Consider the following 55,000-nt stretch of genomic DNA (forward strand, 5'->3'; position numbering starts at 1 on the left):
ACACCGATTCCAGTGAGCGCCCAGGGTGTGGTGAGGTTCCCGCCGATGACGTTCGCGAAGTTCCACACCGCGTGCCACACGATTCCCGGCCACAGGCTCCCCGTGAGCACGACCAGCTGCGCGGCGACGAGGCCGAAGACCGCTGCGAACGCCACCTGCAGCACGGTGGCGGGGATGCTCTCGCCGCCCGCCAGGTTCGCCAGGTGCAGCACGGCGAACAGAAGGGTGCTCCCCCCGATCGCGACGCCCGCGCCCAGCGGCCGCAGTACGGACAGCACGTTCCCGCGGAACCACACCTCTTCATTGGCGGCGACGGCGGCCAGCAGCACCGCTGATGCGAGCCAGAGCGACGGTGACGCGGTCGGCGGCTGCGTGGCGATGACGATCAGCACGACCGCGAGCGCCGGGAGCAGCCACAGAGCCTCGCGCAGTCGCCGCGGTGCGCGGAGACCGCCCGCGCGCAGCCCGCCGCGCAGGCTCAGGCCGAGCACGCCGATCGCGGCCGACAGCGCGGTGGTCGCGGCGAGGACCAGGGAGGCGGACACGTCTGAGAGCTCCATGATCTGAGCGATCGCGGCTCCGGCGGCCGTGAACACGACGGGCACGAGAGCGAACCCGACCGCCACCGCCCAGCGGCGCGGGGTCGAGACGGGCGTGGCGGTGGTGGGGCGGGTCATGATGTCCTCCGGGATACGAGTGTATTCCTTTGAGAATACGACTGTATTCACTGCGCCGCAAGCTCCCCGTCTCCCCGCGCTGCCGCGGCTGCGCTCGGATGCGAAGCCGAGCGCCAGGCGAGCGGAAAGCGCGGGCGCGGATTCCCCACCCGCTCGCCTGTCACAGATCGCGCGTTCCGCGTCGATCTGTGACAGGCGAACGCGGGGGCGATCCGGGTCAGTCGCCCTTCACGTTGACGAGCTGGCGCAGCGAGTGCCGGATCGACACGAGGTCCTCCGCATCCGTCATCACTCTGTCGATCGGCTTGTAGGCCTGCGGGATCTCGTCGATGAAGGCGTCCGTGTCGCGGAACTCGATGCCGGCCATAGCCTCGCGGAGCTGCTCGTGCGAGAACGTGCGCCGCGCGGCGGAACGGGAGTACTCGCGACCGGCGCCATGGGGCGACGAGTTGAGCGAGACCGGGTTGCCGAGCCCCTCGACGACGTACGACGCCGTGCCCATCGACCCCGGGATGAGGCCGGGACGGCCCGCATCCGCCTGGATCGCGCCCTTGCGCGACACCCACACCTCCTTGCCGAAGTGGCGCTCGGGCTGCGTGAAGTTGTGGTGGCAGTTGATCCGCTCGTGCTCGACGACGTCCTCGCCGAGGAACTCGCCGAGCTGGCGCGCGACGCGGTCCATCATCTCCTCGCGGTTCAGCAGCGCGAAGTGCTGCGCCCACTGCAGCTCTCGGATGTACCGCGCGAACTCGGGCGTGCCTTCCACGAGGTAGGCGAGGTCGGGGTCCGGCAGGTCGATCCACCACTGCTTCGCCAGCCGCTGGGCGACCGCGATGTGGTGGGCGGCGATCTTGTTGCCGATGCCGCGCGAGCCGGAGTGCAGGAACATCCAGACGCGGTCGAGTTCGTCGACCGACACCTCGATGAAGTGGTTGCCGGATCCGAGCGAGCCCAGCTGGAGCCGCCAGTGACTGACGTACGACGCCGGGTCGAAGCCGGATGCGGTGGCCTTCGCCTCGAGCTCCGCGATGCGCGGCGCCGCGGTGGCGACGACCTTGCGGTTGTCGTGGCCGGCCGAGAGGGGGATCGCCCGCTCGATTGCCTCGCGAAGCGGTGCGAGGTCTCGACTCGCCAGCTGCGAGAGCTCGAACTGGGTGCGGACGGCGATCATTCCGCATCCGATGTCGACGCCGACGGCCGCGGGCATGATTGCGCCGAGCGTCGGGATGACCGAGCCGACCGTCGCGCCCTTGCCCAGGTGCGCGTCGGGCATCAGCGCGATGTGCGGATGGATGAACGGCATCCGTGCCGAGGCGCGCGCCTGATCGAGGGTCTTGTCGTCGATCAGGCTCGCCCACGACACGAGCCGTGCGGAGAGCTTCTCCATGATTCCTTTCCTTGCGTGGGGTGGACCAGCCGGTCCGGGTGTTCTCCCCGCGGAAAGAAAACGCCCCGGACCTTTCGGTGCGGGGCGTGGGACGAAACTCGTCACATGCTGCGCGCCGGAGGGTACGACTCATAGCGGCCGCTGCGCTTCGAGAGAAGCTGCAGGGCCGCGTTCTGACGCAGGCCGTCGCGTGCGTGCATGGGTCGGTCTCCTCGGCTGATGCTGCGCCGGACGGGGCGCAGCCCTCCGAGGCTAGGGGTGTGGCGGATGCGGCGTCAACCGTGCCGGGTGCTCCGGATGCCGCCTCGCTCGGCACACCCGGGTCTATCGTCGGAGCGTGAATCGGACCGATCGGCTCTACTCCCTCGTGGAAGAGCTGCGCGCCGTGGCACCGCGCCCACGCAGCGCCAGCTGGCTGGCCGCGCGCTTCGAGGTCAGCGTGCGAACGATCGAGCGTGACATCAGCGCACTGCAGCAGAGCGGCGTGCCGATCTGGGCGGAACCCGGACGCACCGGCGGCTATTGCGTCTCGCGCGAGCACACCCTGCCGCCGGTGAACTTCACTCCGCAGGAGGCCATGGCGATGGCCGTCGCACTGCGGTCGATGGGTGCGGCGCCGTTCCGGTTGGCCGCCGAAACGGCTATGCGCAAGCTTGTCTTCGCGATGCGTGGCGATGACGCGCAGTCGGCGAAGCGCCTCGCGACCCGGGTCCACTTCCTGCGGGGCGATGCCGACGCAGGCCCCGTTCCGCGCGTGCTCGCCGATACGCTCGCCGATCCGCGCGTGCTGCGCATCGGGTACGAGGACCGCGCCGGCGTGCGGACGGAGCGTGAGATCGAACCCCTCGGCTACGTCGCGTCGAGCGGCGCGTGGTTCCTGATCGCGTGGTGCCGGCTGCGTGACGGCATCCGTGCGTTCCGCACCGACCGCATCCGCGAGGTCGTGGTCACCGCCGAGGTTCCCGAGGAGCGCGTGCTGACGGCGGACGACATCGAGATCGTCTACGGGACGCTCGACCCGCTGACTCTCTGAGATCCGTACGGAAACACCGACAGGACGCTGTCGCGAGCGCGGACGAGGCTCGTCACGTCGAGAAGGCCTCGACCGTCGATCTCAGGAGATTCCATGAACTTCGTTTCCGTCCGCATCATCACCGACGACGTCGCCCGACTGTCCGACTTCTACGAGAAGATCACCGGCGCCGCCGCGTCCCGCACGGGTGACGTCTTCGCGGAGCTCGCAACCTCGTCCGCGACACTCGCGATCGGAAGCAGCGGGACCGTTCCCGCCTTCGCGCCCGGCGCGGCGGAGGCGGCGCGCAACCGGTCGGCGATCATCGAGTTCCTCACACCCGACGTCGACGCCGACTACGCGCGACTGCGGGGCGTCGTGGATACGTGGGTCACCGAGCCCGCGCTCATGCCGTGGGGTAACCGCTCCGTGCTGCTGCGCGACCCTGACGGCAACCTCGTGAATCTCTTCACCCCCGCGACCGCGGAGGCGATCGCGAAGTTCGCGCCGTTCATGGGCTGAGCCACCGGTGGCGAAGAGTCTCCGTCTCGGCGTCAGTTCTGCATCCGGATCTGCTGCCCCTCCACGAGGGGGAACGAGATCAACTCGGATGCGTCGAGGTCTTCTCGGTGCATGTCGACCCCGGTGATCTGGCTGTTCTCGTACGTCGTGTAGAAGTAGACGCCCGTGCGGGTGTTGCAGCAGGACGAGTAGATCGTGATCTCGTACTTCTCGTCCTCGGCGACACGCACGCATCCGCGTTGCTGAGCGACGGACCCGAGGATGTGGAAGAACTGGCTCAGCGACTCGGACTCCGACGAGCCGGAGACCGAGTTCATGCGGGTGAAGACCGCCTTCACGAAGCGCGACGACGACGAGAGGTCGCCGGGCAGACCGATGCCGCCCATACCGCGGCTGTAGCGATCGAGTGCCAGCCCGGGGGCGAACGTGTTCCCCGGCTCGCGGTTGGTCAGTGCCATGAAGTCGTTCAGTCGGAAGCTCTGGATGTCGAAGGTGGGGTTGTTGGTGAGGACGCCGAAGGGGTTGTCGTAGACGCGGAGCCCCTCGGCCACGCTCTCGACCGTGATGGCCGAGTTCGCGTCGGCGATGATCCAGTGCAGCGGCGAGAGCGGGAACTCGTCGCTGAAGGACTCGTTCAGAACGTTCAGACCCTCCAGCGCCTGCTTCACCTGGTCGACCGTGTCGAACTGCCCGAGCAGCCACGGGATGAGTTCGAAGGGCGTGATGTTCGTCTTCTCGTCGTCGCGAGGGTGGTAGACGGCGTTGCCCGGGAAGTTCAGGCCGGCGACGCTGAGGCCCTTCTCGTTCGTCGCGTCGTAGTACAGCGGATAGCCGTCGGAGACGGTGGCGATGCCGATGATCGCGTAATGGGTCTCGAGCGATTCGGCCGCGCGGAATGCGAACCGGAATCGTCGAGGTGTGACCGTGACGGTCTCGTGATAGGAGAACTCGAGATCGAGATTCCGGCCGAAGTAGTGGTCTCCGGTCGTGAAGCTCAGCCCTGTGCACATGGTGATTTCCCCCTTTGACCTGCGGATGTGGCCCGCGGTTGCCCGGAACGATAGGAGCGCGCCGGCGCTGCAGGCCAGAGCATTGACAGCGCAGCCAGTGCGCGTTTCAGCCAGCGGCCGCGGACGGACACGCATCCGAGCCGGAGAATGGATGCGTGGACATCGCCGAACTGCTGGAGCACGCACGACTGCGCGCGGACTGCGTGGTGCTGCCGCCGGTCTCGCTCCCGGTCGTCCGTCGAGACGACGAGCGCCTTCCGGGCGAGGTGAGGGAGTTCTACGAAGGCTGCGGGGGAGCCGTGCTGTTCGCCGGCCAGGCTCGCGAGCTGACCGTCCTGCCGCCGGACGAGGTCGTCCCCGCGAATCCGCTCATCGTCGGCGACCCGGTCGAAGCGGATGCGGTGAGCCGGGCCGCGTATCTGATCGCTCGCACTCCCGGTGGAGACCACCTCACCATCGACATGTCCGTGCCGCGGGGTGGCCGGGTCTACGACAGCTTTCACGAGCTCCACGGCGTCGTGGGCGGGTGGCCGATGGTCGCACCGTCGTTCGCGGACTTCCTGAACGAGGTGTGGGAGGCGCCGGGCGCGCTGCCCTACTGGTTGCCGGAGGCCAGACCTGAGGGTCACCTCTTCCCCGACGCGTACGACGACACGGAGGGGCGAGCAGCCTCCTCGTGAGCGCCCTTCCTCGTCGAGGGTGAACCGAGCTCCCGAGAGCATCTCGGTGTCGAGCTCTCCCTCGGCCGAGTGTCTGCGTCGTTGCAAGAGCGGGCACCCTTCTCTCGGTGCGCCCGAGGCGAGGTTGCCGGACAGACTCGCGGTGCGGGCCCCGACCGCACCGCGAGCCTCCCCGCTCCCCATGGGGCGACAGGTTCAGTTCTGTCTCACATACATAGTTGTATGTATAAGAGTTTCCTGTCAATGTGATGTGACCGGCGGGGTGCCGGCTCAACATCACTCACAAGGAAGTGTTCGGATGAAGATGAACGTCAAGAAGGGCATCGGTGCGGTCGTTCTCGCCGCAGCGCTCGCCGTCGGCGGAACGTTGGCGGCGGCTCCCGCGTACGCGGGACAGAGCGGGGAGGCGTTCGCCGGACCGTTCAACGCCAGCGCGGAGCACGACGTCTGGGGAGGGACGCAGGGGCTTTCATTCGCGAAGCACGGCTGCAAGACGGCGAGCTCCGGGTGGACGACCAGCGGTGGCTACGCGTGGGCGGCGTGTGGTGTCGATACCGGAAGCTACGCCTACAACTCGTTCAGGTGATCGTTCGAGCGGAGTGAGCTGAATGGAGGCCGGGGGGTGCATCCCCCGCCTCCTGTGTCACCGGAGGAAGGCGCAGGATGCCGATGAACCCGCCTTCGCGACGAGACTCGACCTCGAACGAGCCGCCGTGCTGGCGCGCGATGCTCGCGACGATCGAGAGCCCGAGGCCGTGGCCGGCAGTGCCTGCCACGCGGGTGTGCGCACCCCTGCTGAAGGGCTCCGTGAACTGCGACACCTCGTCGTCGGTGAAGATCGGCCCGTCGTTGGTGAACCGGGCGACCACGCCGTGGGGCGACATCGTGACCGTGAAGGACGCGCGTCCGCCCGAGGGCGTGTATCGCGCCGCGTTCTGCACGAGGTTGTGCACGGCCTGCGTGATCAGGGTCTGATCGCCGTCGATGATCGCCTCATCGTCCGCAATGGTGGTCGTGAGGACTTCGCGTGAGCGGAAGGCCGGGGCCAGTTCTTCGACGACGATGCGGACGACCTCGGAAAGGTCTACGGGGCTGCGCACCTCTTCGCTGAGCTGGCGCGTCTGGCTGAGCAGCAGGAGCGAGCCGATCATCTCGTCCATGCGAGTGACGTTTCGCAGGGACCTCTCGACGGCCTCGTTGCCCGGGTCGTCGGCCCCGATCGATTCGAGGGAGGTACGGACGACCGCGAGCGGGGTGCGCAGCTCGTGGGAGGCGTTGGCGGCGAAGCGTTCCTGCTGCGCGAACGCGTCGCTGAGCTGGCCGAGGGTGATGTCGATCGTGTCGGCGAGGTCCTTGATCTCGTCGTCCGGCCCCCGGAGCGCCAGACGCTCGTCCATGGTGCTCGCGGTGATGCGGCGGGTGTGCTCGGTGATCTCTGCGACGCGGCGCAGGGAGCTGCGAGCAGCGCGGTAGGTGATAAACGTGCCGAGAACGGTGATGAGCGCAAGGGCGGCGCCGGTGACCGTCATGATCGTGGCCGTGGCTCCGCTGGTGAGACGGAAGACCGCTTCCACGACCTGCGGCGAGGAGGATGCCGCATCCGGCGGCTCGACGGTGATGCTCGATGAGGCGACGGAACTCAACGACGTCCAGACCGCGCACATCACGAGAACTGAGATCACCGTGAAGATCGCGCCGGAGGTCAGAGCGATGCGCGTGGCGAGAGACTTCTTGGGGAGCATCAGCTTGCTTCCAACCGGTAGCCGAAACCCGGGTCGTGCACGATCAGGTTCGGGGCGAGCTTGCGTCGGAGAGAGTGCATCGTGACTTTGACGACGCTGCGGGAGATGTCATCCGGCGCGTCCCACGCAACGTCCAGAAGGCGCTCGACCGTCAGGTGGCGGCCTTCGGCTCGCACAAGGGCTTCGATGACGGCGAACTCCTTGGGTGACAGCCTGACTCGACGGCCCTCGTAGGTCACGCTGTTGCGTGCACGATCGACCGTGAGCTCGCCGATCGTCATCTCGTCCGCGACGGGTGACGCGCCTCTGCGCGTGAGCGCTCGCACACGCGCAGCGAGTTCCTCGTAGGCGAACGGTTTGGTGAGGTAGTCGTCTGCGCCGAGGTCGAGGCCGGCGACACGGTCGCGCACGGTGGTGAGCGCGGTCAGCATGATCACGGGAACGCCCTGGCCGGAAGAGCGGATCTCGCGGCACACGCTGTCGCCGCTCATCCTAGGCAGGTCCCGGTCGAGGATGACGACGTCGAAGTCGTGCTCGACGAGTCGGTCGAGCGCCTGGACGCCGTCGTGCGCCGCGGTGACCACGTAGCCGTCGCGGGCGAGAGACGTCGCGATCGCCGCGGAGAGGTCGGAGTTGTCTTCGACCAGCAGTATCCGCATCGTGCTCTCCTCCCCGCCGGGTACATGCGCAGTCTCCCAGGAACCGGTTAGGACCGGGTAAGGGGCGCACTAACCGTGTCGAGACTCGCGGCCGTTAAACAGTTCCCACCAACGGCCTCCCCACGGAATCGGAGAGATCTCATGCGCACCACGACAGCACTGACGCGAATCGTCACCGGCATGGCCGCCATCGTCCTCGCAGGCGCGACTCTGGCCGCCTGCACATACACCGTCGACGGGGACGGCCAGGCGCCCCCGGAGGGGGAGCGTCTGGCAGGAAGCTTCGACGAGTTGTTGGAGCAGTATCTGGCGCACGAAGAGAACCCGTTCGTGATCGAGGTGCTGACCAGCGCGATCCAGACGGGCGGCATCACCCAGGCGCAGTATGACGAGGCGCACCGCATGTACACGGACTGCATGGTGAATGCGGGGTATGAAGAGGAGTACAAGCGGCTGGCGTCCGGCATCATCCAGATCACGCCCCCCGACATGTCGGCGGAGCAGGCTCAGAAGTACATGGAGACATCGGCGGACTGCGCTGACGAACTGGCACCGATAGAAGCGCTGTACCGCGCGCAGCAGGGCAACCCTGACCTGCTCACCAACGGCGACGAAATCGTGGTGGCGTGCTTCAAGCGCAACGAGATCGTCGACGCCACCTACTCCACGACAGACCTGGCCGGAGACCTGGAGAACAGGTTCGCGGACGCCGAGTACGACCCGAACGACGCGAGCGTTCAAGAGTGCTTCTCCGCCGGCGGATACTCCGTGGCGTTCGATGAGGGGAAGTAGTGGGCGCGCGGCGGGCGATGCCGCTCATCGCCGTCACCGCCCTGGTGGTCATCGCGGCCGCCGGCGCCACGGGGTACGCGCTTCGACCCGCGCCCGCGCCCGAGTTGCTCCAGTCGAGCGGCGAAGAGACCGCGGCTCCGGTCATCGCCCAGAGCTTCGAGGACAGCCGTCGAGTCCAGGTCGCGCTCGTCACGGGCGCCGACCAGACGCTGTCGGTCCAGACCTCTGGGACGCTCACGGCTTCCCGGTGCCAGGACGGCACGGAGATCTCTTCGGGAACTGTTGTCGCCCATGTCGACGAGCGCCCGCTCATCGGCTTGCACACCGCGGTGCCGCTCTATCGTGACCTCTCGGCGGGGGATGACGGTGCAGACGTCGCCGCGTTGCAGTCCGAGCTGGTTCGCCTCGGTCATCTCGACGCATCCGGTGCGGACGGAGAGTTCGGACCCCGCACGGGGCAAGCCCTGCAGCGGCTGCGCCAGAGTGCAGGACTTGACTCGGGCGAGCGCGCTGCGCAACGGTCGGAGTTCATCTGGCTTCCGTCGTCGACGGTCACAGGAGTCGCTTGCGCCCTGAAGGTCGGGGACCCGGTCTCGCAGGGTGCGACGATCGCGACGTCCCGTGGTGGGCTCGAACGCGTCGAGGTGCAGGTTCTCCCCGACAACCTCGCACCCGGGGACCGCACGATCAGGATCGGCTCGGTGCAGGGACCCGTTGATGCCAGAGGCGTCGCCACAGACGCCGCGTTCCTCGCGGAGCTCTCCGCCGACGAGAAGCTCATCTCCGCTCTCGCGCAGGATCCGGGTTCGACGGTGACCGCGAACCTCGCGCTCTCGTCTCCCCTTCCCGCCTACTCGATTCCCGTCGGCGCGCTGATCGGCGGACAGGAGCGCCGTTGCGTGAAGACCGAGGCAGGCACGGTCCGGGCCGAACTTCTCGGGTCTTCGCTCGGCACGGCCGTCGTCGCGTTCGTCGATGCCGATCCCCCACCGCCGAGCGTCGTGATCGGCGCCGCACTGGAAGGGGCGCGCTGTGGATGATGTGCCGTCCATCCGAGCGGTCGGTATCGGGCACAGGTTCGCCGGTGCCCCGCTTCTGTTCGAGGGCCTCGACTTCGATGCCCGTCCCGGCGACGTGGTGGGACTCTGCGGTCCATCGGGCAGCGGCAAGTCCACCCTGCTGTCGATCTTCGCAGGCTGGGAAGCGCCGACTCTCGGGCACGTCGTGCGTGAGCACATCGCGCGCACGAGCTGGGTCTTCCAGAACCCGCACGGCGTCGCGAATCGCACGGCGATCGACCATGTCGCATTCCCGTTCCTCGCCGCGGGAAGCACCCGCGGCGAGGCCGTCGAGCTCGCCGGTCCGATCCTGGCGTCGTTCCACCTGACGGCCGTCGCTGAGAGGGCGTTCCGCGAGCTGTCGGGTGGGGAGGCGCAGCGGCTCATGCTCGCCCGCGCCGTCGCCACCAAGCCGTCCCTGCTCCTCGTGGACGAGCCGACCGCGCAACTCGATGTTCGCACCTCTCAGACGGTGAACGACACCCTCGGCGCCGTCGCGCAGCAGGGCGCCATCGTCCTCATCGCCACCCATGATCCCGGCACGCGCGACGCGTGCAATCGCGTCATCCAGCTCGAAGACTACGCACCGGCTCCGACGGATGTGCTCGGATGAGGCTCCGGGCGATCGCCTCCGAGGTGTGGCGGAACATCCTGACCGGCACCGCTCGAGTCCCACTGCTGGCCCTGCTGCTCGCGCTCACTGCTGGTCTTACGGCCGGAGCGGATGTGGCGAGTATCCACATCCTGCAGAGCCAGGCGCGGAGCTACATCGACGCGGGCGGTGCCACGCGCATGCTCGTGGCGGAGGGGAGCGTCGATCGGGAACGTTGCGAAGCCCTCGACGGATACGGCCGAGTCCAGGCTGCGGGGGCGTTGCGTCAAGCGGAGGACCTTCCCCTGGACGCTCTCGCGGGCGCCGGATTCCCCGTGTACGAGGTCACCCCCGGGTTCGCGCGTCTGCTCGAGGTGACGACGGGCGCAGACGGTGTGTGGGTTGCGCAGTCTCTCGCTGACTCGCTCGGCGTGACAGCCGGGTCGACGCTCGTGACCGACGGTCGTGAGGTCAGGGTCGCCGGTCTCTTCCCCTATCCGGACGACGGACGTGACGCTCGCCTCGGGTATGCGATCGTGATGCCGACCGACGGCGAGGGAGCCTTCGACGAGTGCTGGATGCGCTCGTGGCCGCAGAGCGGCCAAGACGATGGACTGTTGCGATCGGCCCTCACATACGACGCGGGGGTCGGAACCGAGATGTCTCTGACCCAGCTCAACCGCCGTGGGGGTTCGACGTTCGCCGGCACGGCGATGTTCGAGGATCGGCTGACGCGCTGGGCGCCGGTGGTCTCTCTTGTCGCTGGGCTGCTCATGGGGTTCGCCGCCGTCCGTGCGCGGCGACTCGAGTATGCCTCGGCGCTGCACGCCGGGCAGTCCCGTGGTGCGATGGCCTCGACGGCTGTCCTGGAGGCCGTCGTGTGGTCGTTGTTCGGCGCTGTCCTGGCCGGAGCGACGATCTACCTCACCGCAGGCATTCTCGCCCCGGAGGACATCGCCTGGGCCGTCGCCGCGATGATGCCGGCGCTGGCCGCCGCCATCGGCGGAACTCTGGTGGGCGTGTTGGCGGGCACGGTGACGGTCCGCGAAGCGAACCTCTTCCGGCTGTTCAAAGAACGATGAGCGTCGCGACGCTAGGCCCCAGGGATGGACGCGGCGAAAGCCGCGTAGCCGTCCTCGGTGGCGATACCTCTGATGGCCAGGGAGCTGACCTCCCTGATCCTCTCGTCCAGGTCCGCCCACCCCGTCGCGACCGCAGAGATCTCCTGCACGCCGACGAACGTCGCGACGACGAATCGAGCCGCCGCGTGGACGTCCAGATCTCGGCGCACGTCGCCTTCGCCCTGCCCGCGCAGAAGGAACTTCTCGATGGTCGCGTTCCAGATGGCGAAGGACGCCCCCAGGAACTCGGGGAACTCCTGCGGCGTGTGCGACGTGAGGCGAAGACCCGCCTGAACCACGATGTCGGAGCGAACGAGTTCCGCCAGTCTCGAGGAGACCTCGTGCAGGCCGGCCAGGCCGCTGTCGGCGGCGTCGAGGACCGCTTCGCTCAGTTCGACCATCTTCGCGTGCTCTCGTCGGATGATCTCGAGCGCGAGATCGTGCTTGTTCTCGAAGTGGAAGTAGAAGGCGCCCTGCGTGAGGCCGAGCGGGCCGATCACATCCGCGATCCTCGCCTTGTCGAAGGGCGTGGTTGCGAACAGGCGGCTTCCGGACTGGATCAGGGCCTCGCGCGTCTCTTCGCTCCGCTGCTGTTTCCCCATGCAGAGATGGCACCTCCGGCCGATGACTGACGTCTCCCTGTTGGCGCTGGCCGCATGCCAGGACCGGAGTGACCGGTGAGAACTGCCCACACGATACACGGATGGATCTATGACAACTGATCTCGACATACGTGGTGAGGATGCGATCCCTCGTGGCTTGCGCGCGGGGCGTTCCTTCGACGATCTGCTCGGCGCTGCCCACACGCGATACTTCGCGACCGGATACAAGCGAGTCCGATACGAGATGCACTCGGGGGTGACGTCGGTCGCTGAGGACGCGAGCGTGACGGTCGATGTGTCGGGGGCTGCCGACTACCCTGTCGACTGGTCCGTGGGATCGGACGGACGACCGCGCCAAGCTCATCTGAGCAGCGTCGACGCGCTCGTACTCGGCGTGGCCGCGATCGAGCGCGCTGTCGCCGAGATGCCGGTCGCCTGCGATGCGGCCCGCTTCGTCATCGATCACATCGCGCTCCGTTCCGGAGCTCGGCCGCACGTCGAGCTCTCCGACGTGCCGGTGCGCGGAACTGTGGCGCCGAGAGAGTCGGGGATCCATGCCGATCTGCGTGTCGGCGGGTTCCGCATCCACGCGCGGCTCCGCGAAACCGATTCGATGTCCGGGCCGCCGGGACCACTGCGCCCCTATGCGGACGGATACGTGCTGCATGCCGTCGCGTCGGAACTGATCGAGTACTCGGTGCGAGAGCGGGCCGTCCTCACGAGGCATACCGTGCGCGGGCCGGTCCCCGGCGGGGCCGGCGGCATCGAGGCGACGCTCTGGCCGGGGCTCACCCACATCGATCACGTCGTGCTGTTCGGTCAGGTCGCGCAGGTGCTCGCCCAGGTCACGGCGGGCGTCCCGCGCGGGAGTATCGACAACCTGTGGATGCGGCGCATGGCGTTCACGCGTACGGGGAGTGCATCGCTGACGCAGTTCCACGCTCGCGCGCACATCCTCGAACACTCCGTCGTCGAGCGAGGGGGAAGGGTGCTGCACAGCCTCTGGATGGAAGCCGCATCCGATCACGGAGTCAGGGCCGAGGCGGTCTTCGGATTCGTGACGGCGTCACGCTGACATCGTCGGCGGCTTCGGGGGGACGGGTGCAGTGGGTCGCTGGGCGGTGTACCACGCGCGTGCGGCGAGACTCACGGCGGGCACTCCCGGTCCATCCGAGATGAGCCGGCGCAACAGACGGGAGGAGATGAAGTAGTCGCGGGCGAACTGTCGGACCTTCCGCGCGGGCACACCGACGGCCGCCAGGCGCTCGATCGCGTCGTCCGCGGTCAGTGAGCGGTGGGGAAGTGCCCCCCACTCCGTGAGTGTCGGCGTCAGCAGCTCCCGCACCGTCACGGGTCGATCGGGGACGGCATGGACGAGTTCCGGCGCGAAGCCCTGAAGCCTGCCCTCGACGGCGCCCACGGCTGCTGCTGCGACCAGCTCCGCGGGAGCCACGGACAGTCTCGCCGCACCGCCGGCGATCCATGCACCCAGCCGCACATGCAGGTGGAGCAGAGGTCGCAGGAAGTGCGTGTCGCCGACGCCAGAGACGAAAAGGGGGCGGATGAGGGTGGCGCGCCCGCGCAGAGCGAGCTCATCCCCTCGCGCCCGCGCAAGGCTCAGCGACGATTCGGGGTTCGGTGCATAGTCGCCCTCCTCCCCGCCCGCGAAGGGGAGGTCGCCGTATACTCCGGCGGTGCTGAGGTGTACGAGCGGGATGTTCATCGCCTCGGCTGCGGCCGCCACGTGGCGCACTCCGTCGACATTGACGCGCTCCTGCAGCTCTGTGTCGTCGCCGACGTAGCTCGACGCGTTGATGACGGCGGCGCACCCGTCGAGGGTGCGTCGCACGGAAGCGGGATCTGTCGTGATGTCGCAACGTCGGTGCTCGACGCTCGACGACGGGTCGGGGGCCTCCCGCCGGGAAACGGTGACGGCACGGATCCCGCGCCGTGCGAGTTCGGCGGTGACGTGGCGGCCGAGAAAGCCCGAGCCGCCTATGACGACCACGGTCCTGTGTGAATGCCGCTGCGCCGCTGACCCCGCCATGGCCCCATGCTGGCACGGTCGCATCGACCCGCCTACTCCTGCGCCGCCGAGGACGCGGACGGCGCCCTCGTCCGCTCTGACGCGGCGGCGGCGCTGCAGCTCCACGCGCGGCGACGCGTCTGCTGAGCCGCCGCGAGCCGAACTCCTGCAGAATCCGCCGGCCTGCGGCTCAGTCCGTCCGTCACGCCGGCTTTGCAGGAGTTCGGGCGCGGTCCGAGGCCGCCTGCGCTGCCGACACCCGCCTCTTGTGCTGCCCGCATCCGCACGCTAACGTGCAACCAAATGGTTGTACAAACGGAACTCAGCGACGCCGAGGTGGACCGGATCTTCCGGGCCCTCGCCGATCGCACGCGCCGCGACATCCTGCGGCGCACGATCGAGGCCGAGCAATCGGTCTCCGCCCTCGCGGCCGTGTACGACGTGTCGTTCGCCGCCGTCCAGAAGCACGTCGCCGTGCTCGAGACCGCGCGCCTGGTCACCAAGCGCGCCGAAGGAAGGGAGCGGCTCGTGAGCGCCGATCCCGCAACGATCGCGCGTGCCCGCCTGCTGCTCGCCGAGTACGAGCAGCTCTGGCGATCGCGCATCTCCCGCCTCGACGATCTGCTCGCCGAAGAGCCCTGACCCGGATGCGGCGCCGGCCGCATCCGCCGACACCACCTGGAGATCCCCATGCCCGTCACCGCCGTCACGCACGATCCCGAAGCGCTCACCATGACGCTCATCGCCGACGTCGACGCCCCCGTCGAACGCCTCTGGCGTGCTCTCACCGACCCGCGTCAGCTGGAGCGCTTCTGGGGCCCGCCCGGGTACCCCGCATCCTTCACCGTGTTCGAGTTCGCCGTCGGCGGTACCGCGCGCTACGCGATGACCAGCCCGCAGGGCGAGCGCTACAGCGGGGCGTGGGAGTTCGTGGCGATCGACGAACCCACGATGTTCGAGGTGCGCGACATGTTCACGGATGCGGATGGCGTTCCCGTCGAGGGGATGCCGGTGCAGCACATGACGTTCACCTTCGCGCCGACCGAGACGGGCTCGCGTCTGACGAACGTCTCGCACTTCGAATCGATCGAGGCGCTCGAGCAGGTCATCGCGATGGGTGCCGTCGAGGGCTCGACCCTCGCGTTCAACCAGCTCGACGCGGTGCTGCAGGAGCTGCGCGCCTACGCCGAGGGCAAGGGCACGCGCACGGAGATACTCGGCGATCAGCACGTGCGCATCACCCGGCTCATCAACGGTCCGCGCGACATCGTCTGGCGGGCGCACACCGAGCCCGACCTCGTCCGTCGGTGGCTGCTCGGACCCGACGGCTGGACCATGACGACGTGCGAGATCGACCTCGTCGCAGGCGGCGACTACCTCTACGCGTGGGCGCCCGGCGCGGGCGTCGTCGGCGAGCCGTTCGGCTTCGACGGGCAGACGCAGCTCGTCGTGCCTGAGCGGCGCTGGGTCACGACAGAGCACATGACGGGCACCGACTTCCCCTCGACCACCAACGACCTCTCGCTCTACGAGGAGGATGGCGCGACGCTGCTCACGCTGCTCATCGAGTATCCGGATGCGGCGACGCGCGACATGGTGCTCGCGACCGGGATGACCGAGGGCATGGAGGCCAGCTACGCCCGTCTCGAGCGCGAGGTGCTCGGCGGCTGAGGCGGCGGACGACGGACCGGGCTGCGCGGCATCGGCCGCCGGCCCGGTCCTGTCTTTCGGGTCGGACAAGGGTGGGTACGCGGCCGGTCTGTCCGAGCGTCATCGGCTCGTGCCGGAGTCGTCCGAGAGCGGTCACCGGGCGGTCGGCGACCCGGGCTCGCCGCATCCGGAATGCACCCGCATCCGCCGGTGTTAGGGTTGAGTGTCGCCTTCGGGCGGCTGCGTCGTCGATACGCGTGCTCCGCCTCCGGGCGCTGGGCCCTCTTCTCGAGCGGCGAACCGATGCGCGAATCCGCGCCGTCGCCCCGTCTTGCGATCACGATCGATCGCCTCATCCGAAAGCACTTTCTTCATGCCTTCCTTCCTTGATCTCGGCGTGCCCGCGCCGCTGGCCTCCGTCCTCGCCGCCTCCGGCAAGACCGAGCCCTTCCCCATCCAGCAGGACACCCTGCCCGACGCGCTCGCCGGTCGCGACGTGCTCGGCCGCGGCCGTACCGGCAGCGGCAAGACCATCGCCTTCTCGCTGCCGATGGTGGCGCGTCTCACCGGTGTCTCGCGCACCGCCGGTCGCCCGACCGGCCTCGTGCTCGCCCCCACCCGTGAGCTCGCCACGCAGATCGCCGCGACGCTCGCGCCCCTCGCCGCCGCCGTCGGCCTGAACGTCACCACGATCTTCGGCGGCGTCAGCCAGAAGCCGCAGGAGCAGGCGCTGCGCGCCGGCGTCGACATCGTCGTGGCCTGCCCCGGTCGCCTCGAAGACCTCATGAAGCAGGGCGTCATCCGCCTCGACCGCGTGCAGGTGGCCGTCCTCGACGAGGCCGACCACATGGCGGACCTCGGCTTCCTGCCGGGCGTCACCCGCATCCTGGCCGCGACGCCGACCGGCGGCCAGCGGCTGCTCTTCAGCGCCACGCTCGACCGCGGCGTCGACACTCTGGTGCGCAAGTTCCTCCAGAACGAGGTGCGCCACGAGGTCGACGAGTCCAGCGTCCCCGCCGCCGCGATGACCCACCGGGTCTTCCACGTCTCCGACGACGACAAGAACGATCTCGTCGAGCGCCTGGCTTCCGGGCGCGGTCGCCGCATCCTCTTCACGCGCACCAAGCACCAAGCGAAGAAGCTCGCGAAGAAGCTGACGTCCGCCGGCATCCCCTCGGTCGATCTGCACGGCAACCTTTCGCAGAACGCGCGTGAGCGCAACCTCGCGGCCTTCGGCGCGGATCCGGATGCGGGTGGCGTGCGCGTGCTCGTCGCCACCGACGTCGCCGCCCGCGGTGTGCACGTCGACAACGTCGAGCTCGTCGTGCACGTCGACCCGCCGGCCGAGCACAAGGCGTACCTGCACCGCTCCGGCCGCACCGCGCGCGCCGGCGCCGAGGGCACGGTCGTGACCGTCGTGCTCGACTCGCAGCGTCGTGACCTCGCCGATCTGCTGCGCAAAGCCTCGATCTCCGCTCCCCTCGAGCGTGTGGATGCGGCGCACGCAGCCGTCTCCGAGCTCGTCGGCGCGCCGGCGCCGCTCGTGAAGCCGTCGCCCGTCGCCGCGCCCGCTCAGGGCGGCCGCTCCGGCGGTTCGCGTTCGGGTGGCTCGGCTGCCCGTGCGGGCGGTTCTGCTGCTCGTTCGGGTGGTGCGGGCCGTTCCGGTGCCGCATCCGGTCGTTCGGGCTCCGCGGCCGGTCGCGCTGCGGGCGCGCCTGCCGGTTCGGGACGCTCCGGTGCCGCTGGGCGTTCGGGTGGTGCCGGTCGCTCCGGCGGCCGCACGGATGCGCCCGTCCGCGGCGCCGCTCCCGCCGAGGCGCGTCACAGCGCCGCGGCCGAGCGCACGCCGAACCGTCGCGCCGGACGCCCCCAGGGCCACACCGCCGAGAACGTGGCGCCGCGCGGCGGCCGCACGATCGGCGACTCCGTGAGCGAGCAGCAGCGCGCGTGGGTGGAGTCGCTCGCGCGGGGCGGCGATGCCGCATCCGGTCGTTCCGGCTCGGAGCGCTCCGCCGCGGGCGCGGGCGTGGGTGCGGGTGCGGGTGCGGGTTCGGGCTCGGGTGACGCGCCGCGTCGGCGCCGTCGCGGAGGCCGTGGCCGCTCCGGAGGCTCCGCCGCCTGACCCGCGGTCCGCTCCCGAGGGCTTCGTGGGCCTCTCCCCGAACATTGCGCGCTTCAGGGCGCTCGCCGGGGTCAGTCTCTTCGCAACCGCGCCACCTTCCCGCATCCGCCACAGTCATCGACTGTCGCCGTTGCGGGAAAGTGGCGCGGTTGCGCATATGCGTCGCGGTTCGACACCCAGGACGCCGCCGGGGGCCGGGCTCAGGGCGCGGGCGGGGGCTCTGGCCTTGGGGCGCGGGGTCGGGCTCTGGGCCCTGGGCTCGCGCCGGGCTCGGCGCTGGACCCCGTGGGCCACACTTTTCCGCATCCGCCACAGTCATTGACTGTCGCTGCTGCGCAAAGGTGTGGCAGTTGCGCACATGCGTCGCAACTCGGGCAGCGAGGGCGTCGGGCAGCGAGGGCGTCGGGCAGTGAGGGCGTCGGGCGGCGAGGGCGTCGGGCGCGGGATCAGGCGCGGGCCAGGGTGTCCTCGAGCGCGACCCAGGCGAGCATGGCGCACTTCACGCGGGCGGTGAACTTCGACACCCCGGACAGCGCCGCGGCGTCGCCGAAGGTCTCCTCGTCGAGCGCGACGGTGCCGCGTGAACGCAGCGCCGTACGGAAACGCTCGATGCGTTCGCGGGCCGCGTCCGCCGTCAGCGAGCCCTCCTCCTCGATGATGTCGTCGACGAGGGACGCCAGCATGGATGCGGAGGCCTGCGAGATCGAGCACCCCGCACCGCTGAAGGTCACGTCGCGCACAGTGCCGTCGTCGTGCAGGCGAACCCGCAGTTCGATCTCGTCGCCGCAGATCGGGTTGCGCTGGTGCGATGTCGCCGTGCGCCCCTCGGCCTCCGCCAAGGGTGTGCCGTGCGGATGCTTGGAGTGGTCGAGGATGAGCTCCTGGTACAGACCGTCGAGTCCGCTCATGCGTCCGCTCCGAAGTAGGCGCGCACGTCGCCGACCGCACCCAACAGGGCGTCGACGTCGGCCTCGGTCGTGAACACCGAGGCGGACGCCCGCACGGATGCGGTGAGCCCGAACCGGGCGTGCAGCGGCTTGGCGCAGTGGTGCCCGACGCGTACCGCGACACCGCGCGCGTCGAGGAACTGACCGACGTCGTGCGCGTGAACGCCGTCGACGTCGAAGGCCGCGATGCCGATCCGCTCGGCGTCGGAGGTGTCGCCGAGCAGCCGGATGCCGGGGATGTCTCTGAGACCCGCCATCATGCGCCGCCCGATGACGCGCTCATGCTCGTGCACCGCGTCCATCCCGAGGGCGTCGAGGTAGTCGACAGCGGCCGCGAGGGCGACGGTCTGCGACACCGGTTGCGTGCCGGCTTCGAACTTCTGCGGCGGCGGCAGGAACTCGGCCGCATCCATGGTCACGGTCGTGACCATGGAGCCGCCCGTGAGGAACGGCGGCAGCGCCTCGAGCACCTCGCGGCGCCCGTAGAGCGCACCGATGCCGTACGGGCCGAGCATCTTGTGGCCCGAGAACGCGGCGAGATCGACCCCCAGCGCCGGCAGGTCGAGCGCCAGGTGCGGTGCGGACTGGCAGGCGTCCATGACGGTCAGCGCGCCGACCTCGCGCGCCAGCGCGACGAGTTCGGCGACCGGGTTCACGATGCCCAGCACGTTCGACACGTGCGTGAAGGCGACGATGCGTGTGCGATCGCCGATCAGCGTGGCCGCCGCATCCAGATCGAGGATGCCGTCGTCGTGGACGGGGATGTGGCGCAGCACGGCGCCGGTGCGCGCGGCGAGCTCCTGCCAGGGGATGAGGTTCGCGTGGTGCTCGATCTCGGTCACGACGATCTCGTCGCCCGGGCGCAGCGCCAGGGCGGCGGATGCGGCGGATCCGCGCCCCGCGGTCGCATTGCCGATCGAGTAGGCGACGAGGTTCAGGGCGAGGGTCGCCCCGCCGGTCCACACGAGCGTCTCCTCGTCGGCGCCGACGAAGTCTGCGACCCGGGCGCGCGCATCCTCGTACAGCTCCGTCGCTTCGGCGGCGAGTGTGTGCGCGCCGCGGTGCACGGCGGAGTTGGCGCGCAGCAGGAAGTCGACCTCCGCGTCGATCACGGCGCGCGGCTTCTGGCTGGTCGCACCGGAGTCGAGATAGACCAGCGGCGCGTCGCCGATCTTCTGCTCGAGGATCGGGAAGTCGGCGCGCAGGGCGTCGGCGTCGAGGGGGGAGGAGCTCACCCCTCCAGGCTAGTTGTGCGGCGGGCGCCCGGCTCCATGCCGGACGGCCGGTGGCCCCGGCCTCCGCTTCCCGCGCGTCGGAGAAACGTGCGGATGTCGGAGGATTCGGCGTGGAACCTCCGACATTCGGGCGATCCTCCGACATTCGGGCGATCCTCCGACCGGAGCGCAGCCGGAGCGACCGGCGCGCACCCGGAGCGATGCGGATGCGCGCGAGGGCGGTACGCGAGCCCCGCGCTCCGGGTCAGTTCCGGCTCTGGCCCTCGCCGTGGCGCGCGACGCTGACGGTGCGGGTGGTGGGGCGCCCCGCACGCTCCTGTCCGGGGAGCGGCCGAGAGCGGCGGCCGTAGATGACCTCGGAAGAGTCCAGCAGCCACGGCACGAGGGTGATCGTGACGCCGTGCACGAGCATGAGCTGCTGGGCGATGCGGCGGGCGCGGCGGTTGTGCAGGAAGCTCTCCCACCAGTGGCCGACGATGTACTGCGGCAGGTAGACCGTGACGACCGCCGGTCCGTGCTTCTCGCGGTACTTCTCGATGAAGGCGATCACCGGCTGGGCGTAGGTGCGGTACGGCGACTCGACGATCACGAGCGGCACGGGGGGACGATGATCCTCCCACTCCTTCTGCACTGCGTCCGCCGACTCCTTGGTCACCGCGACGTGCAGCGCGATCGTCTTGTCGTGCCGGGCGGCGAGGGCGTAGTCGATGGCCTTCGCGACGGGCTTCTGCAGGCGGCCCACCAGCACGATGGCGACATCGCCGGCGGCGCCGAAGTGCGTGGAGTCGTCGAACGTGATCTCGTGCTCGACGTCGCGGTAATAGCGGTGCACGCCGATCATCAGCACCGACAGCACGGGAATGGCGAGGAAGACGAGCCACGCGCCATGCGTGAACTTGGTGATCGTGACGATGATGAACACGGCCGCGGTCAGCCCCGCACCGAGCGAGTTGATGATCAGGCCCGAGATGATCTCGCGCCGCTCGAAGCGACCGGAGTGCTGTTGCCGGGCCTCGGCGGGCAACTGGCTGAGCGCGCGGAGCTCGCGCCGCCAGTGGCGCACCATCCCGATCTGTCCGAGAGAGAACGACACGAACACGCCGATGATGTAGAGCTGGATGAGGGTCGTCAGGTTCGCCTCGGATGCGATGAGCACGACGATGGCGGCGAGACCCAGCAGGATCATGCCGTTGGAGAACACGAGGCGGTCGCCGCGCGTGTTCATGGCCTTCGGGGCGTATCCGTCGCGTGCGAGAACCGCACCCAGCAGGGGGAATCCGTTGAACGCCGTGTTGGCGGCGAGCAGCAGCACGCAGGCGGTGGCCGCCTGGATGATGAAGAAGGGGATCGAGTTCATCCCGAAGGTGGCTGCCGCCACCTGTGCCATGAGGCTCGGTTGGGGCTGCGTGCAGTCGAACCCGATGAGGTGGCACGGGTTCTCCGCATAGTGCACGCCGGAGACGAGCGCGAGGATCGTCAGACCGGAGAAGAGCAGGATCGCGACGGCGCCCATGGCCACGAGGGTGCGCTGCGCGTTCTGGACCTTCGGGCGGCGGAAGGCGGGCACGCCGTTCGAGACCGCCTCCACGCCCGTGAGGGCGGAACAGCCGCTCGAGAACGCGCGCAGGATCAGCAGGATGACGGCGGCCTGCGTGAGGCTCTCGGCCTGCACGGAGAACGCGCTGCTCGAGGCGACCGGCGGGTCGCCGAGGATCCAGCGGACGATGCCGGTCACGATCATGAGCGCGACGGATCCGATGAAGATGTACGTCGGCAGTGCGAAGGCGCGCGAGGCCTCCCGCACGCCGCGCAGGTTGACGATGACGATGAGGATGACGAAGCCGACCGCCAACTCGATGCGCCAGGGGTTGAGGCCGGGCAGCGCGGAGATGATGTTGTCGACACCGGATGCGACCGACACGGCGACGGTGAGGATGTAGTCGACGAGCAGGGCCGAGGCGACGATGACGCCGGGGATCTCGCCCAGGTTGGTGCGCGCGACTTCGTAGTCACCGCCCCCGGACGGGTACGCCTTGATGAGCTGGCGGTACGAGAGCACCACCACGATGAGCAGCACAACGACGGCCGCCGCGATCCACGGGCTGAACGCCAGGAACGACAGCCCGCCGATCATCAGGATCATGAGCAGTTCCTGCGGCGCATAGGCCACGGAGCTCAGCGCGTCGGACGCGAAGATCGGCAGCGCCATGCGCTTGCGCAGAAGATGATCGTCCGCATCCGTGGACGCGAGAGGGTCCCCGATCAGCAGGCGTTTCGCGATAGGGGATTCCGGCGCCGGTTCGGCACTGTCGTTGGCCACGACGCGCGACACTACGCCGATCGCTCAGGTGGCGCAACGCGAGCGGGGGGTGTTTGCCATGCCGTCATCGTTCCGTGATCATCCACGGCTCGTGCGCCGACCTACGATGTAGCGCATGCATGTGCCCGATCGCCGTATCGCCCTCGCCTATCGCCTCGTCGCGGCGGTGCTCATGGCGTGGGGGATCGGGAGGGTCACCGGCATCCTGGACGGGCGCCCCAGTCCCGTCGAGTTCCTGTACTACACGGTGCTCAGCAACCTGCTCTGCCTCGTCTGGATGGTGGTGCTCGCCGTTCGCACGATCGCCGACCTTCGCTCGGAAGGACCGCGCGGTGCGTCGACGCCGTCGGCGCGGTTCTCGCTCGCCGTGGCCTTCGCGATCACGGTGACGATGCTGATCTACCTGATCGTGCTCGTGCCCGAGACGTATACGCAAGGCAACGGGTATCAGCCGTTCACGCTGACCGACAACCTGATCCACATCATCACGCCCTCGCTGGCGATCGCGGACTGGCTGCTCTTCGTGCCCAAGGGGCGCAGCCGCTGGTTCGATCCGCCCCTGTGGACACTCATCCCTTACGTGTACCTCGCGTTCGCGTTCGTCTACGGCGCCGCCGGAGGCCGGTTCGCCGGCGGGGGTCAGTACCCCTACCCGTTCATGAACGTCGACCGTAACGGGCTGGGCGGGGTCGTGCTCTGGATAGTCGGCCTTACCCTCGCCCTCGAGGTGGTCGCCTACGTCTACATCCTCATCGACAAGGGGCTCGGCGCACTGGACCGGCGGATGCGGCGCCCCGCCGCCATCCGAACGGCGGCGGATGCGGGCGTGCGGCGCGGCTGATCAGCGCCAGGGGCCCAGCAGGACCGCGGCAACGGCGACCACGCCCAAGACGAACACGACCCCGACGGCGGCGTAATAGCGCCACGCGGTGCGGCGGGCGTTCCGATCGGGCCGATCCTGGAACACGAGAGGATCGCTCCGGCCCTGACTCACGAGAGGAGGGCGCCCGTCGTCGGAGGGTGTGGACGCCGCCGTCCCGTCGAGCACGCCGCCGTCGTCGGCGGCGACCGGCGCCTCCGCGTGAACGGATGCGGCAGCGATCGCGGCGCGGACGGCCTCGAGCACCGCGAACGTCCGCTGCCAGACGGCGGGGTCTGTGACGGAGAGCTCAGCCGGACAGTAGAGGAAGAGCCAGCCCTGCGAGATCTGGACGTCGAAGGGAAGTGCGGGGTCATCGAGCAGCCGGACCAGCGGCGGATCGAAGACCTTCTGCGCCCACGCAGCGGACTCGGCGGCGACGTGTGCGGTGCCCTCGTCGCCGAGTGCGACCTGAGCCGCCCCGACGGGACGTGCGGGCAGATCCTTGGCCCGGCGGGCGTTCGAGGTCTCCACCACGAGGTCGGGCGCGGTCGTGGTCAGCACGCACGCGACGTATCCCCAGGTCACGCTGAAGACGTTGAGGTTGACGGTGTACGCGTACGCGCAGTTGCCGATCTCGATCAGCGGCGGCCCCGGGATCCGCACCAGGTTCCCCGCGCGTTGCAGCTGGCGCGCGTTGCCCCGTTCATCGCGAAAGAGGACGCCCGGCAGCGGCTGGGGGCCGGTGCCCAGGTAGTACTCCCAACCGTTCGTCACCGCGAACGCGTGGATGGCTTGCGCGTCGGGTTTGAGGTTCTTGTCTCGAAATGGCGGATCCACGAGCGGGGAATAGTCCACGGCAAGCTTCACCCGCACATTCTCGCCGACGCGGTCTGGTCGGCGTGAGAGGGTTGCTCCCGGTCAGTCGAGCCACTCGCGCGCGGCGATGACGAGGTTCTCGACGCCGCGCTCGATGGTGGGATGCAGCACGGGAGCGAAGAAGGGCGAGTGGTTCGTCGGCACGTCGCGGTCGATCGTCCCTTCGGCGCTCGCGCGGGCGAACAGCTCCGGGTCGATGCCTCCCCAGAACCAGAACACGAGAGGCACGCCGGCCTCGCGCGCGAACCAGGAGACGTCCTCGCTGCCGGTGAACATGCCGGGGTCCACGACCGCCGCGTCGCCGTAGGCGCGGCGGAAGGCCGCCGCCAGGCGAGCGGTCGCGTCGGCGTCGTTGATCGTCGGGGGCAGCGTGTGGTCGTTGACGATCGTGGGCGCGACCTCCGCGCCGGAGGCGTCTGCCTCGGCCCGGATGATCCGCTCCACCCGGTCGAGCACGCGTGCCCGCATCCCGTCGTCCGCGTAGCGGAGGCTGAGCTGCAGCGTCGCCTCGGCGGGGATGATGTTGTGCTTGAGGCCGGCGTGGATCGATCCGACTGTGACCACGGCGACCTCGCGAGGGTCGACCTCGCGCGAGGCGACCGTCTGCAGGCGCATGATGGCGGCGGCTGCCATGACGATCGGGTCGATCGTGGCGTGGGGGCGCGAGCCGTGCCCTCCGCGTCCGTGCAGGGTGACGGTGAGGCCGTCCGAGGCCGCCATCTGGGTTCCGGGTCGCACGCCGATCGTCCCCGCAGGCAGCGGCGTCACGTGCTGACCGAGCACGATGTCCGGGCGCGGGAAGCGATCCAGCACACCGTCGGCGATCATCGCCTTCGAGCCAGCGCCGAACTCCTCGGCGGGCTGGAAGACGGCGACGACCGTTCCCGACCACTCGGATGCGGTCGCCACGAGCCGTTCCAGCGCACCGAGCAGCGCGGTCACGTGCATGTCGTGGCCGCACGCGTGCATGACCGGCACGTCCACCCCCTGCGGGTCGACGCCGCGCGCCGTGCTCGCGTAGGGGAGTCCGGTGCGCTCCGCGACCGGCAGGCCGTCCATATCCGCACGTAGCCAGACGACCGGTCCGTCTCCGTTGGCGAGCGTCGCCACGACGCCGGTGCGCCCGACGCCCTCGGTGAAGGGGATCCCGAGTGTCTCCAGCGTGCGGGCGATCACGCCCGCGGTGCGCGTCTCCTGGAACGAAAGCTCGGGGTGGCGGTGCAGATCCGTGTACAGCGCTTCGAGGTCCAGGGGCATGTCCCGACCCTACTCGGGGGCGCTGAGTGGTGAGGTCCCCGCAGGCGTGAGCGCACAGCGATACCCGCTACGCCAGCTCGCGGAGGTCCCCGCAGACGCGAGGGTGGTGAGATCCCCCGCGCACGCGCGAGCACGCCGGCGGCCCGGGTGGGCGCGCCGGCGTGCTTCGGGCGTGACGATCAGGCGTCGGCGAGCCAGACGGCCGTATCGGCGGGGAGCAGACGTCGCTCGAGCGGTTCGCTCGAGACGAGGACCTCGCCGGCGGGCAGGTCGATCGCGTCGGTGCCGAGGTTGGCGATCACCGTGACGTCGCCGCTGCGGAAGGCGAGCACCGTTTCCGGGTAGCCGTCGAGCCAGGTGAAGGGGGCGGCGCCGAGGCTGTGCGCCTTCCGCACCTGGAGCAGGTGCGTGTAGAGCGCCAGCGTCGAGTCGGGATCGCGCTGCTCCACGTCGCGGGCGTGCTGCGCCCACTCCGCGGGCTGCGGCAGCCACGATGCGCCCGTGCCGTTGAAGCCGTAGGCGGGGGATGCGGCCTCCCACGGGATCGGGACGCGGCAGCCGTCGCGGCCGTACTTCTCGTGGTTCGTGCGGAACCACGTCGGGTCCTGGCGCGCGTCGTCGGGGATGTCGATGACCTCGGGGAGCCCGAGCTCCTCGCCCTGGTAGATGTAGGCCGAGCCCGGGAGGGCGAGCATCACCGTGGTGGCCGCGCGGGCACGGCGCAGGCCGAGCGCGGGGATCGGCTGGGCCTCGGACAGCGGGCCGATGCCCTCGCCCTGAGGGCTCTCGGCCGAGAGGGCGAGGCGCGAGGCGTGACGGATGACGTCGTGGTTCGAGAGCACCCACGTGGCGGGCGCGCCGACCGCGGGGAAGGCGCGCAGCGAGTCGCTGATGACCGTGCGGAGGGCGTCCGCATCCCACGCCGTCGTCAGGTACGGGAAGTTGAACGCCTGGTGCATCTCGTCGGGGCGCACCCAGAGCGCGGTCTTGTCGGGCGTGGGCAGCCACGCCTCGGCGCACAGTGCGCGGTCGCCGTCGTACTCGGCGAGCACCTTGTGCCAGTCGCGGTAGATCTCGTGGACGCCGGGCTGGCCCCAGTAGGGCACGTCATCGTCATCGCCGCCCATCGAGTCGCCGTCGGCGGGAGGCGTGTAGTCCGGCAGGCCGTCCTTCTTGATCATGCCGTGGGCGACGTCCACCCGGAATCCGTCGACGCCGCGGTCGAGCCAGAACCGCAGCACGCCGCGGAAGTACTCCTGCACCTCGGGGTTGGTCCAGTCGAAGTCGGCCTGGCTCACGTCGAAGATGTGCAGGTACCACTGGCCCGGCGTGCCGTCGGCTTCGACGACGCGCTCCCACATCCCGCCGCCGAACACGGACTCCCAGTTGTTGGGCGGCAGCTCGCCGTTCTCGCCCTTGCCGTCGCGGAAGATGTACCGCGCGCGCTCGGGGCTCCCGGGGGCGGCGGCGAGGGCCTGCTGGAACCAGACGTGCTGGTCGGACGAGTGGTTGGGCACGAGGTCGACGATCACGCGGATGCCGAGGCCGTGCGCCTTGGCCAGCATGGCGTCGAAATCGTCGAGCGTGCCGAACAGCGGGTCGACGTCGCAGTAGTCGGCGACGTCGTAGCCGGCATCCTTCTGGGGCGAGACCATGAAGGGGCTCAGCCAGATCGCGTCGATGCCGAGCTGAGCGAGCGAGTCGAGGCGCGCGGTGATGCCGGGGAGGTCGCCGATGCCGTCTCCGTTGGCGTCTGCGAACGAGCGCGGATAGATCTGGTAGATCACGGCGGTGCGCCACCACTCGGATCCGGGCGCGGCGATCAGGGTCGAGGCATCGTGCGTCGAGGTCATGCATCCGATGGTACCGGGTGCGATCGTATCGATTCGAAGCCTGATTTTCCGTGGGCGGCGTTCGATTGCCCGGTCTCGATCGCGGCGGTGTTCGCGGTGCGCCGACTACCATCGACGGGTGACCCCCTCGAATTCCGCCGCGCTCGAGCGCGCCGAAAAGCTCATCGCCGTCATCCCCGACTACCCGGAGCCCGGCGTGCTCTTCCGCGACATCGCACCGCTGCTCGCCGACGGTGAAGGCCTTCGTGTGGTCATCGACGCGATGCTCGAGCCGTTCGCCGGCACCTACGACGTGGTCGCCGGCATCGAGGCGAGGGGTTTCCTGCTGGCCGGCGCCGCAGCCATCGCTGCGGGCGTGGGTCTGGTGCCGATCCGCAAGGCGGGCAAGCTGCCGCGCCCGGCCGCATCCGTCGACTACGCGCTCGAGTACGGCACCGCCACGATCGAGATGCACGACGACATCGCCCCGGGAACGCGTGTGCTCCTGCTGGACGACGTTCTCGCCACGGGTGGCACGATCGCCGCGGCGCGCGACTTGGTCGAGCGGATCGGATGCTCGGTGGCCGGCGTGGCCGTGCTCATGGAGCTCGACGCACTGGGCGGCCGCTCGGTGGCCGGACACGACGACCTGCACTCGGTCTTCCACGCCTGAGCGCGTGCCGGACCGGCGTGGGCGTCGCCGCGCGTGATCACGCGGCGTAGACGATGCTGCGGAACAGCAGATAGCCGACGACGATGACGGCACTGCCGGCGGCCGGCGCCCACGATGACGGTCGTTGCCGGATGTAGCCGGTCACGAGCCCGGCCAGCGTGATCCCCCACCCGAGGATCAGGGCTCCGGTGAGCACCCAGCGCGCGGCCTGCACGGTCGGGAAGCACTCCGCGCAGTCGATCTGGGAGAACGCGTCCCAGAAGGCGATCAGCAGGACGAGCCCGGTCACGACGCCCTGCAGGAGTGCGAGGCCGAGGGCGGGCGCGACGACGCGGATATCGCGGGATCCGTCGGTCTGCGTCATGGTGCCGAGTATGGGCCCTTGTATCCGGCGCGCACAGCATCCATGCCTCGCGTGGCTGGGGGGGCTCGTGTGACCTCTTCGGTGACGCTCGATGTCGTCCTATGGTCGGTGCATGGATGCCGTCTCGCCCGCCGTGCCCGCGTGGCTCCGTGTCGTGGTTTGGTCACTCGCTCTCGAACTCGCCGTGCTCGGCGTCGCGCTCGCCCTGGCCGCTGCGAGTTGGTGGCCGCTGGTCGCCCTCCTCGGGCTTGCGGTCCCGCTCCTCCCGATCCCGAGACGCACGGCTACGGATCGCTGACGCGCCTGGGTCCTCGCTGACGCGCCTCGGTGCTCGCTGACGCGCGCGGTTCCGTGCCGCCGCGTGGGCGCGGAGTGGCCGTGTGCACGCCGAGTACCCGCGCGGTCCCCGAGAAACCGCGTCCGCGCGAGGCCCGTAGCGACTCGGGCTCAGAACGGCGGGGGTGGCCCCGCGGATGGAGGGTCGGGCTCGGGTGACACGAACTCGGGGACGAAGTGCACGCTCGGCGACGGCGGTTCGTCGATGTAGGTGTAGCCGAGCGGTGAGGTCCACGCGAGGACGCCCGCGTGGACCTGTCTCACGCGCCAGCCGGTGAACTGCTTCATCGAGTGGTGGCGTTGGCACAGTCCCTCGAGGTTCTCGAGCATGGTGCGCCCGCCCAGGGCGTGGTCGTGCGTGTGGTCGTGCTCGTGGCGGATGGCGGGCACGCGGCATCCGGGGAACCGGCAGTGCGCGTCGCGAGCGCGCAGCCGGCGTCGAAGATCGGGTGTGGGCTGATAGCGGTCGGTGGCGAGTACCTGGCCCGACGCAGGATGGGTCAGCAGGCGGTCCCAGCCCGGGGCGGCGCCGGCGAGCAGTCGTGCGGTCTCGGCGTCGATCGGTGCACGTCCGGCGAGGTCGGCCGGATGCTCGGATGCGTGCAGCAGAGTGAGCGCGGGCACGACGACCTGCACGTGGGCGCGGATGGCGCCGAGGGCGCCGGGTTGGTCGTCGCCCGCGGTGGGATCGGCCGTCGGCGCCGCGCTCAGGAGGAGGTCGGTGAAGACATCCGCACGCACCTGATCCATCGTGCGCGCGTCTGACGCCACGATCTCGTCTGTTGCGTCGCCGCTCGTGCGCCGTCGTTGCGCGGCGGCTCCGCGGGCGTCGTGGATGACGGTGGCCATTCGGGTGAGGCGGTCGTGGATGGCGTCGCCCAGCAGCAGGGGGATGGTGGCGGTCAGCTCGCACATCCCGTCGTCGAGGGGCTGAACGGTGACGGCCCGCATCTCGGCCGCATCGCGGTGGCGCTCCGTGAGGGTGCGCGGATGCAGTCGCTCGGCGATCATCTGCACACTCGTGCGGACCCGGCCCGCGGTGTCTTCCTCGCACCGCACGAGCGCGTGCTGCTCGAACTCTGCGCGCGTGTGCGTGGGCAGGCCGCCGCCGCTCTCGCTGATCACGCGGACATGTGCCTGCGTGATCTGCCCCGCCTCCCATGCGTCGACGGTGGCCGGATAGCTCGTCACGAGATCGGCGGCCTCGACCATCCGACGCTGCATCGTGCGGTCGGAGATCCGCAGCGGAACGGCCAGTTCGCTTGCGATCGCGCGGTGGGCCATGTCGGCGCCGCGCGCGGACCGACTCTGCCCGTCGCTCATCCGGCACGCGAGCTCCTCCGCGCGCGCGAGTGCGCGCACCAGACGTGCCTGCGCTGCGGCGAGGTCTGCCTGCGCCGCATCCACCTGGTGTGCGATGGATGCGAGCGCCGCTGCATCCGCGTCGGAGAGACCGACGACGCTCGCAACCTTCGAAGACATGTTCTAAGAATAGGAGGGGCCTCGGACATCGCCGCCCAGATCGCGAGCGCGGATCTCGTCTCGCGCGGCCGACTCGACGACGGACGCTTGCGGCGACATAGCGACCGCATTGCCACGACCTGTCTCGCAGGCTGCGCAGGCGCCAGGGCCGGACAATTGAGAATCGATCTCGGATCGTTGTCTCCGGGGCGGGCGTAGCCTGACGATGCGCACGGTTACATACGTGCGCATTGAGTTTTCTCAGGAGGTTCGCCATGTCCACCACCGCCCTCGCAGCCGTGCTCAACGGAGTCGACGAGTCGTTCGTCTTCGAAGACGTCGTGCTCCAGGATCCCCGTCCCGACGAACTGCTCGTCCGCATCGTCGCGGCCGGTCTGTGCCACACCGACCTCGCCGTGCAGCACGGCCACATCCCGAGCGCCTTCCCGCGCGTGCTCGGCCATGAAGGCGCAGGCATCGTGGAGCGCGTCGGCGCGGACGTGACCGACTTCGTCGAAGGCGACCACGTCGCCGTGTCGTTCGCTTCGTGCGGTCGCTGCGAGAACTGCCTCGCGGGACGACCCGCCTACTGCCTGCAGTTCATGCTCCTCAACATCGGCGGCGTGCGCGCCGACGGGACCGGCACGATGGCTCTCCCCGACGGCGGCGAGGTCGTCGGCAGCTTCTTCGGACAGTCGTCGTTCGCGACGCACGCCCTCGTCGCGGCGCGCAACGCGGTCAAGATCGACAAGGACGTCCCCCTCGAGCTCGTGGGTCCGCTCGGATGCGGCATCCAGACCGGCGCGGGCACCGTGCTCAACTCGCTCGGCGTCGGCGCGGGCGACGCGCTCGTGGTCAGCGGGACGGGCGCCGTCGGGCTGTCGGCGATCATGGCGGCCAAGGCCGCCGGCGCGACGACGATCGTCGCCGTCGACGTCCTCCCCGAGCGCCTCGAGGCGGCCAAGCGCCTCGGTGCCACGCACCTCGTGGACGGCAAGGCGGACGACGTCGTCGACCAGATCAAGGCGGCCACGGGTGGCATCGGAGCCGAGTACGCGCTCGACACCACGGCGATCCCTGCGGTCATCGGCAATCTCGTCGCCTCCGCGCGCTTCGGCGCGAAGGTCGCCACCGTCGGCGTTCCGAAGCCGGATGCGGTCGCGCCCGTCGGCCTGTTCTCCGGTTCCGGCGTGACGCTCGTCGGCGCCATCGAAGGCGACGCCGTGCCGCAGACCTTCATCCCGAAGCTGCTCGCCATGTACAAGGCGGGCGAGTTCCCGTTCGACACCCTTGTGACGACCTACCCGTTCGACGAGATCGAGAAGGCGATAGCCGACACGCAGTCCGGCGTGGCCGTCAAGGCCGTCCTGGTCATGCCCTGACCCGCTCCTGATCGGGGGCGATCGGTGTGCCCCACCGTCGCCCCCGGTCAGGGCAACGACGACCCGGACGAATCCACAGCCGCATCCCGCGGCGATCACGGGCGGGGCCGCCTCGGGCACAATTGTGTGTCGGTGGATCAGGAAGGCCCTCATGCCGCGTTCGTCCCGGAGCTACGGAGGAGTGACGCTCTCTCGCGTAGAGCTCGACAAGCTCGTTCCGGTGGAATGACCCGATGACGCGCCCGCAGCCGAGCAGAGGCCGCATCCTCCACCGCATCGTCAGGGCCGCCGTGCTGCTCAGCGCCGGCGCCGCCGTCGTGGTGCTGTTCTCGCTGATGACGGACGCGATCGAGGTGGAACAGGCGATACCGGTGAACATCGCGCTGGGCATCGCCGCCGGTCTCATCTCCAGCATCCGGTACTTCACGGTGCGGCTTCCCATCGCGATGGATCCCACCACGATCGAAGCGGGGAGCGAGACGTGGGGTCGCCTGCGCGGACTCACGGGCGACATCGGCTTCGCGCTCCTGGTCGGCGTCGCCGGGTGGATCGCCGTCTGGATCGTCCGCGCGCTCTCGCTGCAGCCCGACCAGTCCTCGGCCGGCGACGGGCTCGCGCTGTTCTTCATCGGCGCCGCCTGGTCGGCGGGATGGCTGCTGACCACCGTCGCGGTGTTCCTGGTGTGGATGCCGGCGGCCGCGTTCATCGGGATGCGGCGAGCCCGCCGTCGGGGTGCGACCCCGAGCAGCGGCTGGCGCATCCTCGCGTGGGCGCTCGTCGGCCTGGACATCGTCGTCCTCGTGATGATCGCGGATGCGGTCTTCGTTCCGAAGGAGCACGCCGGCCCCCTGGCGTGGTGGCAGATCGTTCTGTCGGTGCTCGCCGGGATCGTGGGCCTGCTGCTGATCCTGCTGGCGCTCGCCGCCGTGTCGTGGCGCTGGTGGCCGAAGAGGCGGCGGCGGGGCGGGAAGGCACCGACCGCGGTGGTCGCGCCTCCGCCCCGGCCCCACGAACCCGAGCGTTGAGCCGTCGCGTCGGTACCCACTGGCATGGTGGCGGCATGGTCACACCGTTCGAGTTCCGGCGCACACCCACGCCCGCCGACCTGAAGGCTTACAGGTCCCTGTCCGAAGAGGAACGTCTGCAGGCGCGACTCGCGCTCGCGGGTAAGCCGCAGGTCAACACGGCGGTCGCCGTCTCCGCCACCGCTCTCGTCGTGGCCACCATGGGCTTCGTCCCCCGGCTCACCGCAGGCTGGTCCCTGTCGAACCTGGTGTTCGTCCTGGTCTTCTGTTTCGCGGTCATCTCCTTCGCGGGGATGGCCGTCGTGTTCGCAGGCCTCGACCCGCAGCGCACACGTCGCGCCTGGCGGGAGGCCTTCGACTACGTCGACGCCCACCATCCTCCGAAGGCTCGGGATACGGATCCGAACAGGTCGCTTCTCACCCGGTGGTGGAGGCGCCTCGCATCGAAGAGCGCTCGCTGAACGACCGGCACGGCCGCCCGGCGACCAGCGCGGGGTGCTCAGTCGACGCGGCCGAACTCCTGCACGCCGACCACGTCCAGCAGCCGCAGCTTCTCCTCGTCGCTCGAACCGGGTTCCGCGGTGAGCACGAGGAGGGCCTGCGACTGGTCCTCGGTGAACAGCACCTGGCAGTCCACCTCGATCGGTCCGATCTCGGGGTGCACGAGCACTTTGTGATCGCTGAACCGGCGCGCCACTTCCTGCCTGTCCCAGAGCACGGCGAACTCTTCGCTGACCCCCAGCAGCTCGTCGACGAGCGCCTGGGCACGAGTTCCCTCGACGGCCAACACGGCGCGAAGCCCGGAAACGAGAGCGCGTGACTGCCGTCCGTGATCGTCGCGCGGATAGCGGGCACGTGCCGCATCCGGATGCGCGAACCAGCGGTAGGCCTCGTAGCGATCCCACCCCCTCGCCCCCGCGTGGTCGCCGAGCAATGCCGCGCCCATCCGGTTCTGCAGCAGCGTCTCGCCCAGCGACGAGATGATGACGGCGGGCGTATCGCCGAGGCGGTCGAACACGCGCTGCAGCGGGGGCGCCACGTGGTCGCGGGCCAGGATGCGGTCGGGAGCGTTGTGCCCGGCGACGCGGAAGAGATAGTCGCGCTCGTCCGCCGACAGCCGCATAGCCCGTGCGAGCGAGGCGAGCATCTGCGTGCTCGGTTGCGGGCCGCGCTGCTGTTCGAGGCGCGTGTAGTAGTCCGTGGACATCGCCGCGAGCTGCGCGACCTCCTCGCGGCGCAGGCCCCTCGCGCGTCGGCGCGGCCCCGTCGGCAGCCCCACGTCGCCGGGGCGCAGTTGTTCGCGACGTGCGCGGAGGAAATCGGCGAGGGCGACGCGATCCATGCGTCCATTGTGCGCGGCGCGCCGCATCCGGAACCAGGGACCCGCGATCCGCCCGTGACGCGGCACGGCTAGAGTGCCCCGCATGACCGACCGAGCGGTTCCCCACCTGCCCTCCCGCGACTTCGAGGCGACAGTCGCGTTCTACGGCGGCTTCGGATTCCGGCCCACGTACCGCGACAGCGGGTGGCTGATCCTGGAGCGCGGTGACCTTCAGCTCGAGTTCTTTCCTCACGCCGAGCTGGACCCGACGCGGAGCTCCTTCATGTGCGGCCTGCGCGTCGACGATCTCGACACGCTCTACGAGGCCATCCGGGCGAGCGGCGTCGCCGAGCGGACCGAGAGGCACCCGCGGCTGCACGCCCCGCTCCGTCAGCCGTGGGGGCGTCGCGTCGCGCACCTCATCGACCTCGACGGCACGCAGCTGAATCTCATCGAGAACGAGGTCTAGGCGAGCTCCACGCGCCGGAACAGACGCCACGAGCGTGCGCCGACCACGAATGCGACCGTCGCCACCACGGCGGGGACCATGAGCCACTCCGCGCCCCCCGACCAGCCGATGCCGATGCCATCCGGGTTCGAGAACGCGATGACGGGGACGAAGAGGAAGCGCGCCTGGGCGCTCATCGGCGCGGCCGCATCGACGACCGCCAGCATTCCTCCGGCGAACGCGAGGAAGATCACCCAGTACGTGAACAGAGCAGCCATGCCGGCAAGCACTCCGATCGACCACAGCGGCCTCAACTGCCCACCCTCGCCGTATCGTGCCGCCAGTGCGCGCGGCGAGCCGAGGTCGCCGAGTGCCGCCTCGAGGGGTCGCGGATCATCATCGATCTCCTCTCGCAACGAGCGCAGGATGCGGCGGCGTTCGGATGCGGGCACCACGGCTTCGAGGTGCCAGTCGACGCGCATCAGGTAGAGCGATGCGCGGAGCCCCGTCGAGCGCCGGGTGGATCGTGAACCGGTCATGCGCCTTCCCTTCCGGAGGTGAGTGCGAGATCGACGGCCGATGCCGTCTGCTCCCACTGCGCGCGGGCGTCGGCGAGCGCTGCCACGCCCGCAGCGGTGAGCGAGAAGTACTTCCGAGGCGGTCCGCTCGGCGATGGCTTGGAGGCCGTCGTCACCCAGCCGTCGCGCTCCATCCGGTTCAACACCGGGTAGACCAGACCCGTGCTCGCATCCAGGCCGAGCGCAGCGAGCCTCTCGACGAGTTCGTAGCCGTAGGACTCCCGCGCATCGATGAGGTGCAGCGTGAGCATCGGAAGCACCGCCCGTGTGAGCTGCGCATCCTGTCGAGCCTGTATCCGTGACACGCTAGTAGTGAAACACGAATAGCGGTCGTCCGCCATCCCGGTGAGCGGGGGAGCGGCGATCCCCCGATGATCGCTCCCTTCCCGGACGCGGGGATGCGGGCGACGCTTGCGGCATGGACATCACCGGAAACACCGTCTTCATCCCCGGCGCGACCAGCGGCATCGGACTGGCGCTCGCGGTCCGCCTACAGCAGGCGGGTAACACCGTCATCGTCGGCGGCCGGCGCCGGCAGCTCCTCGAGACGATCGCCGCAGAGCACCCCGGCATCGACACCGTCGAGATCGACACGGCGGATGCGGCATCCGTCTGCACCGCCGCCGCATCCGTCATCGAACGCCACCCCGCCCTGAACGTGCTCGTCACGATGGCGGGCATCATGCACGTCGAGGACTGGACGACGCCCGACGGCTTCCTCGCCTCGGCCGAGCAGACCGTCACCACCAACGTGCTCGGTCCCATCCGCCTCATCGCCGCCGTCATCGATCAGCTGCGCGCACAGCCGGCTTCGACGATCATCACGGTCTCGTCCGGCCTCGCCTTCGCGCCGCTCGCCGCGACCCCCAGCTACAACGCGTCGAAGGCGGCCATCCACATGCTCAGCGAGTCGCTGCGCCTGCAGCTGGCGGGAACGTCTGTCGCGGTGAAAGAGCTCGAACCGCCCTCCGTCGCGACCGATCTTCTGCCGGGTCAGCGCGACAGCGCATTCGCGATGCCCCTCGATGCGTTCGCCGATGAGGTCATGCGCCTGCTGCGCGATCAGCCCGATGCGCCGGAGATCCAGGTCGAGCGCGTCAAGTTCCTCCGGTACGGCGAGGCGCGCGGCGACTACGACCAGGTGGTCGCGACGCTCAACCGGTCCGACCCGCACGGCAAGGGGTGATGCCGCGACATGTGCACGGTCCCTGGTGCGGATGCGGCTGCCGTGACCGCGGGCGCAACACCTGCCCCGCCGATCGTGCATATGTCGCAGCACACCGCTGCGGCGAGCGGGGCGGATGGACCGTGTCGCTACCCGCGCGACGCGGTCTCGTCGCGCACGAGAGTTTCGTCACGTTCGGCTCGGGAGGAGACCGGGCGGGTGTCCGGGTTCGTCCGGGATGCGGCGGCGACCGCGGCGCGGGCAGGCCCGGACCGTACGCTCGGGCCAGAGCCCGAGGAGCACAGTGATCAGATTCACCGACTTCATGCCCGTACCTGCGCCCGAGCGCACGAAGGTGAAGTTCAACATCCGTGCGGGGGTCGGCGGCGCGGCCGCCTACGACCTGCTGATGGCCGACGACCCCGAGCCCTGGCTGTCGATGACGAGGTACCGCTCCCGGCAGCAGAACAACAATATGGGCCGCGCGGAATATGTCCTTGCGTTCGCGCAGTACTACCCCTACGGGCCCGAGTACTTCATGTTCGGCGGCTTCTTCCGCGTCGCACCGACCGTTCCCGAGACGCTGGGGGACGACGGCTATCTGCTCACCCCGCTCGACCGGTACTCGGAGTACGTCAAGCGCCTCATCGTGAAGCTGAACGAGCCCATCGGTCGCAACCTCTACCTCCGCTCCTACGACAACCTGCAGGCGGGTCCGCTCGCCCCCGAGGTGTACGAGCTGGCCCCGGATGTGAAGCTCGGCGCCTTCCCCGGGTATCAGAACGTGCGGCTGCGGCACCGGGATCTGCAGCGCATCATCGCGAACGACGAGCCGAGCTGGAAGGACGCCCTCTCCAGCGTCAAGGGCGTCTACGTCATCACCGATCTCAGCGATGGGCGCCTCTACGTCGGCTCGGCGTCGGGCGAGGCGAACGGTCTCTGGCAGCGGTGGGCGGGCTACGCGCACCTTGCCAACCTCTCCGGCGGCAACCGGGATCTCGAGCTGCTCAAGCTCACGCGCGGCGACGGTCACATCGTCGAGCACTTCCAGTACTCGATCCTCGAGATCTTCGACCCCAAGACCCGCGCGGAGACCATCCTGCAGCGCGAGTCGTTCTGGAAGCTCGCCCTCGACAGCCGCGCTCACGGGCTCAACGCCAACTGAGCCGGCGCCTGTGGCGCCCGGCCCGATGTCCGGATTCGTCCGGGAGTGGTCTTCCCGGGCGGGCAGGGCCCTCCGCTGCACCTAGCGTCGAGGCGTCATGACGCACGGCGAGAGGACACGGGCATGCCGGACGGGAACGTCGACTGGGACTTCTGGGCGCAGATCGCGACGGTGATCGCGGCGTTCGCCGTGCCGATCGCTGTGCTCGCCCTCGTCCTCGAGATGCGCCGGACCGCGGTCGCCCAGGCGGCACGCGTGGTCGCGTGGACCGTGGTGCCGCACGACCGCATCCGCTCTGCCGGGGTGCGCGGGATCGTCATCGTGAACGAGTCCGAACAGGTCGCCCGCGACGTGCGCATCGACGTGCACGCGGAGGGATCGGATGCGGTGACGGCCGTCTACCCGATCGTTCCGCCCGGAGCGCACTTCCTCACCCTGCAGGAGCGTCAGGCGGCGGATCCCGATGCGGAGGCACCGTGGGTCGGCGAGGGCAACGACTACGTGCTGCTGCCCGTGAACCAGAAGGACGGCGCGCTCACCATCAGCCTTCGTCACGCGCAGACCTCTCCCGGCGACGAGATGCGCCAGTACGAACTCCTGCCGTGGACCCAGGCGGGCGCGCGGTCGGACTCGAGCTTCGCCGCAGAGGTCTTCGAGTACTCGCTCGGGAACACGCGCTGGCGCCGTCGGTCGGACCTCAGCATCCGTCGCCGCCGCCCGGCGCGAACCCGGGCGTGGCAGCTGTGGCGTCCGCGCCTCACGGGGCAGCCGGACGTGGGCGAGCGCCGGTTCCCGGAAGTCTCGCTCAACAGCGAACAGGCGAGGCTCGTGATCGCCGACACGGAGGACACGTACCAGCAGTCCCGCACGCTGATGGATGCGGTGGGCCGGCGCCTCGCCGGCGGCATCGATCCGGCCGCGTCGAAGCCGGTGACCGACCCTCGGTTGCGAGGTGCCGGCATCGTCGAGATGCGCCGGACGCGCGAGTCGACGCGGCAGGGGGAGGTCGGTCGCGGTGCCCTGGCGTTCGAGTTCTCCTACGCGCCCGCGGGAGGGGAGGCTGTCGCCGCCTACTCGTTCGGTGCGTCGCAGTACGGCGACGTGCCCGCCTGGTTCGGCCGCAAGACCGCGAAGGGGGCCGAGTCCGTGTCGTTCAAGAAGCGCGGGTGGTATCCGAAACGCCGCAAGGCCTCCGATTGGCCCGCGGACGGTGCGGAGCTCGCCGCAGCCATCGTCGACGCGATCGTGGAGGACCTGCGCGAGCACGCTCCCTCGTTGGACGCGGCCGCATCCGCTGACGCTCGCTGATGGACTCCCTCTACCGCCCGCATCCGTCGTGGCTGCCGGCGACCTACCTGCTCCTGGCGACGATCGGGCTCATCGTCTGCCCGCTGTCCGTCATGGGACGGGTGGACGAGGCGACCATCCTGCTCGTCGGCTTCGTCTACGTCCCCCTCGGCTGGGCGGCGATCACGGTCGCCGCGGCCGTGCGGATCCGGCCGCGGGTGCGATTCGACGCGCGGCGATGGGTGGGGCTGCTTGCGCTTCCCGCCTGGGGATGGTCCTGGGTGTGGACGAGGTTCATGCGTATCGTGGCCACACACTTCCTGCGCACCGTCATCATCACGTCGCTGATCGTGTGTGCCGGGGTGATCATCGGACTGCTCGCGGGCGGAGTCAGCGGATGGATCGTCCTCGTGGTGGGCGTCCTCGCGCTCGGAGTGCAGATCGGCGGTGTGCGCTGGGCCAACGGGTACACGTCGGGCTACACCGGGGGCGTGAGCGTGTTCGCGCTCGCGGCGGCCGGCATGTTCGTCGTCGGATGCCTCGGCTGGGTGTTCGCGCTGGCCGCCGGCGTGTTCTTCCTCGCCCTTCCGGCGTTGCTCGCGTGGTTCGTCCTCGGCGTGCTGGGTGCACCGGTGTGGCTCGTGATCACGGCGATCGCGGTCGCGCTCGCGAGCTTCGTCGTGCCCTTCATCCTCGAGCTGCGGCGCTGAGTCGTCCCCGCTGCGGGCGGAGCGCGCGGGGACGTCTGCACGACCCCTCGCTCGGAGGGCGCCCCGGCAGCCCCGCACGTTCACATCCGCACCCTGCGTCGTGCAGATGTCGCGCCGGTCGGCGACCTCCGTCGACCGCGTGCGTCAGCTGCCGCGGTAGGTGGAGTACGCGAACGGGCTCAGCAGCAGCGGCACGTGGTAGTGCGGTCTATCGGCGACCGTGAAGGTGACTGTCGCGAGGGGATAGAAGGTGTCGACGCCGCGGTCGGCGAAGTATGCGCCGGTCGCGAAGGTCAGCGCGTACATGCCGGCCTCGAGAAGATCCGGTCCGAGGGCGAGCCGGCCGTCCGCATCCGTGAATCCCTCAGCGACGCTCTCGATCGCACCCCCCTCGTGATGACGGTGCAGGGTGACCGCGACGTTCGGCGCCGGCGTGCCGGCGGTCGCGTCCAGGATGTGGGTGGTCAGGTGGCTCACTCCGCCTCCTCCGGTTCGATCTCGTCGGCGACGATCGCCGAGTCCAGGCGCAGCAGCGCGATCTCGGCGAGCTGGGCGGTCGCCTCGCGGGCCTCGGTGTCGTCGTCGTTGTCGAGTCTGCGGTGCAGCTCGGCGAGCATCTCCTGGGGGCTGCGACCCGCGGCGCGGATGAGGAAGACGCGACCGAAGCGCTCCTCATAGGCCCGGTTGCCCGCGGAGATCGCGGCGGCCACATCGTCCGCCGCGGTCGACATCGCAGCCTGCTCCTTCCGAGACGCGTCGGCCTCGGCCCCCGACCCCGTCGGCTTCTCGCCGATCCGCGGATGGTGGGCGAGGGCCGCATCCAGGTCGGCGCGCGACCACACCCCGGCGAGGTCGCCGGCGTAGGAGCGGAGGGCCTCGATCGAGGCGAAGGGGCGCGCGGTGACGATCGCGTCGACCCAGCCGGGCACCGCCGCCCACACCGACACGACCAGCGACGCCTCGGCGGCGTCGAGGGCGTTGAACTCGTCCAGTTGCATGCGCGCCACCCTACCCAGCCCGTATTGCCGTCGCGTGACCCGCCGGGGATGTGAGCCCGGAATGTTGGTAACAGTTACATTTGCGAAACGTGGAGCACTTAGCGTTGTCGGCATGACGACCCCCGCACCCGCCGTCATCGCGGCGCGACGTGTGTTCCTGGACGGGGCCTTCCGCCCCGCGACCGTGACCGTGACCGACGGGCGCATCAGCGCGATCGGGGACTTCGACCCGGATGCGGAACGCGCGCTGCCGGACGACCTCGTGCTGCTGCCGGGTCTCGTCGACTCGCACGTGCACCTGAACGACCCGGGTCGTGCGAGCTGGGAGGGGTTCGACACGGGGACGACGGCCGCAGCCGCAGGTGGGGTCACGACCGTGCTCGACATGCCTCTCAACAGCATTCCGGTCACCACGACTCCGGAGGCTCTGGCGGAGAAGCGGGCTGCCGCGAGCGGGCGCATCGCCGTCGATGTGGGTTACTGGGGCGGCGCCGTGCCGGAGAACATCGGCCGCCTGAGGGAGCTCGCCGACGCGGGCGTCGTCGGGTTCAAGTGCTTCCTCTCGCCGTCGGGCATCGACGAGTTCGGACACCTCAGCGCCGGACAGCTCGATGAGGTGCTCACCGAGCTCGCCGCCTTCGACGGACTGCTCATCGTCCACGCCGAGCATCCCGCCCACCTGCACGCCGACGGCGCTCTCGGTGTGCACTACGCGGACTTCCTCGCCTCCCGCCCGCCCGCCAGCGAGCGGGCAGCGATCCGGCTCGTGATCGAGACCGCCCGGCGCACGGGGGCGCGCGTGCACATCGTGCACGTCTCCGACGGTGCGGCGCTCGACGACGTGCGGGCGGCCAAAGCCGAGGGCGTGCGGATCACGGTCGAGACGTGCCCGCACTACCTGACCCTGGATGCGGCATCCGTTCCCGACGGCGCCGCATCCTTCAAGTGCTGCCCGCCGATCCGCGACCTCGCCAATCAGGACCTGCTCTGGCAGGGCGTTCTCGACGGCACGATCGACGCGATCGTCAGCGACCACTCGCCCGCGACCCCGGAGCTCAAGGGCGAGCCGGACTTCGGCCTCGCGTGGGGCGGGATCTCGGGCCTGCAGACGGGGCTGTCGAGCGTGCACACCAGAGCGCGCGAGCGCGGCATCCCGCTCGAGGCGTTCCTGCCGCTCATGACGACGGGGCCGGCGCGTGTCGGCGGACTCGGCTCCCGCGGCACCATCGCGGTCGGCGAACCCGCCCATCTGACCGTCTTCGCACCCGACGAGACGTTCACGGTGGATGCGGCGGCCCTCGAGTACCGCAATCCGCTCTCGCCGTGGGACGGTGCGAGCCTCACGGGCGTCGTCGCCGAGACATGGCTGCACGGCAAGCCGGTGTACCGTCGCGGCGAGGGTCTGCTCGCGCGCGCCGGACGCGAGCTGATCGCGGCAATCGACGAGGAGCGCCAGTGAGAACACCCATCCTGCAGCCGGGCGTCGGCGACGTCACGGGCGAGCACTATCTTCCCGCCGCCGTCGAGAACGTCTTCTGGGGCCGGCTGCCCTGCGCGACCGACGCGCCCGTGCTTCGGATCGAGCCCGGTGCCACCGTCACCGTCGACACCGTCAGCCACGAGGGGATCCTCGAGGATCAGGGCAAGGACCCCCGCGCGTTCTTCGGCGCGCACGGCGTCGCTGCCGAGCAGGTGCTCGAGGATGCGGTGGCGATCGCCGCATCCCTCTCGCGCGACGTGATGGCCGACGGTCCCCACGTGGTGACCGGGCCCATCCACGTCGCCGGCGCCCAGCCGGGCGATCTGCTGCAGATCACCGTCGTGAGACTCGAGCCGCGGGTGCCCTACGGCGTGATCAGCAACCGTCACGGCAAGGGCGCGCTCGTGGGCGAGCTGCCCCGCGGCGAGCACAACGTGAGCGTGTTCACCCCCGTCGTGGAGCAGGACGGCGCGCTCGTGGGCGCGTTGCCTCTCGTCGAGGGCGGACCGACGGCCGTGACCTTCCCGCTCGCACCGTTCCTCGGCACGATGGGAGTGGCCGTCGCCGGCTCCGACCGCCCGCACTCCGTGCCGCCCGGCGCGCACGGCGGCAACATCGACATCAAGCTGCTGACCGAGGGCGCGGTGCTGTACCTGCCGGTGCAGGTACAGGGCGCGCTCGCGTACGTCGGCGATCCGCACTTCGCCCAGGGCGACGGCGAGGTCGCACTCACCGCGCTCGAGGCGTCGCTGCGGGCCACGTTGCGGTTCGACGTCGTGCCGCGCGCGGTCGCGCTGGCGGAGTTCGGCGAGCTTCTCGGCCCGCTCGTGCGCACCGACGAGTACCTCGTTCCGACGGGGCTCGACCCCGACCTCGGCGAGGCGATGCGCCGCTGCGTGCGCGCGGCTCTCACCCTGCTCCAGGCGCGGTACGGCATGGCCGAGCACCTCGCCTACGCGTACCTCTCGGCCGCCACCGACTTCGACATCTCGCAGGTGGTCGACATCGTGTGCGGTGTGCACGCCCGCATCCGGGAGGCGGACTTCGCGGGTACGACCTCCGCGACGGATGCGGAGGGCCGGGCATGAGCGAGATCCCCGCCGACCTCCGGGCCGCCTTCGACCGCTACGAGCGTGCGATCGGTGACAACGACCTCGCGGTGCTCGACGAGATGTTCGCGCCCGGCGATGAGACGCTGCGCGGGGATGCGGCGGGGCTGCTCGTCGGTCACGACGTGATCAGCGCCTTCCGCGGTGTGCGCGGCGGAGTCGCGCCGCGCACGATCCAGCGCATCGAGTACCGCCCGCTCGCCGACGACCTCGCCCTGCTCGTCTCGGTGTCGCGGTTCACGGGGGGCGGCACGGGGCTGCAGACCCAGCTGTGGCGCCGCGGCGAGGGCGGATGGGTCATCGAGGCAGCCCACGTGACGGGCAAGGCGCAGGCGCTCGACCGGTCGGTCTGGCGCACGGTCGGCGACCCGCTGTGGCAGGGCGCATGGGAGGGACCGCTTGAGGGCCTCAACGTCGCGGTCAAAGACCTCTTCGCCATCAAGGGATACCGCATCGGCGCGGGCAACCCGACCTTCCTCGAGACCGCGAGACCCGAGCCCACCACGGCTCCCGCCGTCGCCGATCTGCTGCGCGGTGGGGCGTCGCTGCGCGGCATCGCGCGCACCGACGAGTTCGCCTACTCGATCGCGGGCGACAACGCGCACTACGGCACCCCTCCCAACGGTGCGCTCCCGGGCGCGCTTCCGGGCGGATCGTCGAGTGGACCCGCATCAGCCGTCGCGACAGGGCAGGCGGAGGTGGGACTCGCCACCGACACCGCGGGGTCGGTGCGCGTGCCCGCCTCGTACCAGGGCCTGTGGGGCCTGCGCACGACCCACAACCTCGTGCCGCGGCAGGGGATGCTGCCCCTCGCGCAGTCCTTCGACACGATCGGCTGGCTCACGCGCGACGGCAACACCCTCCAGCGAGTGGTCGACTGGTGCCTGAGCTACGACGGCTCGGAGTCGACCGAGAGTGTCTTCGGCGAATCCGCGGGCGACCTGCCCTGGCGCTTTGTCATCCCCGAGGACGTGCTGACCCACGTCGAGCCCGACACCCGCGCGGCATTCGACGCCTACGTGGAGCGGCTCGCCGCATCCGAGAGCGCGCCCGAGATCGAGACGGTCTCGATCGGCGATCTCGACGAGTACTTCGAACCGTTCCGGACCGTGCAGGCGGCGGAGGCATGGCGCAACAACCGCGAGTGGCTCCGCGCGCACCCCGGTTCCACGGGGGCGGCGGTCGCCGATCGGTTCCGCATCGCCAGCGAGGTCACCGCCGACGCGGAGCGCGCCGCGCGAGAGGCGCTGGAGCCGCTCCGCGAGCGGGTGCAGTCCCTCCTGCAGAGCGCGGTGCTGCTGCTGCCCACGGTGCCCGGCCCCGCGCCCATGCGCACCTCCGACCCCGCGAAGGTGGATGCGGTGCGCCAGGCGACGCTGCGCATGACGACGCCCGCGGCCGTCGCCGGCACCCCCGCCCTCTCGATCCCGCTGCTCACCGTCCGCTCGCAACTCGGCCCCGCACCCGTCGGGGTCTGCCTCGTCTCGCGCAGCGGCACCGACATCGCCCTCGTCCGCCTCGGACGCCGCCTCGCCGCGCTCTGACCGCGATCCCCAGGAAGCACTCATGACCGACACCCTCCCGATCGACCCGCCCGCCCGCCTGCTCATGGGGCCGGGCCCCATCTCCGCCTATCCGTCGGTGCTGCGCGCCATGTCGGCCCCGCTCGTGGGCCAGTACGACCCGTTCATGACCCACACGATGAACGAGACGCAGGAGCTGTACCGGCAGGTGTGGGCCACCGAGAACGAGGCGACCCTGCTCGTCGACGGCACGTCCCGCGCCGGTATCGAGGCCGCGATCGTCAGCCTCGTACGTCCCGGCGACCGTGTGCTCGTGCCGGTGTTCGGACGCTTCGGGCACCTGCTCGCCGAGATCGCCGAACGCGCGCTCGCAGAGGTGCACACGATCGAGACCGAGTGGGGTCAGGTGTTCACCCCCGCGGAGATCGAAGAGGCCGTCGTCCGCGTCAAGCCGACGCTCCTCGCGCTCGTGCAGGGCGACACCTCGACCACCATGCTGCAGCCCCTGGAGGAGATCGGCGAGATCTGCCGCGCGCACGGGGTGCTCTTCTACTCCGATGCCACCGCATCCTTGGGCGGCAACGCGTTCGAGGCCGATGCCTGGGGACTGGATGCGGCGACCGCCGGCCTGCAGAAGTGCCTGGGCGGCCCGAGCGGCTCCGCCCCCATAACGCTGAGTGAGCGCGCCGTCGAGGTCATCCGATCCCGCAAGCGGATCGAGGCCGGCATCCGCGAGGCGGGCGATGAGGACGCGCCCGATTTCGTCCGCTCCAACTACTTCGACCTCGGCATGATCCTCGACTACTGGGGTCCGCGCCGGCTCAACCACCACACCGAGGCGACGAGCATGCTCTACGGCGCCCGCGAGTGCGCGCGCCTGCTGCTCCTCGAGGGCCGCGACGCGGTGATCGCCCGGCACGAGCTCGCCGGCCGCGCGATGCTCGCCGGCGTCGAGGCGCTCGGCCTCGCCGTCTTCGGAGACGTCGCGCACAAGATGAGCAACGTCGTGGCCGTGTACATCCCCGAGGGTGTGCCCGGCGATGCGGCACGCACGGCGATGCTCGAGGATTTCGGCATCGAGATCGGCACGTCGTTCGGCCCGCTGCACGGCAAGGTGTGGCGCATCGGCACGATGGGCTACAACGCCCGCAAGGACACGGTGCTCACGACCTTGGCCGCTCTCGAGGCGGTGCTGCGCCGCCACGGCGTCGCCGTTCCCGCCGGCGGCGGCGTGGAGGCCGCATCCGACGTCTTCGCGGGGCGCGCATGATGTTGGAGGTCTCGCCCGACCGCATCGCGGCCGCCGCGCGGCGCGTGATGGCGAGGTGCGACGAGCTCGCGCGCGTCACGGCGACCCCGGGCCGCATCGAGCGGGTCTACCTCTCTCCCGAGCACGCGCGCGTCAACCGTCTCGCGGCGGAGTGGATGCGCGAGCTTGGCATGCGCACGCGACAGGATGCGGCGGGCAACCAGATCGGCCGACTCGATCGCGTCGTCGGCGACACACTCGATCCCGACGCGCCCGCGCTGATCATCGGCTCGCACCTGGACACCGTGCTGGACGCGGGACGCTTCGACGGGATCGTGGGCGTGCTGATGGGGCTCGAGATCGCACGGCTCCTGCGGACGCCGGTCGGCGACGGGCGCTTCGGCGTCGCGCTCCCGTTCGCGCTGGAGGTCGTCGCGTTCTCGGACGAGGAGGGCACGCGGTTCGGCAAGGCCCTGCTCGGCTCCTCGGCGGTCGCGGGACTGTGGGACGAGGACTGGTGGGCGCTGACGGATGCCGAAGGCACAAGCCTGCGGCAGGCGTTCCTCGAGTTCGGGCTCGACCCGGCGCGCATCGGCGAGGCCGCCCGACGACCCGACGAACTCGTCGGGTATCTCGAAGCGCACATCGAGCAGGGGCCGGAACTCGACCGGCGCGGTGAGCCGCTCGCGGTCGTCTCCTCGATCGCCTCCGCACGCCGCTTCCAGCTCGTCGTCGAGGGGGAGGCCCGCCACGCCGGCGGCACGCCGTACGACATGCGCCGCGACGCGCTGCTGGGTGCGAGCGAGGCGGCGCTCGCGGTCGAGCGCATCTGCCGCGACGAGCACCACATCATCGGCACCGTGGGCCAGCTCGAGGCGTACCCGGGTGCGGTCAACGTCGTGCCCGGTGAAGCGCGCTTCTCCCTCGACCTCCGCGGCGAGTTCGACGAGACCCGCGACCACGTGTGGGACGAGCTCTCCCGCGAGCTCGACGCGATCATGGGTCGCCGCGGGCTGCGCTGGAGCTCACGCGAAGTGCACAGCGCCGCCGCCGTCATGTGCGCGCCGTTGCTGCAGGACGTCGTGCGCGAGGGCATCGGCGCCGCGGACGCGCCGGGCGGCGAAGACCCCGCCGTGATCTTCAGCCGCGCCGGCCACGACGCGATGTCGATCGGGGCGATCACCGACGTCGGGATGCTGTTCCTGCGCAACCCCGACGGCATCAGCCACCATCCGGGCGAGTCGGTGTCGGCGCCGGATGTGGCTCTCGGCATCCGTGCCCTCGCCGAGTCGGTGCTGGCGCTCGCCGCCGACGTCCGCGTGCGCTGACGGCGGCGTGGGGGGCTGCGGCACTGCCGCGCCCGCATCCGCGACACTTTTCCGCATCCGTGGTGGCTGTCCCGCCCGCGTCCGCCACACTTTTCCGCATCCGCGACAGTCTTCGACAGGTGCATCTGCGCATTTGTGTCGCACCTGCGCACCTGCGTCGCAGTTCGAAACGGAAGCTCGCCGGGCAGTTCGGCACGAGACCGCGCCGGGAGCGTCGCAGGGGCCTGCGCCGAGGCGCCGGGCCGGGGGATCAGCGGGGGCGCGGAACGCTCGTGACGAAGAGGGCGACGACGCGCTCCTCGCCGACGAGACGCCAGCGGTCGCGGGCGCCCGCGGGGAAGCGGATGAAGTCGCCCGGCTCGAGCGCGTAGGTGCCGGCGCCGAGCACGTCCACCTCGAGGCGCCCTGAGACCAGATACAGGCCGCTCTCGCCCGGCGACTCGAACCACTCGGCGATGTACTCGTCGGGGCCGAACGCGTACTCGACGACCTCGAGGGCCGAGCTCTCGCGCAGTAGCAGCGCGCGTCCGAGTGCGGCATCGTCACGCTCGGCGACGGGGATGCGGCGTCCCTGGCCGGCGCGGACGACGTCGACCTCGTCGACGCCCACAGCCGGCAGCAGGTCGCCGGGTCGCACCCCGAGCGCGCGGGCGAGGCGGTAGACGGACGCCATCGACGGCGCGCTCGCGCCGCGTTCGATCTGGCTCAGGAACGGCTGGCTCATCCCCGCCGCGGCGGCCAGCTCGCGCGTCGAGAGTCCGGCCGCATCCCGGAGTCGCCGGATCTCGGCGCCGACGACCGAGCCGAGGTCGGCATCGAGGGAGGGATCGCTCAATTTACGCTCCGGAAACGTCTGCCGAATGCTCTCGTCATCGCATCCATCGATTATGAATGCTGTCAGTTATCACCGAGGATGTCTCCCTCAGTTTAGAAGAGCACGGAGAGCCCATGAGCGCATCGGCCGAGATCGAGCGGATCGTACGGGGCCTGCCCAAGGTCAGCCTGCACTGCCATCTCATCGGCTCGGTGCAGGCGACGACGCTCGTGGAACTGGCGGCCAAGCACGGCGTCGCGCTCGACGGCGGACGCACCGCCGAGAACCTCTTCGACCACGCCAGCTACGAGGACCTCGACGAGTTCCTGCGCGTGCTGGATGTGGCGGGCTCCGTCATCCGCGACGTCGACGACTTCCATCGCGTCACCTACGAGTCGCTGACCGCGGGAGGCGCCGCACACAACGTGCTCTACCGCGAGATCTTCCTCAGCCCCCCCGGCCATCCCGGCATCGGGTACCGCACGATCATCGACGGCGTCCGGGCCGGGATGCGCGACGCCGAGACCGACACCGGCATCCGCAGCAACCTCATCGTCGGCCTCAACCGCAACGACACTCCGGGCGCCGCCACCGAACTTGTCGAGACGATGATCGCGAACCCCTACGACGAGGTCATCGGGATCGGGCTCGACTACTCCGAGATGATCGGACCGCCTGAGAAGTTCTGGAAGGCCTTCCGGCTCGCCGGCGAGGCCGGTCTGCAGCGCACCGCGCACTCCGAATCGGGGCCGCCGCACAACATCGAGACCATCCTCGACCTGCTCGGGTGCAGCCGCGTCGACCACGGCTACCACGTCGTCGACGACCCCGACATCACACGCCGGTGCGTCGAGGAGCGCATCCCGTTCACCTGCACCCCCGTCTCCAGCGACATCGGCCGCTACTCCGGCAGCGGCGACGGCAGCCACCTCCGCATCAAGCAGATGGTGGATGCGGGGCTGCTCGTGACCATCGACTCCGACGACCCGCCGATGTTCGGCACCGACCCCACCCACGACTACCGCGCGCTCGCCCACGCGCTCGGGTACGGCCTCGACACCCTCGCCTCCTTCACCGCCAACGCGATCGAGGCGAGCTGGCTCGATGCGGACAGCAAGCGCGACCTGCAGCAGCGCGCCGACCGCATGGTCGCCGACCTCGCCGCGCCGCTCGTGAAGACCCCCTGACCCACCCATCCACCACCAGGAGCCCCCATGTCACGCAGCCACCGATCCCGCCTGGGAGTCGCCCTCGCCGGGCTCGTCGTCTCGGCCGCCGCCCTCACCGCCTGCGCCGGCGGGTCGGGTGAGCCGGCCGCATCCGGATCGTCCGACGGAGCCGGTCTCGGCGACGTCACCCTTCAGCTCAGCTGGATCCTCAACGAGGAGTTCGCCGGCGAGTACTTCGCCGACTCGAAGGGCTATTACGAGGAAGCGGGCCTCGGAAAGGTGCAGCTGATCCCCGGCCCCTCGACCGGTGTCGCGGAGCTGCTCAGCGGCACGACCGACATCGCGATCAACGACGCCGTGTCGGCCGGCACCGCGGTGGCCACCGAGGGTGCGCCCATCAAGATCATCGGCGCGACGCTGCAGAAGAACCCCTTCACCATCCTGTCGCTGGCCGACGGCGGCAACATCACGAAGCCTTCGGACATGATCGGCAAGCGCATCGGCGTACAGGACTCCAACCGCGCGCTCTTCTCGGCGCTGCTCGCCGCGAACGACATCGACCCCTCCCAGGTCGACATCGTCCCCGTGCAGTACGACCCGGCGCCACTGACCAACGGCGAGGTCGACGGCTTCACGGCCTACCTCACGAACGAGGCGATCACGGTCGAGATGGCGGGATTCAAGACCGCCAACCTGCCGCTCGCCGAGAACGGCCTGCCCTTCGTCGCCGAGACGTTCTCGGTGACCGACGACACCCTCAAGAACCGGCGCGACATGCTGAAGGCGTTCCTCGTGGCCGAGATCCGGGGGTGGACCGACGCTCTCGCCGACCCCGACGAGGGCGCGCGTCTCGCGAAGGACGTCTACGGTGCCGACCTGAACCTCGATCCCGCCAAGACGATCGCCGGCCTGCTGGCCACCAACGCGCTCATCACCACGGACGAGACCGCCCAGAACGGCCTGTTCACCATCTCCGACGCCCTGCAGAAGCAGACGATCGCCAGCCTCGCCGGTGCCGGCATCACGCTGGAGGCGTCCGACCTGTTCGACATGAGCCTGCTCGACGAGGTCTACCAGGAGAACCCTGACCTCATCGCGTACGCCGGCTGAGCCATCCATGGCGCCGCCCCGCATCCCGCGTCGGATGCGGGGCGGCGCCGTGTGTGGGGTGCCATGGGGTGTGCCGTGTGCCGTCCCATCCGTCACCGCGTGCTCAAGGGCGACACATTTCCGCATCCGCCACAGTGATCGACTGGCGCATCTGCGCAGAAGTGGCGCATCTGCGCAGATGCGACGCAACTCGGACACCGGCAGCGCGCCTCGGGCACGGGCATCGGGCACGGTATCGGCCACGCGCCTCGGGCGCCACGCGCGCGAAACATCCCAGTGTTAGCGTCACCAACATCCGTGTCGTCCGCCCCGAACCGAACTGGAGCCCCATGAGCCTGCTGATCACGCACGCCCGCCTCATCACCGTGCCCGCCGGCACCGAGGACGCCGGATACATCGAGGACGGGTGGATGCTCGTCGAGGACGGGCGCATCGCCGCCCTCGGGTCGGGTGTCCCCACGGTCACCGCCGACGAGGTTCTCGACGTCGACGGCGCGTTCGTCGCCCCCGGGTTCGTGTCGAGCCACTCGCACCTGTTCACGAGCGGACTGCGCGGACTCGGAGTGGGCGAGACGCTCTACGGTTGGTGCGACTCGATGCTCGGCATGACCTCCGCGGCGACGCCGGAGGACATCTACTGGTCGACCCTGCACGGCGCCCTCGACTTCCTCGGAAACGGCGTCACCACCGCCTACAACTTCACCGACCCGCTGCAGGCGTGGGAATCGATGGTCGACGGCAAGCGCGTCGGCAATGCCGCGATGCGCGGGCTCGAGTACCACACGCGCCAGGCCGACGGCTGCCTCGACGCCGGCATCCGCTTCGTCGACGCGATCGGCATGGACGCGACCGTCGGCAGCGACGACGAGATCTTCGACCGGTTCGCGGCGGAGGTCGCGCACTCCCGCGCGATGGACCCGTCGTTCGCGCTGGGCGCGTCGATCATGGGTCAGGTGCAGTGGTCGCCGCGGCCGGATGCGGCCGAGGTCGAGGTGGAGGCGATGCGCCGCTTCGGGGTGACCAACCAGGCCCACTTCCTCGAATCCCCCGAGGCCGTGCCGCTGCAGCAGTCGAAGTTCGCCATGTACCGGGATGCGGGAGCGCTCGGCCCGGGCATGATGTTCGGGCACTTCATCCAGACCACGCCCGAGATCATCGAGCAGACCGCCGCCGGCGGTGCTTCTATGTCGTGGCAGCCCGCATCCAACGGTCGCCTGGCCTCCGGTGTCGCTCTCGTGCCGGAGATGCTGGCGATGGGGATGAAGGTCGGGATGGGACTCGACGACCAGGCCTGCACGGACGTCTCCGACCCGTGGCAGAACATGCGTGCGGGCATCTTCATGCAGCGCGCCCGCACGAAGGACCCGCTGTCGATGATGCCGGAGCGCGTCCTGCGCCTGCACACCCTGGGGGGAGCTGCGATCCTGGGCGTCGACGACCGCGTGGGCAGCCTCGAGGTCGGCAAGTTCGCCGACTTCGTCGTGGTCGACCCCCGCAAGCCCGACGTCGGGCCGCTCTGGCACCCCGTGCGCAGCTACGTGCTGTCGATGACGCCCCGCAACCTCAAGCGGGTCTATGTGGGCGGCCGTCTCGTCAGCGAGGAGGGCGTCTCGACAAACCCGCTCGCGCCGGAGGCGACCATCCGCGTGCACGAGGATCTTCCTCGCGTGGCCGAGCGCCTGGGTCGCCACCCCGCCTGACGCCGCGAACGACGAAGGGGGCCGGGATGACCCGGCCCCCTTCGTGTGCGATGGGTCAGCGCGCGGCGCCGGCGAGCGTGCCGGTGACCTGCCCGGCCGTGTCGTAGATGATGCAGGAGACCAGACGGTCGTTGCCCTCGTCCCAGCTCTGCTGGGTCGGGACGAAGTAGGAGAACTCCAGGGTCGACTCCTCGTAGGCGATGCCGGCGAAGTTCGCGAACTCGGGGTAGCAGCCTTCGTCGGCGGCGGAGTAGACGCCGTCCTTGCCGGGGAACTCGCCGTCGGGGAGCGAGAACTCGTAGTAGACCTCGTTGTCGTGCGGCTCGCTGCAGGGCACGACCGGGACGTCGGTGACCTCTTCGCCGGACTGGTCGTTGAGGCAGTCGCCCACCGAGAGGGTGAAGACGTCGGCCTTGCCGGCGTCGGTCACCTCGCCCGTGTCGGAATCGCGCACCGCCTCGGGGCCGCCTCCGAGGTCGCTGATCTGGAAACAGCCGCCGAGGAACAGGGCGGCCCCCATGACGGCGGTGGCGGCAAGGAGTCGGGAGGTACGCATGGGGCACTCGCTTTCGGGCGCGCTCGGACGGCTGTGCCGCCGGAGGAGGCTGAAGGGGACGTGTTCGCTGTGGTGAACGGCCGCCAGGCTATCGGTCCGCGCGATCGCGCATGAGCCTCTTGACGCCGACCTGTGGATAGGTCAGGTGTAACGGTGCGGAAACACGACCGCCAGTGTTCGTGAAATCTACATCGCTTAGCGTCGGACTCGTCACGCAGACCGCTGCCGCCGGGATGAACCCGAGCACGGGAGGCGCCGGCATCCCAACCACCCGAAGTGCACCACCCGACAAACCGGGAGACAGCTTATGTCCCGCTTCACCGCACGCCGCTCGCGCGTCGCCGTGTCCATCGCCGCCGTCGCTCTCTCGGCCCTCGCGCTCAGCGCGTGTGCCGGATCCAGCGACCCCGCCTCGTCGTCGTCCTCCGGCGGCGACGCCGCGGGCCTGGGCGACACCACGATCCAGCTCAGCTGGATCAAGAACGAGGAGTTCTGCGGCGAGTTCTTCGCCGACTCCAAGGGCTACTTCACCGACGCGGGCTTCAGCAGCGCCACGCTCGTGCCCGGACCCTCCACGAGCGCCACCGAGCTGATCGCCGGATCCGCCGACTTCGGTCTCAGCGACGCCGTCGCCATCGGCTCCGTCGTCGCGAGCGAGGGCGCGCCGCTGAAGATCATCGGCACGACCTACCAGAAGAACCCGTTCACGATCCTCTCGCTGAAGGACGGCGGCAACATCGCCACGGTCGCCGACCTCAAGGGCAAGAAGATCGGTGTGCAGGACCCGAACACGTCGCTGTTCAACGCGTTCCTCGCCGCCAACGGTCTGACCACGTCCGACGTCACGGTCGTGCCGGTGCAGTACGACCCGGCGCCCCTCACGAACGGCGAGGTGGACGGCTTCGTGTCCTACCTGACCAACGAGGCGATCATCGTCGCGAACGAGGGTTACGAGACGGTCAACCTGCCCTTCGCCGACAACAACCTCGCGTTCCCGGCCGAGACCTTCGTCGCGACCGAGGACATGATCAAGAACAACCCGGAGAAGGTCAAAGCGTTCCTGAAGGCCGAGATCCAGGGATGGACCGACGCGATCGCCGACCCGGCCGAGTGCGCGCGTCTCGCCTACGAGGACTACGGCAAGGACCTCAACCTCGACCCGAAGAACTCCGAGGCCGGTGCCGCCGCCCAGCTGAGTGACCTCGTCGTCTCCGACGAGACCGCCGAGAACGGCCTGTTCACGATCTCCGACGACCTCAAGGACGCCACGATCAAGAGCCTCTCGGAGGCCGGCATCGACGTGACCGCCGACCAGCTGTTCGACACCTCGCTGCTCGAGGAGCTCTACAGCGAGAACCCCGACCTGGTCAAGTACGCAGGTTGACACCGCGAGGGCGCCCGTGCGCGGGCGCCCTCGTACTCCCCTCCCCCCGTCGGTGACCCACCGACCCCGAGCGAAAGCAGCCATCGACGTGACCCACACTGTCGTCGAGACCGGCGCGACCGATGCCGCGCTCGGCACCGGCCTCCAGATCACCGGCCTGAACAAGGTTTTCACCACCGGCCGCAAGTCGGTCGTCGCCCTTCAGGACACGAACCTCCACACGGACCAGGGCACGTTCCTGTCGCTGCTGGGACCGTCGGGATGCGGGAAGTCGACCATCCTCCGCATCCTCGCGGGTCTCGAGCAGCCCACGAGCGGCACGACCCGTGTGGACGGCAAGAGTCCCCGGGAGATGCGTCGCGAGAACAAGCTCGGTATCGCCTTCCAGGATTCCGCGCTGCTTCCGTGGCGCAGCGTCTACGCCAACATCCGTCTGCCGTTCGAGATCGCGGGCAAGAGCCCCGACAAGGCGTACATCGACGAGATGATCGCCCTGGTCGGGCTCCGCGGATTCGAGAAGGCGAAGCCGGCGCAGCTGTCGGGCGGGATGCGGCAGCGCGTGTCGATCGCGCGCTCGCTCATCATGCGCCCCGAGGTCCTGCTGTTCGACGAGCCCTTCGGCGCTCTCGATGACATGACCCGACAGAAGCTCAACCTCGAACTGCTGCGGATCTGGACCGAGAAGCCGGCGACCACACTGCTGGTGACGCACGGCATCTCGGAGGCGATCTTCCTCTCGGACCAGGTCGCCGTGATGAGCCCGCGTCCCGGGCGCATCAAGGAGGTCATGACGATCGACCTGCCGCGGCCCCGCCTGCCCGAGATGATGCGCAGCCCGGAGTTCCACTCTTACGTCGATCACGCCTCTGAGCTCCTGTTCGGAGCGGGAGGGGCCGCGACAGATGACGACCACTGACGCATCGCCCAAGGGCAAGGCGGTCCAGTGGGAGGACGTCCGCCTGCCCGCGTGGGTCATCGGAATCATGGGCGGGATCGCCCTCATCGCCTTCTGGTGGCTGATCTCGACGATCTTCCTCAACCCCTCGGGGCGTCAGATCATCCCGAGCCCGCCCGACGTCATCGGGGCATACATCACGACCGGCTGGGACTACTTCGCCCGCAACTTCTCGGTGACCCTGGTCGAGGCGGGCATCGGATATCTCTGGGGGAACGGTCTCGCTCTCGCCCTCGCGTTCATCGTCCTCCTCGTTCCGCGGTTCGAGGGCGTGGCCATGCAGTTCGCGATTCTGACCTACTGCGTGCCGATCGTCGCCATCGGCATGCTCGCCGTCGTGCTGTTCCCCGTTCCGAAAGCGGGCGAACCCAGCGGGACCGCGGTCTTCCTCGCCGCCCTCTCGGTCTTCTTCACGACCGTCGTCGGAGCGCTGCTGGGGCTCAAGTCGGCCGACCGGTCGAGCTTGGATCTCATCACCGTCTACGGCGGCAGCAAGCTGACGCAACTGCGCAAGGTGCGTCTCATCGCAGCGCTTCCCGCCATCCTCAACGCGTTGCAGATCGCCGTCCCGGCCGCCTTCCTCGGCGCCGTGCTCGGTGAGTTCTTCGGCAAGATCGAGGCCGGGGTGGGGCTGGCCATGATCCTCGCGCAGCAGAACTCCGACGCGCCCCTCGTCTGGGCCCTCGCCCTCGCCTCCGGCGCCGTGGCGCTCGCGGGCTTCGCCCTCGT

At 69.8% G+C, this 55,000-nt stretch carries 56 protein-coding genes (2 of these 56 running past the window's edge); 34 read left to right on the top strand and 22 right to left on the bottom strand.

The features are described from left to right. Nucleotides 1–677: the 5' portion of a CPBP family intramembrane glutamic endopeptidase gene (locus tag QE374_RS09585; RefSeq protein ID WP_309734327.1), read on the bottom strand. It extends 82 nt beyond the left edge of the window; the window shows 677 of its 759 coding nt (coding positions 1–677); the start codon lies at nt 675–677; its stop codon lies off the left edge, out of view. 217 nt (nt 678–894) lie between these two features. Next, nucleotides 895–2,064: an RtcB family protein gene (locus tag QE374_RS09590; protein WP_309734329.1), complete on the bottom strand. Its 1,170-nt coding sequence runs from the start codon at nt 2,062–2,064 to the stop codon at nt 895–897. Nucleotides 2,065–2,401: 337 nt separating this feature from the next. On the opposite strand from QE374_RS09590, the gene QE374_RS09595 reads away from it, so the two are divergent. Beyond that, on the top strand, nt 2,402–3,097 hold the full coding sequence (locus QE374_RS09595; RefSeq protein ID WP_309734332.1) for a WYL domain-containing protein: 696 nt from the start codon (nt 2,402–2,404) through the stop codon (nt 3,095–3,097). Nucleotides 3,098–3,190: 93 nt separating this feature from the next. After that, entirely contained in the window at nt 3,191–3,598 is a 408-nt protein-coding gene (locus tag QE374_RS09600) for a VOC family protein (RefSeq protein WP_309734334.1), read from the top strand. Between the two features lie 32 nt (nt 3,599–3,630). Here QE374_RS09600 and bsh read toward each other — a convergent pair whose 3' ends face one another. Next, nucleotides 3,631–4,608, bottom strand: a complete 978-nt coding sequence (gene bsh, locus QE374_RS09605; protein ID WP_309734336.1) for a choloylglycine hydrolase — start codon at nt 4,606–4,608, stop codon at nt 3,631–3,633. Between the two features lie 155 nt (nt 4,609–4,763). Between bsh and QE374_RS09610 the strand changes: the two genes are divergently transcribed. Both QE374_RS09610 and QE374_RS09615 read left to right on the top strand, forming a co-directional pair. Next, nucleotides 4,764–5,288 carry an SMI1/KNR4 family protein gene (locus tag QE374_RS09610; protein ID WP_309734338.1) on the top strand — a complete coding sequence of 175 codons (525 nt, stop codon included), beginning with the start codon at nt 4,764–4,766 and terminating at the stop codon, nt 5,286–5,288. 298 nt (nt 5,289–5,586) lie between these two features. Continuing rightward, on the top strand, nt 5,587–5,874 hold the full coding sequence (locus QE374_RS09615; protein WP_309734341.1) for a hypothetical protein: 288 nt from the start codon (nt 5,587–5,589) through the stop codon (nt 5,872–5,874). Here the strand turns inward: QE374_RS09615 and QE374_RS09620 are convergent. Then, nucleotides 5,867–7,030 (bottom strand): HAMP domain-containing sensor histidine kinase, encoded by a 1,164-nt coding sequence (locus tag QE374_RS09620; RefSeq protein WP_309734343.1) that lies wholly within the window; start codon nt 7,028–7,030, stop codon nt 5,867–5,869. The genes QE374_RS09615 and QE374_RS09620 overlap by 8 nt on opposite strands. Beyond that, nucleotides 7,030–7,689 carry a response regulator transcription factor gene (locus QE374_RS09625; RefSeq protein WP_309734345.1) on the bottom strand — a complete coding sequence of 220 codons (660 nt, stop codon included), beginning with the start codon at nt 7,687–7,689 and terminating at the stop codon, nt 7,030–7,032. The genes QE374_RS09620 and QE374_RS09625 overlap by 1 nt, the downstream gene beginning before the upstream one ends. Before the next feature lie 141 nt (nt 7,690–7,830). On the opposite strand from QE374_RS09625, the gene QE374_RS09630 reads away from it, so the two are divergent. The 4 genes from QE374_RS09630 to QE374_RS09645 are packed head-to-tail and all read left to right on the top strand — an operon-like array spanning nt 7,831 to nt 11,213. Beyond that, nucleotides 7,831–8,481, top strand: a complete 651-nt coding sequence (locus QE374_RS09630; RefSeq protein WP_309734347.1) for a hypothetical protein — start codon at nt 7,831–7,833, stop codon at nt 8,479–8,481. Further along, nucleotides 8,481–9,521: a peptidoglycan-binding domain-containing protein gene (locus QE374_RS09635; RefSeq protein ID WP_309734349.1), complete on the top strand. Its 1,041-nt coding sequence runs from the start codon at nt 8,481–8,483 to the stop codon at nt 9,519–9,521. The genes QE374_RS09630 and QE374_RS09635 overlap by 1 nt, the downstream gene beginning before the upstream one ends. Then, entirely contained in the window at nt 9,514–10,152 is a 639-nt protein-coding gene (locus QE374_RS09640) for an ATP-binding cassette domain-containing protein (RefSeq protein WP_309734351.1), read from the top strand. Before QE374_RS09635 ends, QE374_RS09640 begins: the two co-directional genes overlap by 8 nt. After that, nucleotides 10,149–11,213: a hypothetical protein gene (locus tag QE374_RS09645; RefSeq protein WP_309734353.1), complete on the top strand. Its 1,065-nt coding sequence runs from the start codon at nt 10,149–10,151 to the stop codon at nt 11,211–11,213. The genes QE374_RS09640 and QE374_RS09645 overlap by 4 nt, the downstream gene beginning before the upstream one ends. Before the next feature lie 11 nt (nt 11,214–11,224). On the opposite strand, the gene QE374_RS09650 is transcribed toward QE374_RS09645, so the two are convergent. Beyond that, a complete protein-coding gene (locus QE374_RS09650; protein WP_309734354.1) occupies nt 11,225–11,854 on the bottom strand; it encodes a TetR/AcrR family transcriptional regulator in 630 nt (209 codons plus the stop codon). A 109-nt stretch (nt 11,855–11,963) separates the two neighbouring features. Between QE374_RS09650 and QE374_RS09655 the strand changes: the two genes are divergently transcribed. Then, entirely contained in the window at nt 11,964–12,929 is a 966-nt protein-coding gene (locus QE374_RS09655; RefSeq protein WP_309734356.1) for an AvrD family protein, read from the top strand. Here the strand turns inward: QE374_RS09655 and QE374_RS09660 are convergent. Next, nucleotides 12,921–13,862 carry an NAD-dependent epimerase/dehydratase family protein gene (locus QE374_RS09660; RefSeq protein ID WP_309734359.1) on the bottom strand — a complete coding sequence of 314 codons (942 nt, stop codon included), beginning with the start codon at nt 13,860–13,862 and terminating at the stop codon, nt 12,921–12,923. The two genes, QE374_RS09655 and QE374_RS09660, sit on opposite strands and share 9 nt — an antisense overlap. Nucleotides 13,863–14,183: 321 nt before the next feature. On the opposite strand from QE374_RS09660, the gene QE374_RS09665 reads away from it, so the two are divergent. From QE374_RS09665 to QE374_RS09675, 3 genes are all read left to right on the top strand, one after another. Continuing rightward, the gene (locus QE374_RS09665) at nt 14,184–14,522 is read left to right on the top strand and encodes a helix-turn-helix transcriptional regulator (protein WP_243226202.1); all 339 of its coding nucleotides are present in this window, start codon (nt 14,184–14,186) and stop codon (nt 14,520–14,522) included. A 48-nt stretch (nt 14,523–14,570) separates the two neighbouring features. Then, nucleotides 14,571–15,551: an SRPBCC family protein gene (locus QE374_RS09670; RefSeq protein WP_309734362.1), complete on the top strand. Its 981-nt coding sequence runs from the start codon at nt 14,571–14,573 to the stop codon at nt 15,549–15,551. 352 nt (nt 15,552–15,903) lie between these two features. After that, nucleotides 15,904–17,652, top strand: coding sequence for a DEAD/DEAH box helicase (locus QE374_RS09675; RefSeq protein WP_309734363.1), 1,749 nt, complete (start codon nt 15,904–15,906; stop codon nt 17,650–17,652). A 446-nt stretch (nt 17,653–18,098) separates the two neighbouring features. On the opposite strand, the gene sufU is transcribed toward QE374_RS09675, so the two are convergent. From sufU to QE374_RS09690, 3 genes are all read right to left on the bottom strand, one after another. Next, nucleotides 18,099–18,560: a Fe-S cluster assembly sulfur transfer protein SufU gene (gene sufU, locus QE374_RS09680; protein ID WP_309734365.1), complete on the bottom strand. Its 462-nt coding sequence runs from the start codon at nt 18,558–18,560 to the stop codon at nt 18,099–18,101. After that, entirely contained in the window at nt 18,557–19,834 is a 1,278-nt protein-coding gene (locus tag QE374_RS09685) for a SufS family cysteine desulfurase (protein ID WP_309734367.1), read from the bottom strand. The genes sufU and QE374_RS09685 overlap by 4 nt, the downstream gene beginning before the upstream one ends. 244 nt (nt 19,835–20,078) lie before the next feature. Then, nucleotides 20,079–22,043 carry an APC family permease gene (locus tag QE374_RS09690; protein ID WP_309736665.1) on the bottom strand — a complete coding sequence of 655 codons (1,965 nt, stop codon included), beginning with the start codon at nt 22,041–22,043 and terminating at the stop codon, nt 20,079–20,081. A gap of 226 nt (nt 22,044–22,269) precedes the next feature. Between QE374_RS09690 and QE374_RS09695 the strand changes: the two genes are divergently transcribed. Next, on the top strand, nt 22,270–22,995 hold the full coding sequence (locus tag QE374_RS09695; RefSeq protein ID WP_309734369.1) for a Pr6Pr family membrane protein: 726 nt from the start codon (nt 22,270–22,272) through the stop codon (nt 22,993–22,995). On the opposite strand, the gene QE374_RS09700 is transcribed toward QE374_RS09695, so the two are convergent. The 3 genes from QE374_RS09700 to QE374_RS09710 all read right to left on the bottom strand — a co-directional run bounded on the left by QE374_RS09700 (nt 22,996) and on the right by QE374_RS09710 (nt 27,002). Next, nucleotides 22,996–23,883, bottom strand: a complete 888-nt coding sequence (locus QE374_RS09700) for a hypothetical protein (RefSeq protein ID WP_309734373.1) — start codon at nt 23,881–23,883, stop codon at nt 22,996–22,998. A gap of 51 nt (nt 23,884–23,934) precedes the next feature. Continuing rightward, entirely contained in the window at nt 23,935–25,149 is a 1,215-nt protein-coding gene (locus QE374_RS09705; protein ID WP_309734375.1) for an amidohydrolase, read from the bottom strand. 179 nt (nt 25,150–25,328) lie between these two features. Further along, on the bottom strand, nt 25,329–27,002 hold the full coding sequence (locus QE374_RS09710) for a glycoside hydrolase family 13 protein (RefSeq protein ID WP_309734377.1): 1,674 nt from the start codon (nt 27,000–27,002) through the stop codon (nt 25,329–25,331). A 118-nt stretch (nt 27,003–27,120) separates the two neighbouring features. On the opposite strand from QE374_RS09710, the gene QE374_RS09715 reads away from it, so the two are divergent. Next, nucleotides 27,121–27,654 (top strand): adenine phosphoribosyltransferase, encoded by a 534-nt coding sequence (locus QE374_RS09715; protein ID WP_137418411.1) that lies wholly within the window; start codon nt 27,121–27,123, stop codon nt 27,652–27,654. A gap of 37 nt (nt 27,655–27,691) precedes the next feature. On the opposite strand, the gene QE374_RS09720 is transcribed toward QE374_RS09715, so the two are convergent. Beyond that, nucleotides 27,692–28,018 (bottom strand): hypothetical protein, encoded by a 327-nt coding sequence (locus QE374_RS09720; RefSeq protein ID WP_309734379.1) that lies wholly within the window; start codon nt 28,016–28,018, stop codon nt 27,692–27,694. 112 nt (nt 28,019–28,130) lie between these two features. Between QE374_RS09720 and QE374_RS09725 the strand changes: the two genes are divergently transcribed. Continuing rightward, on the top strand, nt 28,131–28,316 hold the full coding sequence (locus QE374_RS09725) for a hypothetical protein (RefSeq protein WP_309734381.1): 186 nt from the start codon (nt 28,131–28,133) through the stop codon (nt 28,314–28,316). A 149-nt stretch (nt 28,317–28,465) separates the two neighbouring features. Here the strand turns inward: QE374_RS09725 and QE374_RS09730 are convergent, their stop codons facing one another. After that, nucleotides 28,466–29,836: a DUF222 domain-containing protein gene (locus tag QE374_RS09730; protein ID WP_309734382.1), complete on the bottom strand. Its 1,371-nt coding sequence runs from the start codon at nt 29,834–29,836 to the stop codon at nt 28,466–28,468. Between the two features lie 254 nt (nt 29,837–30,090). Here QE374_RS09730 and QE374_RS09735 point away from each other — a divergent pair, with 254 nt between their 5' ends. The 3 genes from QE374_RS09735 to QE374_RS09745 all read left to right on the top strand — a co-directional run bounded on the left by QE374_RS09735 (nt 30,091) and on the right by QE374_RS09745 (nt 32,683). Then, nucleotides 30,091–31,197 (top strand): NAD(P)-dependent alcohol dehydrogenase, encoded by a 1,107-nt coding sequence (locus tag QE374_RS09735; RefSeq protein WP_309734384.1) that lies wholly within the window; start codon nt 30,091–30,093, stop codon nt 31,195–31,197. Nucleotides 31,198–31,430: 233 nt separating this feature from the next. Then, nucleotides 31,431–32,222 (top strand): hypothetical protein, encoded by a 792-nt coding sequence (locus QE374_RS09740; protein ID WP_309734386.1) that lies wholly within the window; start codon nt 31,431–31,433, stop codon nt 32,220–32,222. A gap of 35 nt (nt 32,223–32,257) precedes the next feature. Then, nucleotides 32,258–32,683, top strand: a complete 426-nt coding sequence (locus QE374_RS09745) for a hypothetical protein (RefSeq protein ID WP_309734388.1) — start codon at nt 32,258–32,260, stop codon at nt 32,681–32,683. A gap of 38 nt (nt 32,684–32,721) precedes the next feature. Here QE374_RS09745 and QE374_RS09750 read toward each other — a convergent pair whose 3' ends face one another. After that, nucleotides 32,722–33,564, bottom strand: coding sequence for a helix-turn-helix transcriptional regulator (locus tag QE374_RS09750; RefSeq protein ID WP_309734390.1), 843 nt, complete (start codon nt 33,562–33,564; stop codon nt 32,722–32,724). Between the two features lie 82 nt (nt 33,565–33,646). On the opposite strand from QE374_RS09750, the gene QE374_RS09755 reads away from it, so the two are divergent. Further along, on the top strand, nt 33,647–34,012 hold the full coding sequence (locus QE374_RS09755) for a bleomycin resistance protein (RefSeq protein ID WP_309734392.1): 366 nt from the start codon (nt 33,647–33,649) through the stop codon (nt 34,010–34,012). On the opposite strand, the gene QE374_RS09760 is transcribed toward QE374_RS09755, so the two are convergent. Both QE374_RS09760 and QE374_RS09765 read right to left on the bottom strand, forming a co-directional pair. Then, entirely contained in the window at nt 34,009–34,530 is a 522-nt protein-coding gene (locus QE374_RS09760; RefSeq protein ID WP_309734394.1) for an HAAS signaling domain-containing protein, read from the bottom strand. The two genes, QE374_RS09755 and QE374_RS09760, sit on opposite strands and share 4 nt — an antisense overlap. After that, nucleotides 34,527–34,874: a PadR family transcriptional regulator gene (locus QE374_RS09765; protein WP_309734396.1), complete on the bottom strand. Its 348-nt coding sequence runs from the start codon at nt 34,872–34,874 to the stop codon at nt 34,527–34,529. Before QE374_RS09765 ends, QE374_RS09760 begins: the two co-directional genes overlap by 4 nt. Nucleotides 34,875–34,987: 113 nt before the next feature. Between QE374_RS09765 and QE374_RS09770 the strand changes: the two genes are divergently transcribed. From QE374_RS09770 to QE374_RS09785, 4 genes are all read left to right on the top strand, one after another. Continuing rightward, nucleotides 34,988–35,755 carry an SDR family NAD(P)-dependent oxidoreductase gene (locus tag QE374_RS09770; RefSeq protein WP_309734398.1) on the top strand — a complete coding sequence of 256 codons (768 nt, stop codon included), beginning with the start codon at nt 34,988–34,990 and terminating at the stop codon, nt 35,753–35,755. Nucleotides 35,756–36,038: 283 nt separating this feature from the next. Then, entirely contained in the window at nt 36,039–36,899 is an 861-nt protein-coding gene (locus tag QE374_RS09775; protein WP_309734400.1) for a GIY-YIG nuclease family protein, read from the top strand. A gap of 123 nt (nt 36,900–37,022) precedes the next feature. Then, nucleotides 37,023–38,207 carry a hypothetical protein gene (locus tag QE374_RS09780; RefSeq protein ID WP_309734402.1) on the top strand — a complete coding sequence of 395 codons (1,185 nt, stop codon included), beginning with the start codon at nt 37,023–37,025 and terminating at the stop codon, nt 38,205–38,207. Then, nucleotides 38,207–38,896: a hypothetical protein gene (locus tag QE374_RS09785; RefSeq protein ID WP_309734405.1), complete on the top strand. Its 690-nt coding sequence runs from the start codon at nt 38,207–38,209 to the stop codon at nt 38,894–38,896. The genes QE374_RS09780 and QE374_RS09785 overlap by 1 nt, the downstream gene beginning before the upstream one ends. A 144-nt stretch (nt 38,897–39,040) precedes the next feature. Here the strand turns inward: QE374_RS09785 and uraH are convergent, their stop codons facing one another. Next, nucleotides 39,041–39,373, bottom strand: a complete 333-nt coding sequence (gene uraH / locus QE374_RS09790; protein WP_309734407.1) for a hydroxyisourate hydrolase — start codon at nt 39,371–39,373, stop codon at nt 39,041–39,043. Next, nucleotides 39,370–39,894: a 2-oxo-4-hydroxy-4-carboxy-5-ureidoimidazoline decarboxylase gene (gene uraD / locus QE374_RS09795; protein WP_309734408.1), complete on the bottom strand. Its 525-nt coding sequence runs from the start codon at nt 39,892–39,894 to the stop codon at nt 39,370–39,372. The genes uraH and uraD overlap by 4 nt, the downstream gene beginning before the upstream one ends. Nucleotides 39,895–40,006: 112 nt before the next feature. Between uraD and allB the strand changes: the two genes are divergently transcribed. The 5 genes from allB to QE374_RS09820 are packed head-to-tail and all read left to right on the top strand — an operon-like array spanning nt 40,007 to nt 46,583. After that, entirely contained in the window at nt 40,007–41,353 is a 1,347-nt protein-coding gene (allB, locus tag QE374_RS09800) for an allantoinase AllB (RefSeq protein ID WP_309734410.1), read from the top strand. After that, nucleotides 41,350–42,462, top strand: coding sequence for an acetamidase/formamidase family protein (locus QE374_RS09805; protein WP_309734411.1), 1,113 nt, complete (start codon nt 41,350–41,352; stop codon nt 42,460–42,462). Before allB ends, QE374_RS09805 begins: the two co-directional genes overlap by 4 nt. Further along, nucleotides 42,459–44,027 carry an AtzH-like domain-containing protein gene (locus QE374_RS09810; protein ID WP_309734413.1) on the top strand — a complete coding sequence of 523 codons (1,569 nt, stop codon included), beginning with the start codon at nt 42,459–42,461 and terminating at the stop codon, nt 44,025–44,027. Before QE374_RS09805 ends, QE374_RS09810 begins: the two co-directional genes overlap by 4 nt. 22 nt (nt 44,028–44,049) lie before the next feature. Further along, entirely contained in the window at nt 44,050–45,276 is a 1,227-nt protein-coding gene (locus tag QE374_RS09815) for an alanine--glyoxylate aminotransferase family protein (protein ID WP_309734414.1), read from the top strand. Next, nucleotides 45,273–46,583 carry an allantoate amidohydrolase gene (locus tag QE374_RS09820; protein ID WP_309734416.1) on the top strand — a complete coding sequence of 437 codons (1,311 nt, stop codon included), beginning with the start codon at nt 45,273–45,275 and terminating at the stop codon, nt 46,581–46,583. Before QE374_RS09815 ends, QE374_RS09820 begins: the two co-directional genes overlap by 4 nt. A gap of 250 nt (nt 46,584–46,833) precedes the next feature. Here QE374_RS09820 and QE374_RS09825 read toward each other — a convergent pair whose 3' ends face one another. After that, nucleotides 46,834–47,418, bottom strand: a complete 585-nt coding sequence (locus QE374_RS09825; protein WP_309734418.1) for an XRE family transcriptional regulator — start codon at nt 47,416–47,418, stop codon at nt 46,834–46,836. Between the two features lie 113 nt (nt 47,419–47,531). Between QE374_RS09825 and add the strand changes: the two genes are divergently transcribed. From add to QE374_RS09840, 3 genes are all read left to right on the top strand, one after another. Next, nucleotides 47,532–48,584 (top strand): adenosine deaminase, encoded by a 1,053-nt coding sequence (gene add / locus QE374_RS09830; protein ID WP_309734421.1) that lies wholly within the window; start codon nt 47,532–47,534, stop codon nt 48,582–48,584. 27 nt (nt 48,585–48,611) lie between these two features. Beyond that, nucleotides 48,612–49,676: an ABC transporter substrate-binding protein gene (locus QE374_RS09835; RefSeq protein ID WP_309734423.1), complete on the top strand. Its 1,065-nt coding sequence runs from the start codon at nt 48,612–48,614 to the stop codon at nt 49,674–49,676. Between the two features lie 329 nt (nt 49,677–50,005). Further along, complete coding sequence (locus QE374_RS09840) at nt 50,006–51,376, top strand: amidohydrolase family protein (protein WP_309734425.1); 1,371 nt, start codon at nt 50,006–50,008, stop codon at nt 51,374–51,376. A gap of 55 nt (nt 51,377–51,431) precedes the next feature. Here the strand turns inward: QE374_RS09840 and QE374_RS09845 are convergent, their stop codons facing one another. Continuing rightward, nucleotides 51,432–51,932, bottom strand: a complete 501-nt coding sequence (locus QE374_RS09845; RefSeq protein ID WP_309734427.1) for a septum formation family protein — start codon at nt 51,930–51,932, stop codon at nt 51,432–51,434. A 307-nt stretch (nt 51,933–52,239) separates the two neighbouring features. Between QE374_RS09845 and QE374_RS09850 the strand changes: the two genes are divergently transcribed. From QE374_RS09850 to QE374_RS09860, 3 genes are all read left to right on the top strand, one after another. After that, nucleotides 52,240–53,316, top strand: a complete 1,077-nt coding sequence (locus QE374_RS09850) for an ABC transporter substrate-binding protein (RefSeq protein WP_309734429.1) — start codon at nt 52,240–52,242, stop codon at nt 53,314–53,316. An 88-nt stretch (nt 53,317–53,404) separates the two neighbouring features. Next, nucleotides 53,405–54,232, top strand: coding sequence for an ABC transporter ATP-binding protein (locus QE374_RS09855; protein WP_309734430.1), 828 nt, complete (start codon nt 53,405–53,407; stop codon nt 54,230–54,232). After that, nucleotides 54,219–55,000: the 5' portion of an ABC transporter permease subunit gene (locus tag QE374_RS09860; RefSeq protein WP_309734432.1), read on the top strand. Its footprint extends 52 nt past the window's final position; only the first 782 of its 834 coding nucleotides appear in the window; the start codon lies at nt 54,219–54,221; the stop codon falls past the right edge of the window. The genes QE374_RS09855 and QE374_RS09860 overlap by 14 nt, the downstream gene beginning before the upstream one ends.

The organism is Microbacterium sp. SORGH_AS_0428, from assembly GCF_031453615.1.
Classification (GTDB): Bacteria; Actinomycetota; Actinomycetes; order Actinomycetales; family Microbacteriaceae; genus Microbacterium.

Excerpts from the sequence above, each read along its gene's own strand:
- QE374_RS09735 (WP_309734384.1), top strand. The coding sequence starts at position 30,091 with ATGTCCACCACCGCCCTCGCAGCCGTGCTCAACGGAGTCGACGAGTCG.
- QE374_RS09645 (WP_309734353.1), top strand. The coding sequence starts at position 10,149 with ATGAGGCTCCGGGCGATCGCCTCCGAGGTGTGGCGGAACATCCTGACC.
- QE374_RS09615 (WP_309734341.1), top strand. The coding sequence starts at position 5,587 with ATGAAGATGAACGTCAAGAAGGGCATCGGTGCGGTCGTTCTCGCCGCA.
- QE374_RS09625 (WP_309734345.1), bottom strand. The coding sequence starts at position 7,689 with ATGCGGATACTGCTGGTCGAAGACAACTCCGACCTCTCCGCGGCGATC.
- QE374_RS09740 (WP_309734386.1), top strand. The coding sequence starts at position 31,431 with ATGACGCGCCCGCAGCCGAGCAGAGGCCGCATCCTCCACCGCATCGTC.
- QE374_RS09770 (WP_309734398.1), top strand. The coding sequence starts at position 34,988 with ATGGACATCACCGGAAACACCGTCTTCATCCCCGGCGCGACCAGCGGC.
- QE374_RS09670 (WP_309734362.1), top strand. The coding sequence starts at position 14,571 with ATGCCCGTCACCGCCGTCACGCACGATCCCGAAGCGCTCACCATGACG.
- QE374_RS09835 (WP_309734423.1), top strand. The coding sequence starts at position 48,612 with ATGTCACGCAGCCACCGATCCCGCCTGGGAGTCGCCCTCGCCGGGCTC.
- QE374_RS09845 (WP_309734427.1), bottom strand. The coding sequence starts at position 51,932 with ATGCGTACCTCCCGACTCCTTGCCGCCACCGCCGTCATGGGGGCCGCC.
- uraD (WP_309734408.1), bottom strand. The coding sequence starts at position 39,894 with ATGCAACTGGACGAGTTCAACGCCCTCGACGCCGCCGAGGCGTCGCTG.
- QE374_RS09850 (WP_309734429.1), top strand. The coding sequence starts at position 52,240 with ATGTCCCGCTTCACCGCACGCCGCTCGCGCGTCGCCGTGTCCATCGCC.
- QE374_RS09630 (WP_309734347.1), top strand. The coding sequence starts at position 7,831 with ATGCGCACCACGACAGCACTGACGCGAATCGTCACCGGCATGGCCGCC.
- allB (WP_309734410.1), top strand. The coding sequence starts at position 40,007 with ATGACGACCCCCGCACCCGCCGTCATCGCGGCGCGACGTGTGTTCCTG.
- QE374_RS09600 (WP_309734334.1), top strand. The coding sequence starts at position 3,191 with ATGAACTTCGTTTCCGTCCGCATCATCACCGACGACGTCGCCCGACTG.
- QE374_RS09665 (WP_243226202.1), top strand. The coding sequence starts at position 14,184 with ATGGTTGTACAAACGGAACTCAGCGACGCCGAGGTGGACCGGATCTTC.
- bsh (WP_309734336.1), bottom strand. The coding sequence starts at position 4,608 with ATGTGCACAGGGCTGAGCTTCACGACCGGAGACCACTACTTCGGCCGG.
- QE374_RS09655 (WP_309734356.1), top strand. The coding sequence starts at position 11,964 with ATGACAACTGATCTCGACATACGTGGTGAGGATGCGATCCCTCGTGGC.
- QE374_RS09690 (WP_309736665.1), bottom strand. The coding sequence starts at position 22,043 with ATGGCGCTGCCGATCTTCGCGTCCGACGCGCTGAGCTCCGTGGCCTAT.
- QE374_RS09780 (WP_309734402.1), top strand. The coding sequence starts at position 37,023 with ATGCCGGACGGGAACGTCGACTGGGACTTCTGGGCGCAGATCGCGACG.
- QE374_RS09725 (WP_309734381.1), top strand. The coding sequence starts at position 28,131 with ATGGATGCCGTCTCGCCCGCCGTGCCCGCGTGGCTCCGTGTCGTGGTT.
- QE374_RS09760 (WP_309734394.1), bottom strand. The coding sequence starts at position 34,530 with ATGACCGGTTCACGATCCACCCGGCGCTCGACGGGGCTCCGCGCATCG.
- QE374_RS09745 (WP_309734388.1), top strand. The coding sequence starts at position 32,258 with ATGGTCACACCGTTCGAGTTCCGGCGCACACCCACGCCCGCCGACCTG.
- QE374_RS09750 (WP_309734390.1), bottom strand. The coding sequence starts at position 33,564 with ATGGATCGCGTCGCCCTCGCCGATTTCCTCCGCGCACGTCGCGAACAA.
- QE374_RS09730 (WP_309734382.1), bottom strand. The coding sequence starts at position 29,836 with ATGTCTTCGAAGGTTGCGAGCGTCGTCGGTCTCTCCGACGCGGATGCA.
- QE374_RS09820 (WP_309734416.1), top strand. The coding sequence starts at position 45,273 with ATGATGTTGGAGGTCTCGCCCGACCGCATCGCGGCCGCCGCGCGGCGC.
- QE374_RS09785 (WP_309734405.1), top strand. The coding sequence starts at position 38,207 with ATGGACTCCCTCTACCGCCCGCATCCGTCGTGGCTGCCGGCGACCTAC.
- add (WP_309734421.1), top strand. The coding sequence starts at position 47,532 with ATGAGCGCATCGGCCGAGATCGAGCGGATCGTACGGGGCCTGCCCAAG.
- QE374_RS09705 (WP_309734375.1), bottom strand. The coding sequence starts at position 25,149 with ATGCCCCTGGACCTCGAAGCGCTGTACACGGATCTGCACCGCCACCCC.
- QE374_RS09710 (WP_309734377.1), bottom strand. The coding sequence starts at position 27,002 with ATGACCTCGACGCACGATGCCTCGACCCTGATCGCCGCGCCCGGATCC.
- QE374_RS09650 (WP_309734354.1), bottom strand. The coding sequence starts at position 11,854 with ATGGGGAAACAGCAGCGGAGCGAAGAGACGCGCGAGGCCCTGATCCAG.
- QE374_RS09695 (WP_309734369.1), top strand. The coding sequence starts at position 22,270 with ATGCATGTGCCCGATCGCCGTATCGCCCTCGCCTATCGCCTCGTCGCG.
- QE374_RS09810 (WP_309734413.1), top strand. The coding sequence starts at position 42,459 with ATGAGCGAGATCCCCGCCGACCTCCGGGCCGCCTTCGACCGCTACGAG.
- QE374_RS09840 (WP_309734425.1), top strand. The coding sequence starts at position 50,006 with ATGAGCCTGCTGATCACGCACGCCCGCCTCATCACCGTGCCCGCCGGC.
- QE374_RS09590 (WP_309734329.1), bottom strand. The coding sequence starts at position 2,064 with ATGGAGAAGCTCTCCGCACGGCTCGTGTCGTGGGCGAGCCTGATCGAC.
- QE374_RS09620 (WP_309734343.1), bottom strand. The coding sequence starts at position 7,030 with ATGCTCCCCAAGAAGTCTCTCGCCACGCGCATCGCTCTGACCTCCGGC.
- QE374_RS09675 (WP_309734363.1), top strand. The coding sequence starts at position 15,904 with ATGCCTTCCTTCCTTGATCTCGGCGTGCCCGCGCCGCTGGCCTCCGTC.
- QE374_RS09720 (WP_309734379.1), bottom strand. The coding sequence starts at position 28,018 with ATGACGCAGACCGACGGATCCCGCGATATCCGCGTCGTCGCGCCCGCC.
- QE374_RS09755 (WP_309734392.1), top strand. The coding sequence starts at position 33,647 with ATGACCGACCGAGCGGTTCCCCACCTGCCCTCCCGCGACTTCGAGGCG.
- QE374_RS09815 (WP_309734414.1), top strand. The coding sequence starts at position 44,050 with ATGACCGACACCCTCCCGATCGACCCGCCCGCCCGCCTGCTCATGGGG.
- sufU (WP_309734365.1), bottom strand. The coding sequence starts at position 18,560 with ATGAGCGGACTCGACGGTCTGTACCAGGAGCTCATCCTCGACCACTCC.